We start from the raw sequence: 57671 nt of genomic DNA on the forward strand, positions 1-57671 counted from the left end.
GGCCGAGACGCGGTGCCGCTACTGCTCCGACGCCCGCCGCGACCCCACGGTGGTCTGCGTCGTCGAGGAGCCGAAGGACGTCCTGGCCGTCGAGCGGACCCGCGAGTTCAAGGGTCGCTACCACGTGCTCGGCGGCGCGCTGGACCCGCTGGCCGGGATCGGCCCGGACGGGCTGCGGATCCGCGAGCTGCTCGCCCGGCTCGGTGGCACCGGGCCGGCGTCGGACGAGACCGCGATCGCCGAGGTCATCATCGCGACCGACCCGAACACCGAGGGCGAGGCGACCGCGACCTACCTGGTCCGGCTGCTGCGCGACTTCCCGGGGCTGACGGTCACCCGGCTCGCGTCGGGTCTGCCGATGGGCGGCGACCTCGAGTTCGCCGACGAGATGACCCTCGGCCGCGCGCTCGCCGGCCGCCGGGCCCTCTGACCGGCCCCGCGACGACGAACGGCCGGCCCGCCGGGCGGTGACGCCCCGGTCGTGGCCGGCCTGCGGCGCAGCAACCCCCCGCCGCTGCGCCGTGCTTCCTCCCCGGTGGACCGGGGTCGTGCCGGACCCGGACCTAGTCCGAGTCCTCGTCGCCCCATGCGTCCACGCGGTGCGACCTGCCGTGGAGCTGTCGCTGCTTGCGCTCCCACTCCCGGCGTCGGTGCTCGGCGATCCTGCGCCACGAGTCGGTGCGCCGGTGGTCGGTCACCCCGATCACGATCGCCGTCACGACGAGCACGGCCAGCCCGGCGAGCACGGTCGCCACCAGCGTGATCACGGCGACCACCGCCCGGTACGGGCGCGCTCGTACGTGCCGGAGTGCGGCACCTGCGTCCTGCGGATCATCTCGTTCTCCTCTCCGTCGTCGTCGTCGGTCACGGCACCGGACGTCCCGTTCGGGTGTGCCGTGCGTCACGTCCGGGTGAGTCCAGGATGCACCACGACGCGCCGCTGTGCAATTGCAGAAGGCGGTAATTGCACCGTCGGTAGAGTGCACGGCGGGGGAACGCGGGACGGAGGAGCGATGGAGCAGGAGCCGACCGGCGCGCGACGACGGCTGGGCGCCGAGCTGCGCCGGCTGCGCGTCAACGCCGGGCTCAAGCTGGAGGACGCCGCGCGCGGGCTGGGCTGCTCGACGTCGAAGATCAGCCGGCTGGAGAACGGCAAGGGCGTGCCGCGCCCGGCCGAGGTGACCGCGCTGGTCGCCGTCTACGGCGGTGCGTCCGGGGCCGAGGCCGAGATGCTGGACCGGCTGGTGGCCGAGAGCCGCACGCGCGGCTGGTGGGAGCCGTTCACCGAGGGGCTGCGCAGCGACCCGCACTTCCTGCCCGCGCCCGGTCGCTACGCCGCCGTCGAGACCGACGCGACGGCCGTCGCCGCGTTCGACCTGACCGTGCTGCACGGCCTGCTCCAGACCGCCGACTACGCCCGCGCCGCGCTGCGCGCCCGGCTGCCCGACCGGCCCGACCGTGAGATCGACCAGCTCGTCGACCTGCGGCGACGCCGTCGCGAAGCACTCACCGCGACCCCGCCGCTCGCCCTGGACGCGGTCGTCGACGAGTCGGTACTCGCCCGCGCCACCGGTGGGGCGGGCGTGATGGCCGCGCAGCTGGACCGGCTCCTGGACCTCGCCGGGTCGCCGGGGGTGACCCTGCGGGTGCTGTCGTTCGCGGCCGGGCCGCTGCGGGCGCACGCCGGCCGGTTCGCGATCCTGACGGTGCCGCCCGAGCTGGGGCCCGACGTCGTGCACACCGAGGGGCACGCGGGCGAGACGTTCCTGGAGTCCGGGCCGGACGTCGCCACCTACCGCGCGGTGTTCGACGAGGTCCGGGCCGCGGCGCTGGACCGGGACGGCTCGCTCGACGCCGTCGTCCGGTACCGGGACGCGCACCGCGCCGCCGTCACCGGCGGTTCACATGAACGGCACGCGCGTACCACTTCGTAGCCCGATCGTGACGCAAGGGTCTACCGGTAGGTAACAGGTCGCTATAGGTTTCCCCCTCACCGGGTGCCGCCGCGCAAACATCGCGGCGGCGCCGTTCTGCGACGAGGGAGAACGGATGCGTGCCAGACGGTGGATCACGGCGGTGACGGCGGGGCTGCTCGCCGTGACCATGACGGCCTGCGCGACCTCGGAACGAGGTGGTTCCGGCAACGGTGAGGCGGGCGGGACGTTCGTCTTCGGTGCGGCCGGTGCCCCGAAGAACTTCGACCCGATCTTCAACGACGACGGCGAGAGCTTCCGCCCCGCCCGGCAGATGTTCGACACGCTGATCACCTACAAGCCGGGCACCACCGAGCTCGAGCCGGGCCTGGCCACCAAGTGGGAGTCCAGCCCGGACGGCAAGACCTGGACGTTCACCCTCCGCGAGGGCGTCACCTTCCACGACGGCACGCCGTTCGACGCCTCCGCCGTCTGCGCGAACTTCGACCGCTGGTTCGCCATGAAGGGCGCCGCCGCCCAGAGCCAGATGATCTACTACGGCGACGTCTTCGGCGGCTTCGCGAAGAACGAGGGCGACGCGTCGGGCTCCCCGATCTACAAGTCCTGCACGGCGCAGAACCCGACCACCGCGGTCCTGTCGCTCAACCAGTTCAAGGGCGCGTTCCCGGCCGCGTTCGGCCTGACCTCGTTCTCGATCTCCAGCCCGGCCGCGCTGAAGCAGTACGACGCCGACGCCGTCTCCCAGAGCGGGGACTCCTTCACCTACCCCGCCTACGCCAACGAGCACCCGACCGGCACCGGGCCGTTCAAGTTCGAGAGCTTCGACAAGGCGAACAACACGATCACCCTGGTCCGCAACGACCAGTACTGGGGCGAGAAGGCCAAGCTCGACCGGCTCATCTTCAAGATCATCCCGGATGAGAACGCGCGGAAGCAGGAGCTCGCCGCCGGCACCATCGACGGCTACGACTACCCGTCCCCGGCGGACTACCAGACCCTGAAGGACCAGGGCGACCAGGTGCTGATCCGCCAGCCGTTCTCGCTGCTCTACGTCGGCTTCAACACCAAGAACAACCCGAAGCTGAAGGACCTCCGCGTCCGCCAGGCCATCGCCTACGCCATCGACCGCGAGTCGCTGGTCCGCACCAAGATGCCCGAGGGCTCCGCGGTGGCGAAGGAGTTCGTGCCGCCGACGGTCGCGGGCTACGCCGACGACGTCACCCAGTACCCGTACGACCCGGCGAAGGCCAAGCAGCTGCTCGCCGCGGCCGGGGCGACGAACCTGACGCTGAACTTCTACTACCCGACCGAGGTCACCCGGCCCTACATGCCGAACCCGGCCGACCTGTTCTCCGCGATGTCGGCGAACCTGCAGGCCGTCGGCATCACGGTCAACCCGGTCGCGCGGCCGTGGAACGGCGGCTACAAGGACGACGTCCAGAAGGCCGGCAAGCACGACATGCACATGCTCGGCTGGACCGGCGACTACAACGACGCCGGCAACTTCGTCGGCACGTTCTTCGGCCGGGAGAAGGCCGAGTTCGGCCCGCAGGACCCGGCGATGTTCGCCGAGCTCGCCAAGGCCGACGCCATCCCGGACCCGGCCGGTCACGCCGCGGCGTACCAGCAGGTGAACAAGGACATCATGGCCAAGTACCTGCCGGCCGTGCCGATCCTGACCACCGGCCCGGCGATCGTCGTCGGCCCGAACGTGCAGGGGCTGGTCCCCTCGCCGCTGACCGACGAGCGCTTCGTCACCGTCAGCAAGAACTGATCCGCACCCGGGCGCCGCGGGGACACACCCCGCGGCGCCCGCGGCGTGTGCCACTCCCACCACAGAGGACACCCACGCATGCTGCGCTTCGTCGCGCGCCGCCTGCTCCAGGTCGTTCCGACGCTGCTGATCCTGTCCGTGCTGTTGTTCGCCTGGCTGCGCTCGCTGCCCGGCGGACCGGCGGGCGCGCTGCTCGGAGACAAGGCGACCCCGGAGTCGATCGCGGCCCTCAACCGGACCCTGGGGCTCGACCAGCCCATCTGGATCCAGTACCTGCGCTATCTCGGCCGGGCCCTGACCGGGGACTTCGGCGCCTCGCTCGTCACCGGTGACCCGGTGCTCACCGAGCTCGCCCGGGCCCTGCCGGGCACCGTCGAGCTGTCGATCTCGGCCCTGGTCATCGCGGTCGCACTCGGCATCCCGCTGGGCTACCTCGCCGCCCGGCACCGCGGCGGGGTCTGGGACAACCTGACCATCGTCGGCACGCTCGTCGGGGTCGCGGTGCCGGTGTTCTTCCTCGGCTACGTGCTCAAGCAGTTCCTCGCCGTCGACCTCGGGCTGTTCCCGCCCTCGGGCCTGCAGACCACCGGTCTCGACGCCACCTCGGTCACCGGGTTCCCCACCCTCGACGGCCTGCTCACCCGCGAGTTCGACGCCAGCTGGGACTCCCTGCTGCACCTGGTGCTGCCCGCCGTCACGCTCGCGACGATCCCGCTCGCGGTGATCGTCCGGATCACCCGGGCCTCGGTGCTCGACGTGCTGGAGTCCGACTTCGTCCGCACCGCCAACGCCAAGGGCCTGGCGCCCGGCACGGTCCGCGGCCGGCACGTGCTGCGCAACGCCCTGCTCCCGGTCTCCACGACGATCGGCCTGCAGACCGGCCTGCTCCTCGCCGGGGCGGTGCTGACCGAGAAGGTGTTCAACCGGCCCGGCATCGGCACCCTGATCGCGCAGGGCATCGAGCGCCGCGACTACCCGCGGCTGCAGGCCGTCGTCCTGCTCGGCGCGCTCATCTACGTGCTGGTGAACCTGCTCGTCGACCTGTCCTACGCCGTGATCGACCCGAGGGTGAGGCTGCGATGAGCGCACCGACCACCTGGGCGCAGCGCCGCCGGGACCGCATCGACGACACCGCGGGCCGCAGCCTGACCGCCGACGCGCTGCGCCGGCTGCGCCGCAGCCCCACCGCGATCGTCGGCGCCGTGATCATCGGGATCTTCGTGCTGGTGTCGGTGTTCGCGCCGCTGCTCGCCCCGCACGACCCGGCCCAGGCCTTCCCGCAGCTGCTCGACCAGCTCCGCCCCGGGTCGATCCCGGGCCCGCAGCCCGGCTTCCCGCTCGGCAGCGACCAGAACGGGCGCGACGAGTTCTCCCGGATGATCCTCGCGTCGCGCCAGACCCTGCTGGTGGGCGTGCTCGCCACCGTGTTCGGGCTGGCCGCGGGCGTCGTCGTCGGCGTGCTGGCCGGGGCGTTCGGCGGGTGGGTCGACACCGTGCTGATGCGCGTCACCGACGTGCTGCTGTCGATCCCGTCGCTGCTGCTCGCGATCTCGGTCGCGGCGCTCGCGGCCCGGCCCAGCCAGACGACGGTCATCATCGCCGTCGCGCTGGTCAACGTGCCGATCTTCGCGCGGCTGCTGCGCGGCTCGATGCTCGCCCAGCGGGAGTCCGACCACGTACTCGCGGCCACCGCGCTCGGCGTGAAGCGACGGGCGGTCGTGCTGCGGCACATGCTCCCCAACGCGATCGGCCCGGTGATCGTGCAGGCCACGCTGACCCTCGCGACGGCGATCCTCGACGCCGCCGCCCTGTCCTTCCTCGGCCTCGGCGACGCCGACCCGGCCCGCGCGGAGTGGGGCCTCATGCTCGCCTCCGCGCAGCCCTACCTCGACGTCCGCCCCGGGCTCGCCGTCTACCCGGCGATCGCGATCATCGTCGTCGCGCTCGGGTTCACGCTGCTCGGCGAGTCGCTGCGCGAGGCCCTCGACCCGAAGGGGCGCCGATGACACCGCTGCTCTCGGTCCAGGACCTCACGGTCCGCTTCGTCCGCAAGGGCGAGGCCGACATCGTCGCCGTCGACGGAGTCTCCTTCGACGTCGGGCCGGGCGAGATCGTCGGGCTGGTCGGCGAGTCCGGCTGCGGCAAGTCCGTCACCTCGCTGGCGATCATGGGGCTGCTGCCCGGCCGCACGCCGCGCGTCGGCGGGTCGGTGCTGTTCGACGACGGCGCCGCGGCCCCGACCGACCTGCTCACTCTCTCCGACGCCGCGCTGCGCGAGCGGCGCGGTCGCGACATCGGGATGGTGTTCCAGGACCCGCTGTCCTCGCTCAACCCGGTCGTCCCGGTCGGCGTGCAGATCACCGAGGCCCTCACCCGCCACCGCGGGATGGGCAAGGACGAGGCCCGCACCGAGGCCGTCACGCTGCTGGAACGGGTCGGCATCCCCGACCCGGCCCGGCGGGTGACGGCCTACCCGCACCAGATGTCGGGCGGGATGCGCCAGCGCGCGCTCATCGCGATCGCGCTGGCCTGCCGGCCGAGGCTCCTCATCGCCGACGAGCCGACCACCGCGCTCGACGTGACGATCCAGGCCCAGATCCTGGAGCTGCTGCGCGAACTCGTCGCCGAGACGGGAACGGCCCTGATCATGATCACGCACGACCTCGGCGTCGTCGCGGGGCTGTGCGACCGGGTCAACGTGCTCTACGGCGGCCGCGTCGTGGAGCGGGCGGACCGGCACGCGCTGTTCGCGTCGCCGCGCCACCCGTACACGTCCGGGCTGATCGGGTCGATCCCGCGGCTGGACTCCGACCCCGCCGACGAGCTGCCGGCGATCACCGGGTCGGTGTCGGACAACCTGCCGTGGGACCACGCCTGCGCGTTCGCGCCGCGCTGCCCGCGCGCGATCGAGACCTGCACGACGACGACGCCGGTGGCCGAGTCCGGGGCCGACCGGCTGCTGCGCTGTCACAACCCGGTGGGGGCCGCCCGATGAGCACGCTGCTGGAGGTCACCGACCTCGAGGTCCACTTCCCGATCACCCGCGGGGTGCTGGTGCAGCGCACCGTCGGGCACGTCCGGGCCGTCGACGGCGTCTCGCTGCGGATCGAACGCGGCGAGACCTACGGCCTGGTCGGCGAGTCCGGCTGTGGCAAGTCCACGCTGGGCCGCGCGGTCCTGAAGCTCACCGAGCCGACCGGCGGCAGCGTCTCCTTCGACGGCACCGACGTCGCCGCGCTGTCCGGCGAGCCGCTGCGACGCATGCGGCGCCGCTTCCAGATGGTGTTCCAGGACCCGATGTCCAGCCTCGACCCGCGCCAGTCGGTCGGGTCGCTGCTGCGCGAGGGGCTGGCCGCGCACGGCATCGAGGCCGGTCCGGAGCGGCTCACCGAGCTGATGCGGGCGGTCGGGCTGCCGGAGTCGGCGCTGCGCCGCTACCCGCACGAGTTCTCCGGCGGCCAGCGCCAGCGCATCGGGATCGCCCGTGCGCTGTGCGTGGAGCCGGACCTCGTCGTCGCCGACGAGCCGGTCTCCGCGCTCGACGTGTCGGTGCAGGCGCAGGTGCTGAACCTGCTGCGCTCGCTGCAGCGCGAGCTCGGCCTGACCTACCTGGTCATCGCGCACGACCTGGCGGTCGTGCGGCACGTCTCGGACCGGGTCGGGGTGATGTACCTGGGGTCGATCGTGGAGGAGGCGCCGGCCCAGGCGCTCTACGACGGCCCGCTGCACCCCTACACCCGGGCGCTGCTCTCGGCGGTGCCGCAGCCGGATCCGGCCGTGGAGGACACCCGCGAGCGGATCCTGCTGACCGGCGACCTGCCGTCGCCGGCGGCGCCGCCGTCGGGGTGCCGGTTCCACACCCGCTGCCCCTGGCGGCAGGACGACCGCTGCGCCTCCGAGCGCCCGCAGCTGCGCGAGCTCGACGGCGGCACCCCCGGCCACCGCGTGGCCTGCCACCACGCCGAGGCGATCCGCGACGGCCGGATCACCCCGCACGAGGTGAGCGTCGAGGAGGCCGAGGCCGCCGTCGGACCGAGCAGCGGGCCGGACGTCCCCGGCCAGCAGATCACCCTCGGCGACGCGATCGGGCGCTGAGCCTCGCCCCCGAGCCGCCCGAGCCGCCCGAGCCGCCCCGCCGCGCCCCTCGGAGCGCCCCGCCGGGGCGCTCCGAGGGGCACCCTCGTAGCGCTCTAAGCCACGAGAGTGCCCCTGGGAGCAGGCGGCGCGGGGTGCGAGGCCTCAGCGCAGGGCGCGGTTGACGGCGCTGACGACGCCCTTGAGGCTGGCGCTGGTGATCGAGCTGTCGATCCCGACGCCCCAGAACACCTTCTCCTCGACGGCGCACTCGACGTAGGCCGCGGCGCGCGCGTCGTCCCCGCCGCCCATCGCGTGCTCGTGGTAGTCGAGCACGCGGACGTCGAACCCGATCCCGGCCAGCGCGTCGACGAACGCGGCGATCGGCCCGTTGCCCGAGCCGGAGATCTCGTGCAGGTCGGACTCCACCCGCACGGTCGCGACGATCTCGTCGCGGCCCTCGCCGTCGCTGGTCACCCGGTGGCGGACCAGCTTGAGCGGGGTCTCGCGCCCCAGGTACTCGACGTCGAAGGCGTCGCGCATGGCCTTCGGCTCGACCTCGCCGCCCTCGGTGTCGGTGAAGGCCTGGATGACGTGGCTGAACTCGATCTGCAGCCGGCGCGGCAGGTCCAGCTGGTGCTCGGTCTTCATGATGTAGGCGATGCCGCCCTTGCCGGACTGGCTGTTGACCCGGATGACGGCCTCGTAGGTGCGGCCGATGTCCTTCGGGTCGACCGGCAGGTACGGCACCTCCCACGTGTGGTCGGCGACCGGGTGCCCGGCCTCGGCGGCGTCGGCCTCCATCGCCGCGAAGCCCTTGTTGATCGCGTCCTGGTGGGAGCCGGAGAACGCGGTGTAGACCAGGTCGCCGCCCCACGGGTGGCGCTCGTGCACCGGCAGCTGGTTGCAGTACTCGACGGTGCGGCGGATCTCGTCGATGTCGGAGAAGTCGATCTGCGGGTCGACGCCCTGGGTGAACATGTTCATGCCCAGGGCGACCAGGTCGACGTTGCCGGTGCGCTCGCCGTTGCCGAACAGGCAGCCCTCGATCCGGTCCGCACCGGCCTGGTAGCCCAGCTCGGCGGCGGCGATCCCGGTGCCGCGGTCGTTGTGCGGGTGCAGCGACAGCACCAGCGCGTCGCGCCGGGCCAGGTTGCGGTGCATCCACTCGATGGAGTCGGCGTAGACGTTCGGCGTCGCCATCTCCACCGTCGCCGGCAGGTTGACGATCATCGGGTGCTCGGGCGTCGGCTGCCAGATCGCGCTCACCGCGTTGGTGATCTCGACGGCGTACTCCAGCTCGGTGCCGGTGTAGGACTCGGGGGAGTACTGGAAGGTCCAGTCGGTCGCCGGGTACTTCTCGGCGAACTTCGCGACCTCCTCCGCCCCGTCGGTGGCGATCTTGGTGATGCCGGCGCGGTCGGACCGGAACACGACCCGGCGCTGCAGGATCGAGGTCGAGTTGTAGAGGTGCACGATCGCGGAGTGCGCGCCCTCGCAGGCCTCGAACGTGCGCTGGATCAGCTCCGGGCGGGCCTGGGTCAGGACCTGGATCTGCACGTCGTCCGGGATCGCGCCCTGCTCGATGATCTCGCGGACGAAGTCGAAGTCGGTCTGGCTCGCCGCCGGGAAGCCGACCTCGATCTGCTTGTAGCCCATGCGTACCAGCAGGTCGAACATGCGCCGCTTGCGCAGCGGGCTCATCGGGTCGATCAGGGCCTGGTTGCCGTCGCGCAGGTCCACCGCGCACCACAGCGGCGCGGACGTGATGACTTTGTCCGGCCAGGTGCGGTCGGGCAGCGACACCGGCTCGACCAGCTGATGGAAGGGCTTGTAGCGGTGGACCGGCATCTGCGAGCCGCGCTGGCGGTTCCAGGCGGGCTGGCCGGCGTGCGGCGCACCGTCCGGGGTGTGGACGTTGCTGCGGGCGCGGGCCTCGTAGGCGTCGGGCGAGGTGGTCACGGGGGGTGCTCCTGGGTGTCGGGCGGTCGTATCGACCGGCGGACACGCGAAACCCCGCGACGAGGGGCCGGTCGGTTCAGACCCCGCCGCGGCGGCGAAGGAGCAGGCGCGCCATGCCCCTACCGTAGACCCGAACCCCCGTTGCACGGCAACCCGGTGTGTCCGGGTCACAACGAAGTGATCACAACCGTTGCGCTCCGCCCTCGTTGTCGAGGCAGTGGGGACTCCGTGGTGCGATCATGGCGCCGGTCCGTGACAAAGGGGTGGAACGATGGCGGCAACCGTGGGCACGACCGTGCGGCAGGGCGTGGGCATCATCGCGACGATCGTGCGGATCATCGGCCTGGTGATCGTGGCCATCCTGGTCGCGCACATCGTGCTGACCCTGCTCGACGCCAACCCGGCCAACTTCCTGACCGAGTTCGTCTCGTCCTGGGCCGCCCAGCTGAACCTCGGGCTCGGTGACCTGTTCACCCCCGCCCAGCCGAAGATGGCGGTGACGCTGAACTACGGCGTCGCCGCGATCCTCTGGCTGGTCATCACCACCGTCGTGGTCAGGCTGCTGCGCCGCGTCTGAGTACCGTCCGCTCCGCCAGCCGGGCCAGCGCCTGCGGGAAGATCCCGGCCGGCGGCGTGACGAGCCCGGCCCCGACCTGCCCGACGCCGGCGACGCGGCCCGCCATCCCCGTGTTGATCTGCGGGAGGATGCCCGTCCGGCAGACCCGCGTGACGTCGATGCCGCTCGGGACGCCGGCGAACTCGAGGACCGGCACCGTCCAGCGCCGGCTCTCCCCGAGCGTGATCTCACGCATCCGGCGGGTGGTCGCGAGCGCGTCCGGGACGGTGCCGCCGACGAACCGCACGATCGCCGGGGCGGTGGCCATCGCGAAGCCCCCGATCCCGGCCGTCTCGGTGATCGCCGAGTCGCCGATGTCGGGGTTGGCGTCGTCCGGGCCGTAGTCGCCGAGGAACAGGCCGTCGGCCAGCTGGGCCGGGCCGGTGAACCACTCGTCGCCGGTACCGGAGACCTGGATCCCGAAGTCGGTCCCGTTGCGCGCCATCGCCACGACCATCGTCGAGCCCTCGACGTCCCGTGCGGCGTCCAGGGCCAGCTTGCAGGCGGGCATGGCGAGGTTGAGGAAGAAGTGGTCGTTGCCGCCGACGAAGCGCAGCGCGGCCGCGACGTCGCTGCTCGGCACGCCCGCGGCGGCGGCCGTCGCGACGAGATCCGGGCCCAGGTCGCGCAGCAGCATGAGGGTCCCGGCCCGGTTGCGGTTGTGCGCCTCGTCGCCCATCTGCAGCATCTGGGTGAGCACCCCGGTCACGTCGACCGGCTCGCCCGCGTCCCGCCGGGCCCGGACGGCGCCGCGCAGCAGCGGGCCGAGCACGTCGCCCATCCAGCGCAGCCGCTCGATCACCTCGGGGCCGTACGCGCCGTAGCGCAGGACCTTGCCGAGCCCCTCGTTGAGCGAGCAGCACGTCCGGCGCCCGGTGGCCGCGTCCTCGATCACGAACATCCACATGCCCGGTGTGACGACACCGGCCATCGGTCCGACCGCCCCGCGGTGGTGGCACGGCTCCAGCGAGACCGCCGAGCCGGACGCGAACAGCGCCACCGCGTCCTCGGGGTCGGTGACCAGGCCCTCCAGCACCGCGCCGCCCATCAGGGCACCGCGCAGCGGTCCGGACGCGCGCTCCCAGGTGATCGGGGGTCCGGCGTGCAGGAACTCGCCGGGGGCGAGCCCGAGGACCTCCGAGGCCGGCGCCACGTCGACGAGCGTCGCGGTGACGTCGAGCATCGCGGCCAGCGCGCGCTCGTTCGCCGCCCGGCGCAGCGGGTCGGTGGCGACGGTCGCGAGGTCGGCCGCGGTGCCGTCCATCGGCGGGCGCCAGTCGACCCGCGTGACCGGGACGGCCTGGTCGGCGGCGGCGTCGGCGAGCAGGTCGGTACCGGTGCTCACCAGCGGGGGGACGGTCATCGGGCGGCTCCGATCGTCGCGTCGGCGGGGAGGAGTGCGAGTGCCCGCCGGGTGGCACGGGCGTGCGAGAGGTGGACCTCGGCGCCGGCGGCGACCAGCGCGTCGATCTGGGCGGTCAGGCCCTGCGGGTCGGCGGCGGTCCCGACGACCGAGACCACCACCGGCGTCCGGGCGCCGGTGATCGCGGGGGCCAGGACCGCGGCCGGGTCCGGCTCGGCGCCGTGGCCCAGCACCAGGTCGAGCAGGACGACGGCGGTCTCCGGGTCGGCCAGCGCCGCGGCCAGGTGCTCCAGGCGCACCGTCGGGTCGATCATCGGGTGGGCGCGGCCGCGGGTCCAGTCGTCGTCGCCGAAGTCGACGAAGGTGTGCCCGGACCCGGCCGCCTCCGCGCCCGCGACCTGCGCGGCCTCGGTCGCGAGCGTGCCGCCGACGAACAGCCCGCGCAGCCGGTGGCCCCCGGCCGCCGGACGCGCGGCGCCGTGCACCGGCCAGTCCGGGACGGGGCGGCCCAGCCGGGCCAGGACGGCCTCGGTCGCCGCGGTCAGGTCGGGCCTGCCCGGTCCCAGCAGGGCGTACTCGACCGGTGTCGCGAGCGACGCGACCACCCCGTCGATCTCCTCGGCGACCTCGGCCGCGGGCGGCTTGGACACCAGCACGATCAGCTCGACGGCCGGGTCGGCGTCGAGGCGCCGCAGGGCCTCCCGGGTGGCCAGGCCGCCGACCGGCGCGGACAGGTCCCGCCCGCCGACGCCGAGCGCCGTGTGCACGCCGACCCCGGCGTGGTCGAGCAGCGCCATCACCTGCTGGCACCCGGTCCCGGACGCGGCGACGATCCCGACGGGGCCCAGCTCGACGGTGTTCGCGAACCCCAGGCCGAGCCCGCCCAGCACGGCCGTCCCGCAGTCCGGTCCCATCACCAGCAGGGACCGCTCCGCGGCGGCCCGCTTGAGCGCCACCTCCTGCTCCACCGGCACGTTGTCGCTGAAGATCATGACGTCGCTGCCGGCGTCGAGGGCGTCCATCGCCTCGACGGTGGCGTGCGGGCCCGGCACCGAGACGAGCACGACCGAGCCCGGTGCCCGGTCCAGCGCGGTGGCGGTGGTGCGCGGCGGCGCGACCGTGCCGCCCTCCCCGCCGCCCGGCGCGGGGCGGTTCGCCTCGGCCAGCGCCCGGTCGACGCCGGCCACGGCGGCGGGCAGCGCGTCGTCCCCGGTCAGCCGCAGGGCGACGACCAGGTCGTTCGCGCCGGTGCCGGCCGGGACGGCGAACCCCATGCCGGTCAGCACGTCGACGTTGAGCGGCGTCGCCATGGCGACCTGCGCGGCGACCACCCCGTCGAGCTGCTGGGCGGTCCGGCTGACCCGGAGCAGGGTGACCGAGTCGGCGTAGGCGCCGGGCCGTACCTCGACGTGTGTCGTCGTCATGCGGCGACTCCTTCGGTGTGCAGGGCGGACAGGGCGAGCGCGGCGCCGTGCAGCATCGCGGCGCCGGAGGTGTGCCCGACGGCGGCGAGCGCGGCGGCCGCGGCCGGCTCGGCCGGCGTGCCGAGCGCGGTGACCAGCGCCGCGAACTGCGGCACCACCTCACCGCGCAGGGCGCACCGCAGGAGCTCGGCGGACAGCAGCGTGGTGCGGTGCAGGTGGGCCCGGACGGCGGCGTCGACCTCCGGGGTGGGCGCGGCGGCGGACCGGTGCAGGGCGAGCCAGCCGCAGAGGACGTCGTCGCCGAGCGGGGTCAGGCCCTCGCCGCGCCCGACGAGCCCGGCGACGGCGCCGGGGGTCACCGCGGGCGGCAGGCCGGGGGCCGGCCGGAGCCCGGAGCGGGGCAGCGGGGAGCGGGCGGGGACCCGGGTGTCGACGAGCCGCCGGACGGCGACCGGCTCGTCGTCGAGGTGCAGGGTCCCGCCGCGCACGGCGGCGGTGCCGACGTCGAGTGCCGGGATCCCCGACCGGAGGCCGCAGGGCACCGGCACCGCGTGGGCGCCGAGGACACCGACACACCCCTCGCGGCCGTCGTCGTCGCGGACGGCGAGGTAGACGGCGTCGGGCCCGCGGTGCACGACCGGGACCGGGCCGTCCGTGACCCGCCGCAGCAGGTCCCGGACCCGGACGGGTGCGCTGACTCCGATCACGGATCCGAAACTAGCCTGGGCAGCCGCGCCGACCGATGTTAACTTGTGCCACCTTCCACCCGAACGGACGGCAACAGTTGCTGACGGATGAGAGCGAGGACCCGGAGGTCCCGGCGCGCGAGGCGCTGGCCCGGCTCGACGCGCTGCACACCGGCCTCACCCGGATCGCGCTGGACGGCGGGGACCTCGCGGGGATCGCGGCCGAGGTCGGGCGGGTGCTCGACGTGGGGGTCTCCGTCACCTCCACCGACGGGCGCGAACGGGCGTCGGCGCTGTCGGAGGACCAGCTCCGGATGCTGACCGAGCACGACCTCGTCGACCCGACGGGCCGGCTGCGTGTCGAGCGGATGGGGATCGACGGTGTCCGGCTCGCGGGCGGGGAGGCCCGCACCCTGCGGGTCGCCGCCGGCGGGCAGAACCTCGCGCGCCTGGTGTGCGTGCGGCTCTCGGCCCGGCTCGCCCCCGACGACGTGCAGGCGCTCGAGCGCGCCGCCGCGGTGGCCGCGCTGCTGATCACCCGGGAGGAGGCGGTCAACGCCGTCGAGACCAAGTACCAGGGCGACTTCCTGCGGGACCTGCTGCTGCGCCGCACCGCGGACCTCGCCTACGTCGCCGAGCACGCGGACACCTTCGGCTGGAACCTGCGCCGGCCGATGGTGGTGCTGACCGCCGAGCTCGACCCGATCGAGGCGCGGGTCCCCGCCGAGCAGTGGCGCGCCTGGCAGAAGCGCTTCTCCGCGGGCTGGCGCCAGGTCTGCTCCGGGCTGGGGGAGGGCATCCCCACCGTCGACTTCTCCTCCGAGGTCGTGACCCTGCTCCCGGTCGGCACCGACCCCGGGGCGCCCCCCGGCCACGACATCGTGCGGCGCGCGGTCACCGCCGTCGCCGGGGACAAGGGCGGCGGGCGGCGGCAGTTCTCGGCCGGGGTCAGCCGCCCGGTGCCCGACATCGACGCCCTGCCCGGCGCCTACGCCCAGGCGCGGCGGGCGGTCGAGGTGGGCCGCCGGATCTCCGGCGGCGGCAGCACGACCTTCTTCGACCAGCTCGGGCTGCACCGGCTGCTCGCCCTCGTGCCGGACCCGGCGGAGCTGCACTCCTTCGTCCGCGACGCGCTGGGCCCGCTCGCCGAGGCCACCACCGACGCCGCCGAGCTGCGGGAGACCCTGCAGGTCCTGCTGGACACGAACTTCAACGTGGCCGAGGCGGCGCGGGTGCAGTTCTTCCACTACAACACGATGCGGTACCGCGTCTCCAAGCTGGAACGGCTGCTCGGCCCGCTGTCGACGGACCCGAACCTGCGGCTCGACGTCGCCGTGGCGCTGCAGGCGCTGCGCATCGGCGGCTGACCGGGCGGAACGCGGACGACACCTGTCGGAAACCCGGGAACCGACGCATGCGCACATCGCGCTGGCGTCATCAATTCGTGCCAGTGGATCGACCGGTCAATCGGCAGTAGTAGCCGTCGAGGTGCGACCTCGGTCTCATTAGCTTGAGTCGGGTCTCCGGTCGCTGAAGTGAAGGGATCGACATGTCGATGTTCAGATGGGAAGTGGTCGATCCCGGGCCGGGTGCGGCGGTCGGGGCGCGCCAACGTCTCCCGTGGGGGAAGACGGTCGGGCTGGGGGTGCAGCACGTCGTCGCGATGTTCGGGGCGACCTTCGTCTTCCCCGTGGTGATGGGGCTCGACCCCAACCTCGCGATCCTGTTCTCCGGCCTGTGCACGATCCTGTTCCTGGTCGTCTGCCGGAACATGGTGCCCAGCTACCTCGGCACCAGCGCGGCGTTCGTCGGCGGGGTCGCGGCGATCCGGGCGGCGGGCGGCGACTCGGCCGCCGTCACCGGCGCGATCATGGTCTCCGGGCTGGTGCTGCTCGCGATCGGCGTGTTCGTGCACTTCGCCGGCGCCCGGCTCGTGCACACGGTGCTCCCGCCCGCGGTGACCGGCGCGGTCGTCATGCTGATCGGGTTCAACCTGGCCCCGGTCGTCGCGTCGGTCTACTGGCCGGTCGACCAGTGGTCCGCGCTGCTCACCGCCACGTTCCTGGTCTGCGCCGCGGTGCTGTTCCGCGGGTTCTGGGGCCGGATCGCGGTGTTCCTCGCGCTCGTCTTCGGGTTCGTGCTCTCCTGGCTGCTCGACCTCGTGAGCGGGCCGATCACCTCCTGCGGCGGGACGGACTGCACGCCCGCGCCGCACCCGCGCGTGTCGTTCGACGGCCTGGCCGACGCGCCCTGGTTCGGCCTGCCCAGCGGCACCCTCGACGACGGCGTGCCCGTCGTGCACGCCCCGAGCTTCTCGCTGATGTTCGTGCTGCTCGTGCTCCCCGGCGTCATCGCGCTGGTCGCGGAGAACCTGGGACACGTCAAGGCGGTCGCCGAGATGACGGGCGAGGACCTCGACCCCTACATGGGCCGCGCGCTCGGCGCCGACGGCGCCGCCACCGCGCTGGCCAGCCTCTTCGGCGGGTCCCCGACGACGACCTACGCCGAGAACATCGGCGTCATGAGCGCGACCCGGGTGTACTCCACCGCGGCCTACTACGTCGCGGCCGCCGTCGCGATCCTGCTCGGCCTGTGCCCCAAGTTCGGCGTGCTGGTCGGCGCGATCCCCGGTGGCGTGCTCGGCGGCATCACACTCGTCCTGTACGGGATGATCGCGCTGGTCGGCGCCAAGATCTGGGTGGAGAACGGGGTCGACTTCGGCGAGCCCCGCAACCTGGTCGGCCTCGCCGCGGGCATGGTCGCCGGGATCGGCGGCGTCGCGCTGGACCTGGGCAACGGGTTCGAGCTGGGCGGCATCGCGCTCGGCACCATCCTGGTGATCCTCTACTTCCACGCCGTCGCGCTGCGCGACCGGCGGTCCGGCACGCCCGGCCCGGCCGGGACGCCCGCCGGGCAGATGGTGACCAGGACCGACGACGGGGAGGCGAAGGAGACGCCGTGAAACCCGCACCCTTCGACTACGTCCGACCGACGGATCTGGCCGGGGCCGTCGCCGCGCTCGCGGCGCCGGACGGGAAGGTGATGGCCGGGGGACAGAGCCTCGTGCCGCTGCTGTCCATGCGGCTGGCCGCGCCCGCCCTGGTCGTCGACATCAACGGCGTCCCCGGCCTGGACGCGATCACCGAGGTCGACGGGGGCGTCCGGGTCGGCGCGCTGGCCCGGCACACCGCGGTCCTGGAGTCACCGGTGCTCGCCCGGGTCCAGCCGCTGGTGCCGGCCGCGCTCGCCCACGTCGCGCACCCCACGATCCGCAACCGCGGCACGACCGTCGGGTCCCTCGTGCACGCCGACGCCGCCGCCGAGATGCCGGTCGTGCTGCGGCTGCTGGAGGGCTCGCTCGAGGTCGAGGGGCCCGCCGGGCGCCGCACGATCCCGGCGGACGAGCTCTTCGTCGGCCCGCTGGAGTCGGCGGTCGGCCCGGACGAGATCGCGGTGTCGGCGTTCTTCCCCGGCCTGCCGCCGGGCGCGGGCGTCGCCTTCGACGAGGTCGCCCGCCGGCACGGCGACTACGCGCTGGTCGGCGCGGGGGCGGTCGTCGACGGCGACCGGGTCCGGGTCGGCTACCTGTCGGTGAGCGACGTCCCGGTGGTCGTCGACCTCACCGGCGTCGCCCCGGCCGACCGGGCCGAGGCCGCACTGGACCACCTGGACCCGGTGACCGACATCCACGCCACCGCGGCCTACCGCCGGCAGCTGGTCCGGGTCCTGACCGACCGGGTCGTGGCCGCGGCGACCGCGGACGCGACCGCGCAGGGAGGCGGGCGATGAGCGAGACGCTCCACGACATCCGGCTGACGGTGAACGACGTCGTCCACGACCTGCGGGTCCCGGCGCGACGGCTGCTGTCCGACGCGCTGCGCCACGACCTCGGCCTGACCGGCACCCACGTCGGCTGCGAGCACGGCGTCTGCGGGGCCTGCACGATCCTGGTCGACGGCGAGCCCGCGCGGGCCTGCCTGATGCTGGCCGTCGCCGCGCAGTCCTGCGCCATCACCACCGTCGAGGGCCTCGCCGGGCCGGACGGGTCGCTGTCGCCGGTGCAGCAGGCCTTCGCCGAGTGCCACGGCCTGCAGTGCGGGTTCTGCACCCCCGGCTTCCTGACCACGATCACCGCCGGGCTGCGCCGCGACCCCGCCCCGACCCGGGAGCGGGCCCGCGACATGATCGGCGGGAACCTCTGCCGCTGCACCGGCTACCAGAACATCGTCACGGCGGTCGAGCGGGCCGCGCAGATCGGGGCCGCCCGGTGACCACCAAGCTCATGGGGCAGCGCGTCCAGCGGGTCGAGGACCAGCGGTTCCTGCGCGGCGGCGGCCGCTTCGTCGACGACGTCGACCCCGGCCCCGGCGTCCTGCACGCCGCGGTGCTGCGCTCACCGCACGCGCACGCCCGCATCCTCGACATCGACGTCTCCGGCGTCCTCGACGTGCCGGGCGTGCACGCCGTCTACACCCACGACGACCTGACCGGCCCGATGGCCGAGCCGCTGCCGGTCCTGATCCCGCACCCCGCGCTGACCCACGGCCGGACCCAGTACGCGCTGGCCCGCGACGAGGTGAACCACGTCGGGGAGGCGGTCGCGTTCGTCGTCGCCGAGGACCGCTACGTCGCCGAGGACGCCGTCGCCCGGATCGTCGTCGACTACGAGGTGCTGCCCGCCGTCGTCGGGATCGCGGCGGCGCGCGCCGCCGACCGGCTCGTGCACGACGACGTGCCCGGCAACCTCGGCGCCCGGATGGAACAGGCCGTCGGCGACGCCCCGGCCGCGATCGCCGCGGCGCCGCACCGCCTGGAGCTCGACCTGGAGATCGAGCGCAGTGCCTGCATGCCGATGGAGGGCCGTGGCACGGTCGCCCGCTGGGACCGCGACACCGACCGGCTGGTGCTGTGGACCTCCACCCAGAGCTCCACCGGCGTCCGCGCCGCCGTCGCGGCGAAGCTGGGCCTGGACATCGGCCGGGTCGACGTCATCACCCCGGACGTCGGCGGCGGGTTCGGCGTCAAGATCGTGCACCCGTGGCCGGAGGAGCTGCTGGTCCCGATGGCCGCCCGCGCGCTGGGCAGGCCGGTGAAGTTCGTCGAGGACCGGCGCGAGCACTTCGTCTCCTCCGCGCACGAGCGCGGCCAGGTCCAGCACGTCGAGGTCGGCTTCGACGACGACGGCCGGCTGCTCGGCCTCGACGTCGAGTTCTGGCACGACCACGGCGCCTACACCCCGTACGGCCTGATCGTCCCGATCATCACCTCGACCCAGCTGCTCGGCCCGTACAAGCCGGGCGCCTACCGGGTCGCCTTCTCCTCGCTCTACACCAACACCGTGATCGTGACGCCCTACCGCGGCGCAGGCCGCCCCCAGGGCTGCTACGCCATGGAACGCACGATGGACGCGATCGCGGGCTACCTGGGCCGCGACCGCACCGAGGTCCGCGCGGTGAACTTCATCCAGCCGCACGAGTTCCCCTACGACCACGGCCTGATCTTCCAGGACGGCCGCCCGCTGGAGTACGACTCCGGCGACTACCCGGCGTCGCTGGAGAAGCTGCGCAAGCTGATCGACTGGGACGGGTTCGACTCCTTCCGCCGCGAGTGCGCCGAGCAGGGCCGCAGGGTCGGGATCGGTCTCGCCTGCTACGTCGAGGGCACCGGCGTCGGCCCCTACGAGGGCGCGCACGTGCACGTCGAGACGACCGGCAAGGTCAAGGTCGCGACCGGGCTCACCACGCAGGGCCAGAGCCACGAGACCGCGTTCGCCCAGATCGTCGCCGACGAGCTGGGGGTGCGCTTCTGCGACGTCGAGGTCGTCACCGGCGACACCCGCCGGATGCCCTACGCGGTCGGCACCTTCGCCTCCCGGGCCGCGGTCATGTCCGGCTCGGCGGTCCTCAAGGCCGCGCGGAGGACGAAGGAGAAGGCCCTGCGGCTGGCCGCCGACGCGCTCGAGGCCGACGTCGCGGACCTGGAGATCGTCGACGGCGTGGTGGGGGTGCGGGGCACCGACCGGTCGATCCCGCTGGGCACCCTGTCGGTGCTGTCCAACCCGCTGCGCTACGCCTTCGACGAGGCCTCGAAGGCCGCCACCCAGTTCTCGGTCGGGGACGCCGTCGACCGCACCGCGCTGCCGGTCGCCGAGGGGGAACAACCCGGCCTGGAGGGCACCGACTTCCACAGCACGCCGCGCGCGACCTACGCCTCCGGGATGCACGCCGCGATCGTCGAGACCGACCCGGACACCGCCGAGATCCGGATCCTGCGCTACGCCGTCGTCCACGACTGCGGGCACCTGATCAACCCGATGGTCGTCGAGGGGCAGATCCACGGCGGCGTCGCCCAGGGCGTCGGCGGCGCGCTGTACGAGCGGATGGCCTACGACGAGTCCGGCCAGCTGCTCAACGCGTCCTTCATGGACTTCCTGATGCCCTACGTGTCCGAGGTCCCCGACGGGATCGAGATCGACCACCTGGAGACGCCGTCGCCGCTCAACCCCCTCGGCATCAAGGGGGCCGGCGAGGCGGGCGTCATCCCGGTCTCGGCGGTGATCGCCGCCGCGGTCGAGGATGCGGAGGGCTTCCCGGTCACCGCGATGCCGATCTCCCCGTCGGACCTGTTCAGCCTGCGTGAGGAGCACCGCTCGTGAAGATCAGTGGCAGCAACGTCGTCGAGCACCCGGTCGAGAGGGTCTGGGAGGCGCTGCTCGACCCCCGGGTGCTGGTCGCGACCATCCCGGGCTGCGAACGGCTGGAACCGACCGGCGAGAACGCCTACGCCATGACGGTGACCGCCGGGGTCGCGGCGATCAAGGGCACCTACACCGGCAGCTGCGCGCTGTCGCGCCTGGAGCCGCACGAGTCGCTGGTGATGACCCTGAACGGGGCGGGCGGCCCGGGCACGGTCGACGCCGTCGTCGACGTCACCTTCGACGACCTCGGCGCGGGCGGCACCCGGATCGGCTACACCGCCGACGCGACCGTCGGGGGCATGGTCGGCGGTGTCGGCCAGCGGATGCTCGCCAGCGTCTCCAAGCGGATGGCGGGCCAGTTCTTCGACGCCGTCGGCACGACGATCGGCACCGGCGGGGCGGGCGCGGTGCCCGTCGTAGCGGGGCCGGTCGCCGCCGCGGCGGCGCCGGGCGCACCGGCCGTCGGTGCCCCGGTCCTCGGCGGGCCGGTGACCGGCCCCGGGGTGGTCACGGCCGCGCCCGCGCCGGGGGGCGGTGACACCGGGGAGCTGACCCGGGGCATCGGGATCGGCGCCGCGGTCGCGCTGCTCGGCGTCCTGGTCGGCGCCGTGATCGGGCGTCGCCGGTGAGCGCCGACGTCACCGTCGCGACCCCGGCCCGCGCGCAGGCCGCGGCGGTCCGGGCCAAGGAGATCTCCGCCCGCGAGCTGCTCGACCTGCACCTGGAGCGGATCGCGCTGCGCAACCCGCGGCTCAACGCGATCGTCTCCCTCGACGAGGACCGTGCCCGCGCCGGGGCCGAGGCCGCCGACCGGGCGCTGGCCTCCGGCGCGGAGCCCGGCCCGCTGCACGGCCTGCCGTTCGCCTTCAAGGACACCCACGCCGTCGCCGGCTGGCGGACCACCTACGGCTCCCCGCTGTTCGCCGAGCACGTCCCGGACACCGACGACCTGCTGGTGGAACGGGTGCGGGCGGCCGGAGCGGTGACGATCGGCAAGACCAACGTCCCCGAGTTCGCCGCCGGCTCGCACACGTTCAACCGGGTGTTCGGCACCACGCTCAACCCGCACGACCCGACCCGGTCGGCCGGCGGGTCCTCGGGCGGGGCGGCGTGCGCGCTGGCGGCCGGGATGGTGCCGCTGGCCGACGGCTCGGACATGGGCGGCTCGCTGCGCAACCCGGCGTCGTTCTGCGGGGTGGTCGGGCTGCGGCCGTCCTGGGGGCGGGTGCCGGAGTGGCCCTCGGCCAACATGTGGGAGACCACCGCGACCGGCGGGCCGATGGCCCGCACCGTCGACGACCTGGCGCTGCTGCTGTCGGTGCTCGCCGGGCCGGACCCGCGGGCACCGCACGCGCTCGGCGACCCCGGCTCCGCGTTCGGGGCACCGGTCGTCCCGGCCCCGCTCACCGGCCTGCGGGTGGGGCTGTCCACCGACCTCGGTGGTGCGTTCGCCGTCGACCGGAGCGTCCGTGCGGTCGTCGAGGCGGCCGGGACGGCGCTGACCGGCGCGGGTGCGGCGGTGACCGGGGAGATCCCGGACCTCACCGGGGCCGACGAGTGCTTCCGCACCCTGCGCGCGTGGCACTTCCAGGCCCGGTTCGGCCTGCAGCTGGCCGTGCACCCGACGGAGTTCAAGGCGTCGCTGGCCGCGAACATCCGGGCGGGGGAGTCGCTGACCGGCGCGGACGTCGCCGTCGCGTACCAGCGGCGCACGACGCTGGCGCAGCGGATGCGCGAGTACTTCACCGACCACGACGTGCTGGTGCTGCCGGTGTCGCAGGTCCCGCCGTTCCCGGCCGACCGGGAGTTCCCGGACACCGTCGACGGGATGCCGATGGACTCCTACCTGGACTGGATGCGCTCGGCCTACCTGATCACGGTGACCGGCTGCCCGGCCGTCTCGGTGCCCTTCGGGAGCACCCCGGAGGGCCTTCCGGTCGGGGTGCAGATCGTGGCCCGCCACGGCGCCGACCGGTACCTCCTGGAGGTCGCGGCCGCCGTCGAGACACTGGCGAAGAGTGCCAGTCGAATGGCAGTTTGACGGCAATAGTCGCCATGTCCTCCTGCGGGGTCGGTGAGTTGAATCGACCTCACCGACCCCAGGCAGGAAGGACCCCCGATGACCCGGCGCATCCGGATCGGCATCGACACCGGTGGCACGTTCACCGACGTCGTCGCCTTCGACGAACGGGCGGGCGAGCTCGTCACGACCAAGACGCCCTCCACCCCGGCGAACCCGGCCGACGGCTTCCTCGCCGGCATCGACAAGGTCCTGGAGCTGCTGGGCGCGACCGGCTCGGAGGTCGAGGCCGTCAGCCACGGCACGACCGTCGCCACCAACCAGCTGCTCGAGGGCAAGGTCGACCGGCTCGGGTTCGTCACCACCGCCGGCTACGAGGCCATGCTGGAGATCGCCCGCCAGTCCGTCCCGGACGGCTACGGCAACTCCTACTTCTGGGTCAAGCCGAACCGGATCGTGCCCCGCGACCTGGTCCGCGGGGTCGAGGGCCGGCTCGACTTCACCGGCGCCGAGGTCCGACCGTTCGACGAGGCCGGGGCCCGCGCGACCGCCCGCTGGTTCCGCGACCGCGGCGTCGACACCCTGGGCGTCTGCTTCCTGCACGCCTACGCCGACCCCACCCACGAGGAGCGGATGCGGGAGATCCTCGCCGAGGAGCACCCGGCCGCCGTCGTGTCGCTGTCCAGCGAGGTCCTGCGCGAGTACCGCGAGTTCGAGCGGGCCACCACGGTCCTCGTCGACGCCGCGGTGAAGCCGCGGCTGTCGGCCTACGTCGCCAACATCAAGGAGCGGCTCACCGGGTACGACGGGCGCGAGATCCCGTTCTACGTCATGAAGTCCAACGGCGGCGTCCTCTCCGCCGACGAGGTCGTCCACCAGCCGATCACGACCGTCCTGTCCGGACCGGCGGCGGGCGCGCTGGGCGCCGCGCTGATCGCCCAGGAGGCCGGCTACGACCGGGTCCTCACCTCCGACGGCGGCGGCACCTCCACCGACGTCAGCGTCGTCATCGGCGGCGAGCCGACGCTCACCACCGAAGGGTCGGTCGGACAGTTCCCGTCCAAGATCCCGATGATCGACGTCGTGACCGTCGGCGCCGGCGGGGGCTCGATCGCCTGGATCTCCCCGGAGGGCACCCTCAAGGTCGGCCCGCACTCGGCCGGCGCCGACCCCGGCCCGCTCTGCTACGGCAAGGGCGGCACCGAGGTCACCATCACCGACGCGCACGTGTTCCTCGGCCGCATCCCGCCGCACCTGCTCGGCGGCGAGATCCCCCTGGACACCGACGCCGCCCGCGCCGGGATCGAGGCGCTCGCCAAGGAGCTCGACCTGACCCCGGAGGCCTGCGCCACCGGCGTCCTGGAGATCTCCGCCTGGAACCAGGCCAACGCCCTGCGCCAGGTCACCGTCAAGCGCGGCCTCGACGTCCGCGACTTCGCCCTCACCACCTTCGGCGGCTCCGGCTCGCTGCTGCTGTGCCGGCTCGTCGACGTGCTCGGCGTCCCGACCGTCCTGGTCCCGCCGAACCCCGGCAACGTCTCCGCGTTCGGCCTGCTCACCGTCGACGTGAAGAACGACTACGTGCAGACCCACGTCGCGCTGGCCGACGGGCTCGACCCGGCCGACGTGTCCCGCATCGTCGACGACCTCACCGCGCAGGCCGCCGCCGCGCTGGACCGGGAGGGCTTCCCGGCCGCGCAGCACGGCTTCGTCCGCACCGCGGACCTGCGCTACTTCGGGCAGGCCTTCGAGGTCCGCGTGCCGGTGCCGGACGGCCCGGTCACCGCGGACACCCTGGCCGCGGTCGCCGACGCCTTCCACGCCGCGCACCGGGCCCTCTACGGCTACGACTTCGCGGGTGACCCCGGCCAGCAGGTCGAGTGGGTCAACCTGCGGGTCTCGGGCATCGGCCCGATCCGCCGCCCGGAGATCGCCACCCACGACCTCGTCGCCGACCCGGTCGTCGTCGCGGCGGGCCGGCGCCCGGTCTGCTTCGACGCCGCGCAGGGCTTCGTCGACACACCGGTGTACCGGCGGGCCGACCTCGTCCCCGGCGCGGTCGTCGACGGCCCGGCGGTCGTCGAGGAGTTCGGCTCCACCGTGCCGCTGCACCCGGGTTTCACCGCCCGCGTCGACACCCGCCTGAACATCATCGTGACCCGGAAGGCCGACCAGTGACCACAGCGACCGACCGCCCGGCCGACACCGGCTCGCGCCGCGCCCCCACCGCGTTCCCCTTCGGCCCGCTGACCGACGACGCCGGGGCGAGCGCCGACCCCGTGCTCGTCGAGATCGTGCAGGGCTCGCTGGCCAGCGTGGAGATGGAGGTCGAGACCGCCATCGCCCGCACCAGCCGCAGCCCGATGATCCGCGACGCGCACGACTTCCGCGCCGGCATCCACGACCGGCGGCTGCGCAAGCTCACCGGCCGCTCCTACTCCGCGCTCGTGCACCCCATCGCCCGCGAGTTCCCGCTGGACGAGATGCGCGAGGGCGACGTCTTCTTCCACAACGACGTCTACCGCTCCGAGGGCGGCATCGGGCACCTGCCCGACCTGTGCGTCACCGTCCCGGTGTTCGCGGGCCCGGCCGGCGGGCGGCGCGTCGTCGCGTTCGTGCAGGCCTTCGGCCACCACGACGACATCGGCGGCGCCGTCCCCGGCTCGATGCCCTCGAACGCCACCAGCGTGTTCGAGGAGGGCCTGATGGTCCCGCCGATCCGGCTGTGGGACGCGGGTGTCCCCAACCGGGCCGCCCTGGCGATCATGACCCGCAACTCGCGGATGCCCGACTCGCTGGCCGCCGACCTCGACGCCGAGTGCTCGGCCTGCCTGATGGGCGCCCGGCGGCTCGGCGAGCTGTTCGACCGCTACGGCATCGAGACCGTGGAGTCCTGCTTCGACGCGATCATCTCCCGCACCACCGAGACCTACCGCCGCGAGATCCTCGGTCGCATCCCGGTCGGGACCTGGACCTGGGAGGACTACGCCGAGCACGACGGCGTCGAGGAGCCCCGGCTGCACGCCCAGCGGATCACGCTCACCCGCACCGGTCCCGACGACCCCGACGGCGAGCGGCTGATCCTCGACTTCGCCGGCACCTCCCCGCAGGCCAAGGGGCCGATCAACCACTGCGGCGACTACTCCGACGGCGTCTTCCTCAAGAAGTGGCTCGCGCCGATCCTGCGCAACCTCGCGGACTCCCCGGAGCGGATGGCCGAGCTCGACGTCAACGAGGGCATCGTCCCGCTCATCGAGATGCGGTTCCCCCCGCCCGGGACGCTGCTGACCCCGGTGTTCCCCGCGCCGACCAACGCCCGCACCTTCGTCATCCTGCGGCTGCTCGGGGTGCTCGCCGGTGTCGTCGCCAAGGCCGTCGACGGCCGGATGCCCGCCGACCAGGAGACGATCCGCTACACCGGCGTCTACGGCGAGGACCTCGACGGCCGCCCCTACCTCATGCGCGAGGTGCTGGGCGGCGGCTCCGGCGGCCGCTACTACGCCGACGGCGAGGACACCATCCACGTCGTCCCCGACTCGCGGAACCTGCCCACCGAGTTCACCGAGGCCCGCTTCCCGTTCCGCGTCGAGTCGCTGTCGCTGGCCACCGACTCCGGCGGCGCCGGGGAGTTCCGCGGCGGCCTCGGCTACGAGAAGCACGTCCGGATGCTGAAGGACGCGCACTTCATGTCGATCGCGGACCGGTCGATCCTGGCCTGCTGGGGCGTGCGCGGCGGGAAGGCCGGGCGGCCGTTCGAGGTCGTCATCGACCCGGGCGGGCCGAACGAGCGGGAGGTCGACGCGCTGGCCGACGCCGAGCCGGTCCGCGCCGGTGAGGTGATCCGGGTCCGGACGACCGGCGGGGGCGGCTGGGGCGACCCGCTGCGCCGCGACCCGGCGGCCGTCGTGCGCGACGTCGTGTGGCGCAAGGTGTCCGCCGCGGCGGCGCTGGCCGACTACGGCGTCGTCCTGACCGGGGACCTCGACGACGACACCCTCGGGTTCGACGCGGCGGCCACCACGGCCGAGCGGGCGGGCCGGGCCGCGTGGTCCCGCGACGACGACGCGTTCTTCGACCGCGGTCCCGGCTACGCGTCCCTGGCCGGCGGTGCCGCGCACGCCGACGTCGACCGGCTCTGAGACCCGCCGTGCGGGTCGTGATCTGCGGGGGCCACGGCAAGACCGGGCGGGCGGTGGCGGCCGCGCTGCGGGCGCGGGGCGCCACCGCCGTCCCGCTGGGGCGCGCGGACGCCGTCGCCGGGGCCGCGGCCGGCGCCGACGCCGCCTACCTGATCGCCCCGAACCTGCACCCGGACGAGCCGGCGCTGGTCGCGGGCTGGCTCGACGGGCTGCGCACCGCGGGCGTCACCCGGGTCGGCTACCACTCGGTGGCCGCGCCGTACGCCCCCGACATGCCCCACCACCTGGGCAAGGCCCGGACCGAGGACCTCGTCCGCCGGTCCGGGCTGCGCTGGACGGTCCTGCAGCCCGGTGCCTACCTGCAGAACCTGGACCTGACCGGGCCGGTCCGGGTGCCCTACGACGTGCACGCCGTCTTCGGGTTCGCCGACCTCGACGAGGTCGGGGCGGCCGCCGCGACGGTCCTGACCGGACCCGGCCACGAGGGCGCCACCTACGAGCTGGCGTCGCGCACCGCCACCGTCGCCGAGCTGGCGGCGGAGGCGGGCACGACCGCCGAGCGGGTGCCCGGACCGTCCGGGCTCGGCCCGGTCCTCGACGCGATGTTCGCCTACTACGACCGGTACGGCCTGCCCGTCGGCACCCGCACGCTCGCCCACCTCCTCGGGAAGGACCACCCGTGATCTTCGGCAACTCCTGCCATCGAACCGGCGCGGTTTCCGTCGCCCACGACGGTGAGACGGCGGCCACCCTGCTCCTAGGTTCGTCGTCGTGAGAGTCCTGCTGGCACTGGGCGGCAACGCCATGACCGCCGCCGACGGCAGCGCGCGGCCGGAGGACCAGATCGCCGCGGCCCGGGTCGCCGCGGGTGCGGTCGCCGGGCTGCTGGTCCGCGACCACGACGTCGTCCTCACCCACGGCAACGGCCCGCAGGTCGGGAACCTGCTGGTCAAGAACGAGCTGGCGGCCGCGGTCGTCCCGCCGGTCGGGCTGGACTGGTGCGGCGCGCAGACCCAGGGCACGCTCGGCTTCGTCCTGACCACGGCGCTGGACGCGGCGCTGGCCGCGGCCGGGGTCGACCGGCGCACCGCCGCCGTCGTGACCCGCACCCGGGTCGCGGCCGACGACCCGGGCCTGCTGCGGCCGTCGAAGCCGGTCGGGCGCTACCTGCCCGCCGACGAGGCCGCCGTCCTGGTCGCGCACGGCCAGACCTGGCAGGACCGCGGCGAGCGGGGCTGGCGCCGGGTGGTCGGCTCGCCCGAGCCGCTCGAGATCGTCGACGGGCCCGCGATCCGGGCGCTGGTCGACGCCGGGTTCGTCGTCGTCGGCAACGGCGGCGGCGGGATCCCGGTCGTGCGGCGGCCCACCGGCGAGCTGGCCGGTGTCGAGGCCGTCATCGACAAGGACCTCGGCGCCGCGCTGCTCGCCCGCACCGTCGGCGCGGACGTCCTCGTCATCGGCACCGACGTGCCCCACGCGGTGCTGCGCTTCGGGACCCCGGACGCGGAGCCGCTCGGCACGATCGGCGTCGAGAAGCTGCGCGCCCACGCCGCCGACGGGCACTTCGCCGGCGGCTCGATGGGCCCCAAGGTCGACGCGGCCTGCCGCTTCGTCGAGCACGGCGGCGCCCGCGCCGTCATCACCGACCTCACCCACATCACCGAGGCCGTCACCGGCGGCGCCGGAACCGTCGTCGTCCCGTCCTGAGACCGCTGGAGAAGGAGAGTCCGTCATGCCCGACGCCATCGAGGTGCGCAAGGTCCCGATCCACTCCGTGGCCGACGCGAGCGAGCTCGCGACGCTGATCGACGACGGGGTCCTGCACGCCGACCGGGTCGTCGCGATCATCGGCAAGACCGAGGGGAACGGCGGGGTCAACGACTACACCCGCATCATCGCCGACCGCGCCTTCCGCGAGGTGCTGATCGCGAAGGGCGCCCCGGCCGAGCAGGTCCGGGAGGTCCCGATCGTCTGGTCCGGCGGCACCGACGGCGTCATCAGCCCGCACGCGACGATCTTCGCGACCGTCCCGCCGGAGGACGTCGTGCCCTCCGACGAGCCCCGCCTGACCGTCGGGTTCGCGATGAGCGAGCAGCTGGCCCCGGAGGACATCGGCCGCACGCCGATGATCACCAAGGTGGCCGACGCGGTGCAGGCCGCGATGAAGAAGGCCGGCATCACCGACCCCGCCGACGTGCACTACGTCCAGACCAAGACCCCGCTGCTGACCATCCACACCATCCGCGACGCGAAGTCCCGCGGGAAGACGGTGTGGACCGAGCACACCCACGAGTCGATGGACCTGTCCAACGGGTGCACCGCGCTCGGCGTCGCGGTCGCGCTCGGCGAGATCGGGATGCCGGCCGACGCCGACGTCATGCACGACCGCGACCTCTACTCCGCGGTGGCGTCCTGCTCGTCGGGCGTCGAGCTGGACCGGGCGCAGATCGTCGTGGTCGGGAACGCGACCGGGGTCGGTGGCCGCTACCGGATCGGGCACTCGGTCATGACCGACGCGCTCGACGCCGACGGCATCTGGAACGCGATCCGCGACGCGGGCCTGGACCTGCCCGAGCGGCCGCACACCTCCGACCTGGACGGCCGCCTGGTCAACGTGTTCCTCAAGTGCGAGGCGTCGCAGGACGGCACCGTCCGCGGCCGGCGCAACGCGATGCTCGACGACTCCGACGTGCACTGGCACCGCCAGATCAAGTCCTGCGTCGGCGGGGTCACGGCGGCCGTGACCGGCGACCCGGCCGTGTTCGTGTCGGTGTCGGCCGCCCACCAGGGTCCCGAGGGCGGCGGCCCGGTCGCCGCCATCGTCGACCTGGGCTGAGCGGCGGGCAGCGGTGACGGTCCCCGAGCCCGTCCGTCCGGCGTCGTCGGGCTACCTCGACGCGGTGCTCGACCCCGGTTCCTTCCGGACCTGGGACACCCCGGCGGGACCCCCGCCCGGGGCGTCCACCGGGTACCGCGCCGAGCTCGACCGGGCCCGCGCCCGCGCCGGGACCGACGAGTCGGTCGTGACCGGCGAGGGCCGGTCCGGCGGGGTCCGGGTGGCGGTGGTCTGCAGCGAGTTCGGCTTCCTCGCCGGGTCGGGCGGCACCGTCGCGGCCGCGCGGATCGTCGCCGCGGCCGGGCGGGCGACGGCGGCCGGGCTCCCGCTGGTGCTGGCGCCGGCCTCCGGCGGCACGCGGATGCAGGACGGGACACCGGCCTTCCTCGCGATGACGGGGATCGCCCGGGCGGTCGCGGCACACCGCCGGGCCGGGCTGCCGGTCCTCGTGCACCTGCGGCACCCGACGACCGGCGGGTCGCTCGCGTCCTGGGGGTCGCTCGGGTCGCTCACCGCGGCCGAGCCGGGCGCGCTCGTCGGGTTCCTCGGGCCGAAGGTGTACCGGGGGCTGACCGGGTCGGCCTTCCCGGCGGGGGTGCAGACCGCGGAGAACCTGTACGCGCACGGCGTCGTCGACGCCGTGCTCGACACCGCCGGGTTCGCCGGGGTGCTGCGCCGGGTCGCCGCGCTCACCCGCCGCGGTCCGGCACCGGTCCCGCCGGTGCCGGAGTCCGATCCGGCGCCGGGGCCCCCGCCCGACGCGTGGACCTCGGTCACCGCGACCCGGCGACCCGACCGGCCGGGCGTGCGCGACCTGCTCACCGACCCGGACACCGTGCTGCTGCACGGCACCGGCGCCGGCGAGACGGCCGCGGCGACCGTGCTGTGCCTGACCCGGTTCGGGACCTCGCCGTGCGTCCTGGTCGGGCAGGACCGGACCGCCGCACGGGCGGCGGGCCCCGCCGACCTGCGGGTCGCCCGCCGGGGGATCCGGCTCGCGCGGGAGCTGCGCCTGCCCCCGGTGACGGTCGTCGACACGGCCGGGGCCGAGCTCTCGCCCGCCGCGGAGCAGGGGGCGCTCGCGGGGGAGATCGCGCGGTGCCTGGCCGAGCTGGGCGCCCCGGGCGTGCCCGTCGTGTCGGTGCTGCTCGGGCAGGGTGGCGGTGGCGCGGCACTGGCCCTGCTGCCCGCCGACCGGGTCCTCGCGGCCCGGCACGGGTGGCTGACCCCGCTCCCGCCGGAGGGGGCGTCGATCATCGTGCACGGCACGCCCGGCCGGGCGCCGGAGACCGTCGCCGCGCAGCGGGTGCGCAGCGCCGACCTGCTGGCGCTCGGGGCGGTGGACCGGATCGTCGAGGAGTGTCCGGACGCCGCCGACGAGCCCGCCGCGTTCGTCGCCCGGATGCGGGCCGCGCTCGCGGAGGAGATCCCGCGCGCCGCGGGCACCCACCCTCCACTGAACTCGTACCGAACCCCACGACCGGGAGACCGACCTTGCTGCTCACCTCGCTGACCGATCCCCGGGACCTGGAGCGTGCCGTCACCGTCGGCGACGACGTGCTGTCCCGCGCCGAGCTCCTCGACCGGGCCGGCCGCCTCGCCGCCAGCCTCCCCGACCACGGCCCCCTCGCCGTGCACGCGACCCCCTCGATCGACACCGTCGTCGCCATCACCGCCGCCATCCTCGCCGGCGTCCCGGTCGTGCCCGTCCCCCCGGACTCCGGGCCCGCCGAACGCGGCCACGTCCTCACCGACTCCGGCGCCACCGCCTGGGCCGGAGAGCTGCCCGACGACGTCGACCTCCCCGTGGTCCTACCCGGCTCGCAGCCCATCGCCCCACGCCCGGTCGACCCCGCCGCCACCGCGATGCTGCTCTACACCTCCGGCACCACCGGCCGCCCCAAGGGCGCCCAGCTCTCCGGCACCGCGATCGCCGCCGGCCTCGACGCCCTCTACCAGGTCTGGGACTGGACCCCCGAGGACACCGTCGCCCACGGCCTGCCCCTGTTCCACGTCCACGGCCTGATCCTCGGCGTCCTCGGATCACTGCGCCGCGGCTCCCGCGTGATCCACACCGTCAAACCCCAACCCGCCCGCTACGCCGCGGTCGACGCCACCATGTACTTCGGCGTCCCCACCGTGTGGAACCGCATCGTCGACGAACCCGACGCCGCCCGCGCACTCGGCCGGGCCCGGCTCCTGGTCTCCGGCAGCGCACCCCTGCCCGCCACCCTGTTCGACCGCATCGCCGCCCTCACCGGCCAGGCGCCCGTCGAGCGCTACGGCATGACCGAAACCATGATCACCCTCTCCGCGCACGCCGACGGCGAACGCCGCGCCGGCTGGGTCGGCCTGCCCGTCCCCGGCGCCGAGACCCGGCTGCTCCCGGCCACCGACGACGCCACCGACGACGCCACCGACGCCACCGATGCCGGCCCCGTCCCCGACGACGGCGAGACCATCGGCCGCCTGCAGGTCCGCGGCCCGATGCTGTTCGACGGCTACCGGGGCCGCCCCGACGCCGACGACGAGTGCTGGGCAGGCCAGGGCTGGTTCCGCACCGGCGACCTCGCCGTGCGCGACCCCGACGGATTCCACCGCATCGTCGGCCGCGAGTCGGTCGACCTCATCAAGTCCGGCGGCTACCGCGTCGGCTCCGGCGAGATCGAGGCCGTCCTGCTCGACCACCCCGCCGTGTCCGAGGTCGCCGTCGTCGGCGCCCCCGACCCCGACCTCGGCCAGAAGATCGTCGCCTACGTCGTCGGCGACGGCCGCGACGCCCAGGCCCTGATCGACCACGTCGCCGCACAGCTGTCCTGGCACAAACGCCCCCGCGAGGTCGTCTTCCTCGACGACCTGCCCCGCAACCCCATGGGCAAGGTCCAGAAGAAGCTCCTCACCTGACGGCCCGGTCGCGCCCGGTGCTCGCGGCGACGGTGGCGTCGCGGGGTGCGGCGAGCCGGATCCGCCAGGCCCCGCACCGGCAGCGCTGGTAGCTCACGACGCCGTCGGAGGTGCGGTGCCGGGACGTCGTGCGCCATTCGTGGTCCAGGGGTGTGCTCACGACGACCACGCTGCTGTAATGGCTCAGTGCACATCAACCCTTACGGCCGGGATCCGGTGCGGCTCGCCGTGGACCTGGTGAACGACCCGCCGGGCACCCTCGACGCGCTCGTCGCGCGCTGCCTCGCCGCGGGGGTGACGCGGGACTGGGAGCCCGAGCCGGCCGACCTGCCCGCGGTCCGCGCCTTCCTGGCCCGCTGGGAGGAGGTCGTCGACGCGGCACCGGGCGCGGAGCGGGCGCGCCCGCTCAACGCCCTGCTCGCCGAGGCCACCGGCCCGCCGCGGCTCACCGACCACGACGGCCACTGGCACCTGCACCACCGCGACGACGGCCTCGGCCTGGCCGGGGTGCTGCGCGCCCTGCTCGCCACCGGCACGGCCACCCACCTGGCTACCCGGGGGATGGACCGGCTCGGCCGGTGCGCCGCCGACGGCTGCACCCGCGTCTACGCCGACGTCTCCCGCGGCGGGCGGCAGCGCTACTGCAGCGCACGCTGCGGGAACACCGACGCGGTGCGCCGGCACCGCCGTCGCGTCGCGGCCTGAGCGCACGCGCGGGATACCCGAGCGGGTGTCCCCTGGCGAGCACGTGTGGTCTGGGTCATCAGCGCCCGGCCAGAGCCTGAAATGGGGTGCCGTCCGCCGGTAGTGTGCCGTTCCGACCAGCGCCGCCGGTGCGTCACCCGCGCACCCCGGCGGTCGAGAAGAGAGCACCCGACGGCTCCCACCGCGGAGCCAGGATTGGAGGTCGGCGTGGCCCTCGTCGTGCAGAAGTACGGCGGTTCGTCGGTCGAGAACGCGGAGCGGATCAAGAAGGTCGCCGAGCGCATCGTCCGTACCCGCAAGGAGGGCCATGACGTCGTCGTCGTCGTGTCCGCCATGGGGGACACCACCGACGAGCTGACCGATCTCGCCGAGCAGATCTCGCCGAAGCCGCCGCTGCGGGAGATGGACATGCTCCTCACCGCCGGTGAGCGGATCTCGAACGCGCTCGTCGCGATGGCGATCCACTCCCTCGGCGCCGAGGCACGCTCGTTCACCGGCTCCCAGGCGGGCATGCTCACCACGTCCAAGCACGGTGACGCCCGCATCACCGAGGTCAACCCGTGGCGGCTGCGCGAGGCCCTCGACGAGGGGCACATCGTCCTCGTCGCCGGCTTCCAGGGCATGAGCGCGGACTCCCGCGACATCACCACGCTGGGCCGCGGCGGGTCGGACACCACCGCCGTCGCGCTGGCCGCCGCGCTGAACGCCGACGTCTGCGAGATCTACTCCGACGTCGACGGCGTCTACACCGCCGACCCGCGGATCGTCTCCAAGGCCAGCCTGCTGGAGACGGTGACCTACGAGGAGATGCTCGAGCTCGCCGCGTCCGGCGCGAAGGTCCTGCACCTGCGCGCCGTCGAGTACGCCCGCCGCTACGGCGTCCCGCTGCGGGTCCGCAGTTCCTACAACGACAAGCCGGGCACCCTGGTCTCCGGCTCGATCGAGGAGATCCCGTTGGAGAATCCGATCATCACCGGCGTCGCGCACGACCGGTCCGAGGGCAAGATCACCGTCACCGGCGTGCCGGACACCCCCGGCATGGCGGCGAAGATCTTCCGCACGGTCGCCGACGCGGAGATCAACATCGACATGGTCCTGCAGAACATCTCCAACGTGTCGGACAAGAAGACCGACATCACGTTCTCGCTGCCCCGCACCGACGGCGACACCGCCGTCGCGGCGCTGGAGCGCGCGAAGCCGGAGATCGGCTTCACCGAGCTGATCTACGACAACGACATCGGCAAGGTCTCGCTGGTCGGCGCGGGCATGCGCAACCACCCGGGCGTCACCGCGAAGTTCTGCGAGGCGCTGTCCGACGCCGGGATCAACATCGAGACCATGAACACCTCGGAGATCCGGATCTCGGTGATCTGCCGCTCCGACCAGCTCGACGACGCCGTGAAGGCCCTGCACGAGGCCTTCGAGCTCGGCGCCGAGGACGACGCGGTGGTCGCCGCCGGAACGGGCCGGTGAGCTGACGATGGCCATGGACTCACCCGTCCTCGCGCTCGTCGGCGCGACCGGTGCCGTCGGCACCACGATGATCGAGATCATCGACTCCCGCGAGTCGGTGCCGTGGGGCGAGATCCGCCTGATCGCCTCGGCCCGCAGCGCCGGCAAGGTGCTGACGGTCCGCGGCCAGGACATCACCGTCCTGGAGCTGAAGCCCGAGGTCTTCGACGGCGTCGACATCGCCATGTTCGACGTCCCCGACGAGGTCTCCGCCGAGTGGGCGCCGATCGCCGCCTCCCGCGGTGCGATCGCCGTCGACAACTCCGGCGCGTTCCGGATGGACCCCGAGGTGCCGCTGGTGGTGCCCGAGGTCAACCCGGAGAAGGTGACCGAGCGCCCCAAGGGCATCATCGCCAACCCGAACTGCACGACGCTGTCGATGATGGCGGCGATGGGCGCGCTGCACCGCGAGTTCGGCCTGGAGGCGCTGGTCGTGTCGTCGTACCAGGCGGCGTCCGGTGCCGGGCAGCCCGGCATCGACCAGCTCTACGCCGAGATCGAGGCGCTCGCCGGCGCCGGCGCGGGCAACCGCTCCGGTGACGTCGCCGAGGCGCTGCGCAAGGCCGGGGTCAAGGTCGGTTCGGAGGAGGGCTCGCCGTTCCCGGCGCCGCTGGCGCTCAACGTCGTTCCGTGGGCCGGCTCGCTCAAGGACGACGGCTGGTCGTCGGAGGAGCTGAAGGTCCGCAACGAGTCCCGCAAGATCCTGGGCATCCCGGACCTGAAGGTCTCCGCGACCTGCGTGCGCGTCCCGGTCGTCACCACGCACGCGCTGGCGATCCACGCGACCTTCTCCTCGGAGGTCTCGGTGGAGGCGGCCCGCAAGGTGCTCGCCGCGCAGCCGACGATCGTCGTGAACGACGATCCGGCCGCGGGCGAGTGGCCGACCCCGGCCGACGTCGTCGGCGGGGACCCGACCGTGGTGGGCCGGATCCGGCAGTCGCTGGACTTCCCGAACACCCTGGAGCTGTTCGTGTGCGGGGACAACCTGCGCAAGGGTGCGGCCCTGAACACCTACGAGGTGGCGGAGACGGTCGCCGCGGCCGCCGTCGTGTACGGGTCAGGGCAGTCGCAGCGTCGTCACCAGCGCCCGGTGGTCGGTGCCCGGCACCAGGTGCACCGCGAACGACTCGGCGGAGATCCCGCCGGTGAACAGCACGTGGTCGATCTGCGGGCCCAGCCACTCCGGCGCCCAGGTCGGCCAGGTCCCGGTCAGGCCGTTGCCGGTCTGCGCGCCCGCGTCGCCGCAGCCGGCGGTCGCCTCGCGGAACACCGAGTGGTCGAGCGAGGCGTTGAAGTCCCCCGCGACCACGGCCGGGGTGCTCCCGGTGCACCACCGGGGCAGCTGTCCGAGGTCCTCGCGCCACTGCCCGACCGCGCGCGGGGTGGGCGCGACCGAGTGGAACGCGACGAAGCGCAGGTCCCCGAGCCCGCCGCCGGTCGCCTCCATGTAGGGGAAGCGGGTGTCCTCGCCGACGTCGGTGCGGACGTCGCCGAGCCGCTCGGAGATCGCCACGGTGTTGCCGGTGACGTCGTCGCGGCGCGGGGACACCGAGGCCTCCAGCCGGTAGCCCAGCGGCGTGAGCAGCGGCTCCAGCTGCTGCTTGTAGCGGCCGCCGGACTCCGGGATCGAGACGATGTCGGGCTTCTCGGCGGCGATCAGCGCGGCGAGCGAGTCGGCGTCGGCCTCGCCCTCGTAGACGTTGAGCGCCAGGACCTTCAGCGTCGCGCCGCCGGCCGCGGGCGTGGTCGTCGCGACGGTCCGCGGGGCTACCATGCCCGCCCCGGCCACCGCGACCAGCGCGAGCACGAGCGGGACCGGCCAGAACCGCCGGGCGAACACGGTGACGAGCAGCCCCACCACGACGAGCACCGCGAGCGCCCCGACCAGGACCGGCCGGAACGCGATGAGCTGCGCGAAGGGCGAGTGCGCGTCGAGGCCGACGACGTCGGGCAGCACCGCGGTCGCGGCCGCGGCGCCGAGCAGCAGTGCGAAGCCCCACCGGACCCGGCCGAAGCGGCGGCGCGGCCGTCCGCGGCGGATGGGCTGGGTCTCGGGGTCGGAGTGGGGCGGTGCGCTCACTCGGTCCAGTCTGCCGCAGCGGCGTACCCGGTCGCCGCGTCCGACGGGTGTGATGCGCCGATCGCCTGTGGACGCTCTCAGCCATCGGGTTGCGCGACCGCTCGTCGGCCGTTCGCCGTCGCGGCGGTGCGGGCCGACGGCGGCCGGGTCAGCGCCCGGTGCGCAGCAGCGCCGCCGCGGCGACCGCGCCCAGCACGGCCACCGACCCGCACACGACGATCGCCGCCGCGGGCGAGGCCGCGTCGACCAGGAACCCCGACAGCGGGGTGGCCAGCGCGATCCCCAGCGTCGTCGCCGAGCCCTGCAGCCCGGTGACCAGCCCGCGGACCCGGTCCGGTGCGAGGTCGCCGATCGCGGCGCTGCCCGCCGCGAGCGTCGCCGCCGTCACCAGGCCGGCGGGCACGAGCAGGAACAGCAGGCTCCACCACGTCCAGGCCAGGGCCGCGGGCAGCGTCGCGAGCCCGAGTGCCGCGAGCAGCAGTGGCAGCGGGACGGCGCGGCGGGCGGCGCCGTAGAGGAACCCGCCGACCAGCGACGCCAGGCACCACACCGCGTTGACCAGCGCGATCGCCCACGCCTGCCCCTCCGAGGTCAGCGCGGCGATGAACGCGAACTCCGTGCCCATGATCGCGACGACGGCCGCGGTGACGGTCAGCAGCGCACCGACCAGCGGACGCGTCAGCCAGCTCTTCAGCGGCGGGCGCGGTCCGGCGGGGGTGGCCGCGGCGTCACCGGGGCGGTCGGCGCGCACGGGCGGGTCCAGCCGCCACAGCGCGAGCCCGGCGAGGACGAACCCGGCCCCGACGACACGCATCGTCGTCGCGGACCCGAGCCAGACCGTCAGCAGCGAGCCGACCGCCGGGCCGGTCATGTAGGAGATCTCGACCGTCATCGAGTCCAGCGCGAACGCCGGCCGCCGCTGCGCCGACGGCACCGTGGCCGCGATGACCTGGCGGATCAGCGAGAACACCGGCAGCGTCAGCACGCCGGCGACGAACGCGGCGCCGAGCAGACCGGCGTAGCCGAGCAGCGGTGCGACCGACCAGAACAGCGCCCCGGCCGTCATCGTGAGGGCGAGCACCGGGCGCAGCCCGTACCGGTCGACCACCGAGCCGAGCAGCGGGGAGCCGATCGCCATCCCGGTCGGCACGGCGGCGGCGACCAGGCCCGCGGCGCCGTAGCCGTGACCGAGGGCGGTGACCGTGTGCAGGGTCAGGGTGACGCCGACGGCCGTCGCCGGGATCCGCGCCGCCATCCCGATCGCCGTGACCGCGCCGACCCCCGGCAGGCGCAGGACGTCGGCGAAGGCGCCGGGACCGGCGCGGTGGGCGGTGGTGACGGCGTCGGACACGCCCCCATCCTGACCCGGGGCCCGCCGTCGTCGCGCACCGGTTTCCGTTTCGTTCGCCCGAGCCCGGGCACCCGTCCGGTGACGGGTCACCGGACGGCGGGACGGGACCCGTGGTCCGGAGGGGGACCCGGCAGGCCCGCCCCACCCACCACGCGCGAGGAGGCTCGGCCGTGACCACGTCGCACCAGCCCAAGCCCACCACCACCGACGGCGGCAGCCCGGTCGCCAGCGACGAGCACTCGCTGACCATCGGCCCCGACGGCCCGCTGCTGCTCAACGACCACTACCTCATCGAGCAGATGGCGAACTTCAACCGCGAGCGCATCCCGGAGCGCCAGCCGCACGCCAAGGGCGGTGGTGCGTTCGCGCGGTTCGAGACCACCGAGGACGTCTCGCAGTACACCAGGGCCGCGTTCCTGCAGCCCGGCGCCGAGACGCGCGGTGTCATCCGGTTCTCGACCGTCGCGGGCGAGCGGGGCAGCCCCGACACCTGGCGCGACCCGCGCGGCTTCTCGCTGAAGCTGTGGACGACCGAGGGCAACTGGGACATGGTCGGCAACAACACGCCGGTCTTCTTCGTCCGCGACCCCATGAAGTTCCAGCACTTCATCCGCAGCCAGAAGCGGCGTGTCGCGAACAACCTGCGCGACCACGACATGCAGTGGGACTTCTGGACGCTCTCGCCCGAGTCCGCGCACCAGGTCACCTGGCTGATGGGCGACCGGGGCATCCCGAGCACCTGGCGGCAGATGAACGGCTACTCCAGCCACACCTACAGCTGGATCAACGAGGCCGGCGAGCTGGTCTGGGTGAAGTACCACTTCAAGTCCGACCAGGGCGTGGAGTGCCTGACCCAGGACGAGGCGGACACGCTCGCGGGCTCGGACCCCGACCACCACCAGGCCGACCTCTACCACTCCATCGAGGCGGGCGACCACCCGTCCTGGACGCTGTACGTGCAGGTCATGCCGTTCGCCGACGCCACGACCTACCGGTACAACCCGTTCGACCTGACCAAGGTGTGGCCGCACGGCGACTACCCGCTGATCAAGGTCGGGACGCTGACGCTGGACCGCAACGTCGAGGACTACCACGCCGAGATGGAGCAGGCCGCGTTCGAGCCGAACAACCTGGTGCCCGGCACCGGGCTCTCGCCGGACAAGATGCTGCTCGCCCGCGGGTTCTCCTACGCCGACGCCCACCGCGCCCGGCTCGGCGTCAACTACAAGCAGATCCCGGTCAACGCGCCGCGCAGCGAGGTGAACAACTACCAGAAGGACGGCGCCATGCGGATCACGAACACCCGTGACCCGATCTACGCGCCCAACTCCTACGGCGGCCCGCAGGCCGACCCGAAGCGGGTGTCGGAGGCCCTCTGGTACGCCGACGGCGACATGGTCCGCAGCGCGTACACGCTGCGCGAGGACGACGACGACTGGGGCCAGGCCGGGATCATGGTCCGCGAGGTCTTCGACGACGCCGCCCGCGAGCGCTTCGTCGGCAACGTCGCGGGCCACCTGCTCGACGGCGTCTCCGAGCCGGTCCTGCAGCGCGCCTTCGAGTACTGGCGCAACGTCGACAAGAGCATCGGCGACCGGATCGAGCAGGCCGTGCGCAACGGCGGCTGACCCGGCGCGACCGCCCGGCGCGGCGCCGCACCCGTCGCGGTGCGGGGCCGCGCCGGGTTACGTTGCGGCCCGACACCGTCGTCGGCGCAAGGGGGCGCAGCGTGCTGATCCGGAACCCGGCCCGCCAGCTGGACTCGGGCTACCTCGACCGCATCCCGTGGTTCCAGTTCCTGCTGCTGTCGCTGCTGTTCCCGATGTGGGGCGCCGCCGCGGGGCTGAACGACATCCTGATCACCCAGTTCAAGCACGTCTTCACGCTGTCCGACGCCGCGACGGCCTTCGTCCAGTCCGCCTTCTACGGCGGCTACTTCCTCGTCGCGATCCCGGCGTCGCGGATCATCCGGCGCACCTCCTACAAGGTCGGGGTGCTGATCGGGCTGGTCGTCTACATCGCCGGCTGCGGGCTGTTCTTCCCGGCGAGCACGCTCGCCACGTACGGGATGTTCCTGTTCTGCATCTTCGCGATCGCGGTCGGCCTGAGCTTCCTCGAGACCAGCGCGAACACCTACTCGTCCATGCTCGGCCCGCGCCGCACCGCGACGCTCCGGCTCAACATCTCCCAGACCTTCACCCCGCTCGGGAACCTCGCCGGCGTGATCCTGGGGAAGTACCTGATCTTCGGGACCGGCGACTCGATCGAGGCGCAGATGGACGCCGCCCCGACGCCCGGGGCCCGCCAGGCGCTCGGCGAGGCGCTGCTGCTCAACACGCTGCGGCCGTACCAGTTCATCCTGGTCGTGCTGGTCTGCCTGCTCGTGCTGTTCCTGGTCACCGACTACCCGGCGGCGCGGCCCACCGGCGACCGGGCCGCGGGCGACCTGCACCGGGCCGGGCTCGGCGAGACCCTGCGGGTGCTGGCGCGCACCGCCCAGTACCGCAAGGGCATCGTCGCGCAGTTCCTCTACGTCGGGCTGCAGACGGCGGTCTGGTCGTTCACGATCCGGCTCGGGCTGGAGCTGTACCCGGGGCTCAACGAGCGCGACGCGACCGACTTCATGATCCTCGGCTTCGTCTGCTTCCTGGCGGGCAAGTTCGTGGCGAACGTGCTGATCGCGCGCTTCTCCGCGGCCCGGGTGCTCGTCGTCTACTGCGGGCTCGGGGCCGTGCTGCTGCTCGTGGCCGCGCTCGGCCCGGCCGCGCTCGCGGTGTGGCTGGTCATCGCGTCGAACCTGCTGATGGGGCCGTGCTGGCCGACGATCTTCGGGCAGACCCTCGACACCGTCGACGACAAGCGTCACCAGGAGACGGCGGGCGCGGTGCTGGTCATGGCCATCGTGGGCGGGGCCGTGGTCCCCGTCGTGCAGGGGGCGGTGTCGGACGCGCTCGGGTCGCTGCAGATGTCGTTCGTCGTGTCCGCGGCGTGCTTCGCCGCGATCGCGCTGTACTTCCGCAGCAACCTGCGGGCCGGCGTGAGCGCCCCGGCCGAGCCCGTCCGGACCTAGGGTGGGCCGGTGGAGATCTGGCACAACCCGCGCTGCTCGAAGTCCCGCGCCACCCTCGCGCTGCTGACCGGGCACGGCGTGGAGCCCTCGGTGCGCCGCTACCTCGACGACCCGCCGACCCGCGCCGAGCTGGAGGTGGTGCTGGCCGCGCTCGGCACCGAGGACCCGCTGGCGATCACCCGCACCGGAGAGCCCGCGTTCCGCGAGCAGGGGCTCTCCGGCGCCGACCGCGACACCCTGCTCGACGCACTGGCCGCCGAGCCGCGGCTGATCGAGCGGCCGGTCGTGCTCGACGGCGGCCGGGCCGTGCTCGGCAGGCCGCCGGAGAACGTGCTGGGCCTGCTCGAGGCGTAGCGGGCCCTCAGCGCACCAGCGCGCGGCGCACGAAGTCGACCTCGGTCGCGACGAGGTCCAGCTGGTCGGACACGACCAGCGAGCCGTGCCCGGCGTCGAACCGGCTGACCTCGTAGGACACGTCCCCGCGCGCGGCGAGCGCGTCGAGGTAGTTGTCGATCTGCCGGATCGGGCAGCGCGGGTCGTTCTCCCCGGCGAGCACCAGGACCGGCACCCGGACCTCGTCGACGTAGGTGAGCGGCGAGGCCTCCCGGTACAGGTCGGGCAGCTCGTCGGGGGAGCCGCCGAACAGTGCCCGGTCGAACGCGCGCAGCTGCTCCATCTCGTCGGCGTAGGCGGCGACGTAGTCGGCCACCGGCACCCCGGCGACGACCGCGGCCCACCGTCCCGGCTGGGTGCCCGCCGCGAGCAGCGCCAGGTAGCCGCCCCAGGACCAGCCGTCGACGGCGCACCGGCCGGCGTCGACGGTCCCGTCGGCGACCAGCGCGTCCTGCACCGCGGCGACGTCGGCCAGCTCCGTCAGGCCCGGGCGCCCCTCGATCGCGTCCCGCCAGGCCGAGCCGTAGCCGGTGGAGCCGCGGTAGTTGACCTCGACGACGGTGAACCCGGCCTCCACCCAGGTGGCGCGGCCGGCGTCGAAGCGGTCCTCGTCGGCGGCGTGCGGGCCGCCGTGCAGCACGAACACCGCCGGCGCGACGCGGTCGCCGTCGCGGGGCGCCTGCGACACCAGGCTGTGCACCGGCCCGCCGGGGCCGTCGGTCCACACGTCGCGGACGGCGACCGAGCCGGGCGGGCGCGCCCCGGGCGGCGCGACGAGCACGTCGTCGGAGCCGTCCGGGCGCAGCGCCCGGATCTGCGACGGCGTCGCCGCCGACGACGCGGAGTACTCGACGGTGCCGTCGTCGCGGACCTCGGCGGAGCCGACGCAGCCCGGCGCCGTCGCCAGCTCGGTCAGCTCCCCGGACGCGAGGTCGTGGCGGAACAGCCGGGTCCGCGCGGCGTGGGTGTGTGCGACGAGCAGCGCCGCGGCGTCCGGGGTGAAGCCGCCGACCAGCTCGCCGGGCAGGTCGAGGGCGAGCTCGGTGACCGCCCCGGTGACCGGGTCCCAGATCAGCAGCTCGTCGCGGCCGCGCCGCTCGTGCCCGACGAGCAGGCGCTGGTCCCCGGCGACCGGGGAGAACTCGAGCGGCGCGAGCCCCTTCCCGGGGCCGTCGTGCAGCTCGGCGACGGTCTCGCCGGTAGCGACGTCGAGCACCCGCAGCGACGGGTGTCGGGAGTCGCCGTGCTCGGAGTGGGAGATCGCGAGCAGCGTCTCGTCCTCCGACAGCGCGCCGACGCCGGCGTCCTCGGTGTGCCGGTAGATCTCGCGGGCGTCCGCACCGGACCCGCGCCCGTGCACCGACAGGACGGTGCCGTCGTCGGTGGACACGCCGACCGCGGTGACCCGGCGGCCGATCTCCAGGCCGGCGGGGTAGCCGTCGCCGGCACCGGGCACGGCGGGCGTGGTGGCGGTGCCGGGGCCGGTGCCCCACGGCTGGGCGACCCAGTGGCCGAACTCGTCGCCGTCGGTGTCGGCGAACCACCACACCTGCCCGCCGTCGGGCGGCAGCACCGCGGAGGTGGTGCCGTTGCGCCGCTCGGTGACCCGGTGGTGCTCGCCGGAGTCGCGGTCCCAGGCGTGGATCTCGAAGGTGCCGGTCGCGTTGGACACGTACACCGAGCGGGCCGGGGCGTCGCGGGCCCAGCCCGGGCGGGACATGCGCACCGCGGTGAACCGGGACCGCCAGCGCTGCTCGCGCTCGTCGTCGAACAGCGCCGGGGGGACGGGTGCGGTGGGGTGCGGGCTCACGGACCCGATCGTGCCGAACGCCACGAACGGGTCCGCACGGTGGGGTCACCGGCCGGTGATCCGGCAGCATGGGGGACATGCGGAGACCGGCCCGGGTGCTGCTCGCCGGGGTGCTCGTCCTCGCCCCGGCGGTCGCGGGCTGCGGTGCGGCCGGGACGGCGGCCGGTGCCGCCGCGGCCGGCCCGACGGTCGTCGCCGCGGCCGACGAGCAGGGCCTCACCCCGGTCCGCTTCGACTACGTCGCGACCACACCGGACCCGGCGGTGCCCACCGTGCGGGTGCGGCGCGGCACGACGGTGGTGCTCACCGTGGGCAGCGACGTCGCGCGCCGGGTGCTGGTGCCCGAGCAGGGCCGGGCGATCGACGTCAGCGCGGGCAGCACCGTGACCCTGCGGTTCCTGGCGCTGGGGACGTTCTCGGTGCGGGTCGCCGAGCCCGGCGCGTCCCGCGGCGGGACCGTGATCGGCCGCGTCGAGCCCTGGCACTGAGCCGCCCGTGCCGGGCGGCCGGCGGGTCAGGCGAGCGCGTCGACGCGGTCGGCGATCGCGCGCAGCCCCTCGGCGATGTCCACACCGGACGGTGCGGTGTCCGGGTCGAGCATCCACTGGACCATGACGCCGGTCAGCAGGGCCTGGTAGACCGCGCCCAGCACGTGCACGCGCCGGTCGGCGGCGGCCGGGTCGTCGTCGGGCAGGGTGTGGAAGGTCAGGGCCAGGCCCTCGCGCACCTCGCGCTGGGCCTCGGCGAGCTTCGCGCGCAGCTCGGGCAGGCGCTCGGCCTGGGCGAGGGCCTCGACGTGGGTGGCCCACAGCCGTCGCTGGGTGGAGAACAGGCCGACCACCCGGCTCCAGGTGTCCTCGACCCGGCGCTCCGGGTCGGTGGTGCCGGTCGCCGGCTCGGCGAGCGCCCGGTCGAGCTCCTCGCCCCAGGCGGTCGTCGCACGCAGCAGGGCCTCGGTGAGCAGGGCGTCCTTCGACCCGAAGTGGTAGCCGATGGAGGCCAGGTTCGTGCCGGAGGCCGCCACGACGTCGCGCGCGGTCGTCCGGCCGAAGCCCTTCTCGTAGAGGCACTGCGCGGCCCCGTCCAGCAGCTCCTCGCGGTGTCCCATGATCGGCGAACCTAGCGGGTCGGGAGGGACGTCCGTACACCGGCCGTTCACCGGTGGATGCCACGGTCGTGCAACGCTTGCGTGACGGCGGTCACGCCGGGTAGGGACTCTCCTGGAAGGCGCCCTCGACGGTGTGGGCGTCGTCGCCCGACGAGGAGTCACCGTGAGCAGACTGCGATTCGGCACGTTCCTGGCCCCGTTCCACCAGCCGGGACAGAACCCCACCCTGGCGTTGCAGCGCGACCTCGAGCTCGTCGAGCATCTCGACCGGCTCGGGTTCGACGAGGCCTGGATCGGTGAGCACCACTCGGCGGGGTCGGAGATCATCGCCTCGCCGGAGATCTTCATCGCCGCGGCGGCGGAGCGCACCCGCCACATCAGGCTGGGCACCGGCGTCACCTCGATCGCCTACCACAACCCGCTGTGGGTGGCGGACCGCATGGTGATGCTCGACCACCTCACCCGCGGCCGCACGATGCTGGGCTGCGGGCCGGGCTCGCTGCCGACCGACTCGTCGATGATCGGCCTGAACCCGACCGACACCCGCGAGCTGCTCGAGGTGAACCTCGACATCATCATGCGGCTGCTGCGCGGTGAGGTCGTCAACGCACAGACGAGGACGCACACGCTCGTCGACGCGCAGCTGCAGCTCGCGCCCTACAGCGACCCCTGTTTCGACGTGGCCGTCGCGGCCGTCGCCTCGCCGACCGGACCGCGGATGGCCGGGCAGCACGGCGTCGGGCTGCTCTCCATCGGCGCCACCCTCACCCAGGACGGCTTCGACGCCCTGGCCCACCACTGGAGCGTCGTCGAGGAGCGTGCCGCCCACCACGGCCGGCCCGCGCCGGACCGGTCGAAGTGGCGCCTGGTCGGGCTCATGCACGTCGCGGAGACCCGGGAGCAGGCCTACCGCGACGTCGAGTACGGCATCGAGCACTGGTTCCGGTACTTCCAGAAGGTCGCCGCGTTCCCGCAGATGGCGGTCGAGGGCGGCGACGCCAAGGAGATGATCGACTTCATCAACGAGGCCGGCATCGGCGCGATCGGCACCCCGGAGGACGCGCGGGCGCAGGTCCGCAAGCTCGTCGACCAGTCCGGCGGCTTCGGCGCGATGCTGCTGCTCGGGCACGAGTGGGCCAACCCGGAGGCGACGAAGCGGTCCTGGGAGCTCATCGCGCAGTACGTGATGCCGGAGTTCCAGGGGCAGGCCGCGGGCACCCTCGCGGCGAAGGACCGGGCCACCTCGACCCGGGAGAAGCACGCCCAGACCCAGCTCGACGCCGTCGACACCATGACCAAGCGCTACGAGCAGGAGAAGGCGGGCGGCTGAGCGGTGCCCGGCGCGGCGGTCAGCGACCGCCGCGCCGGGCCCGGCCCGCGCCGGCGAGCCACAGGGTCGCCAGCACCGCGCCGGTCGGCGCGGAGAAGATCAGGAACCACCACGGGCTGAGGTCGGTGAGCAGGGCGAGCACACCGGTCCCGGCGGCCGCCGCGGCGGTGAGGCACAGCCAGATGACCGACAGCACCCGCATCGCGACCCCGCCCGCGGTGGCGGAGAAGACCGCGCCGTCGCGGCGGCCGGGGGCGGCGACGGCGGGCAGGTCCGCGGTGACCCGGCCGAGGTCGGCCCGGGTGCGCATCCGCCACACCTCGGTGAGGCGCTCGTCGTACTCGGCCAGGTCGAGATAGCCCTCGGCGTGGGCGGCCCGCAGCCGGTCGGCGACCGCCTGGCGGTCGGCGTCGGAGATCCGGACCTGCTGGGGTTCCACCGCCTCGCTCACCCTCTCGATGATGCCTGCGCGTGTCCCGTTCGTGCCAGTGTGGGCGTGTGGCGGCGAGGGTGGTCCCGGGGCGGGCACGGTTCGCGGCGGCCGTCGTCGACGCGGGGCCCGGCAGCCGCGTGCTGGAGGTCGGCAGCGGGCCGGGCGCGGCGGCGGCGCTGGTCTGCGCGCGGCTCGACCCCGCCGCGGGCGGCCGGATGACGGCCGCGGACCGTTCGGCGGTCGCGGTCGCCCGGACCACCGAGCGCTGCGCCGACGCCGTCGCCACCGGGGTGCTGGCCGTCGTGCGGTCCGACCTGGCGGGGCTGCGGCTGCCCGACGCCTCGGTCGACGTCGCGTTCGCGGTGAACCTCAACCTGTTCTGGACCCGCGACCCCGGGCCGGAGCTCGCCGTACTGGCCGCGGTGCTCGCGCCGGGCGGGGTGCTGCACGTGCTCTACGAGGGCACCCCGCCCGCCGCCGTGGCCGCCGGGCTGCGGCGGCACGGGTGGGACGTGGAGCCGGTGGCCGGGCCGGGCGGGGCCGGGGTGAGCGCCCGCTACTCGCAGGCGACGCCGTCGTCGTCGCGGTCGAGCGCGGACCGGTAGCCGGGGGCACCGCGCATGATCGGCGCGGCGCCCGCGGCCCGTGCCGCGTCGCAGTTCTCGTAGTAGGCCGAGCCACCACCGGAGGCCGGCGGGTCCGTCGCGGCCGGCGGTGCGGGGGCCGCGGGGCGCGGGGCGGCGGGGCGCGGGGCGGCGGCCTGCGTGCGGGGCGCGGACGGGGCCGCGACGAGCGGACGCGCCGGGGCCGGGACGTAGGGCCGGTCCACGTCGGGATCGGGGTCGACGACGACCGGGGCCTGCGCCGGCGCCGCGGCCGGCACGACCGGGGCGGCCGCCTCGGTCAGCGTGATCGGGTCGCCCGCGGCGGCGGTCGCCGCACCCACCGGGGTCTGGGCGGTGACCGTCCCGGCCGGGGTCCCGGGCGTCGCCGCGGACGGCGGGCCGAGCACGACGTTGGTGAACCCGGCGGCGCGCAGGGTCTCGCGGGCCTGCGCGTCGGCCGTGCCGACGACGTCGGGGACGACCAGCACCACCGGGACCGCCGGGACCGCCGGCGCCGCGGCGGCGACCTCGGCGGTGGCGGCGGGCTGCGGCGGCGCGGTCGCGGCCCCGACGATCCCGAGGGTCGTGGTGAGCAGGCACAGCACGCTGCCCGCCACGCCGAGCGCCAGGCCGGCGCCGCTGCGTCCCGCGGTGGCCGCGGCGCCGCGCCGGTACCGGCCGCGCCCGCTCCGTGACAGCGCCACCGCCGGGACCGTGACGAGCAGGCCCAGCACGGGGAACCAGCCGACCAGCAGGCCCGCGACGCCCAGCCAGAACCCGGCCGTCGCCCGCGGGTTCGTCCGCCGGACCACGGGGATCGGCTGCGTCACCGGCTCGGCGGGGACGGTCCAGTGCTGGGTGGCGGTCATCGGTGGCCTCTCGCTCGTCACGGTGCGGAGCTGCACCGGTGACCCGCGTGTCGACCGCCGTGACCGCGGCATTACCCGGTGTCATCAGGAGTGATGACTACGGGGTCAGCACGAGCTTTCCGACGGCGGTGCGCTCGGCGTAGGCCCGCGTCGCGACGGCCGCGTCGTCCAGCGGCAGCGCGTCGGGCTCGGCGGGGTGCAGCTCGCCGGCGGCGATCCGCCGCAGCACCTGCGCGGCCAGGTCCCGCGACGCCGCGGGGTCGGTCCGGGACCAGTCGCCCCAGTCGACCCCGACGACGGTCCGGTTGCGCAGCAGCACGATGTTCGCGGGCAGCCGCGGGATCCCGCCGGAGGTGAAGCCGAGCACGCAGAACCGCCCGCCCGTGCCCAGCGCGCGCAGGGCGGCCTCCGCGGCGTCGCCGCCGACCGGGTCGACCACGACGTCGGCCCCGCCGCCGGTGTGCGCCCGGATCGCGTCCTTCAGCCCGTCGTAGCCGATCGCGGCCTCGGCCCCGGCGGCCAGCGCGGCGTCGCGCTTGTCCGGTGTGGACGCGACGGCCAGCACCCGCGCCCCGGCGGCCCGCGCGTGGTCCACGGCGGCCTGCCCGATCCCGCCGCTCGCGCCGAGCACCACGACCCACTCGCCGGGCCGGACCGCGACCCGGTCGCGCAGCGCGAAGGCCATCGTCCCGTGGCTCTCCATCGACGACGCCGCGACGCCGGCGCCGACCCCGTCCGGTACCGGCACCAGCGCGTCCGCCGGGACCCGCACGTGGCTCGCGAACCCGCCGAAGGAGGTCAGCAGCGCCGCGACCCGGCGGCCGCCCGTGGTGCCGGCGACCGCGGTGCCGGGGGTGAACGGCAGCGGCGGGCGCAGCTGGTAGCCGCCGCGGGCGATCAGCCCGTCGACGAAGCTGACCGCGGCCGCCTCCACCTCGACGACCACCTCGCCGGGACCGGCGACCGGCGTCGGCTCCTCGACCGTCTCGAACCGTTCCGGATCGGCGAACTCCCGGCAGAGCACCCGTCGCACAGCGCCTCCTCGCGTCGTCGGCGTTCCCCGGACCGAGCCTGCCACGCACCGGCCGGCGACGATCATCGACGGCATGATCGACTGCCCGTGTCCGCTCGTACCCGGGTGGACTCCCCGCGGGACGCGGAGAGGGAGGAACATGGCCGGCGTGTCGGCCGAGCGCCCGGAAGACGACCGGGCCGCGGACGGCCACCGCTCCGACGGCCGCAGCACGCGCTGGGACGCCCACCGCGCGCGACGCCGCGAGCAGGTGGTCGACGCGGCGCTGTTCGTCCTGGCCCGGGACGGTCAGGACTTCGGCGTCGACCAGGTCGCCCACGAGGCGGGCGTGACCAAGCCGGTGATCTACCGGCACTTCGGGGACCGGGCCGCGCTGCTCGACGCGATGGCCGAGCGGGCCACCGACCGCCTCATGGAACGCCTGATGCCCGCGATCTACGACGACGGCGCCATCCGCCCCCGCATCCACCGGGCGGTCGACGCGGTCCTCGGCCTCCTCGACGACTGGCCCGGCGTCGACCTGCTGTTCCGCCGCAGGCTCCCCGGCCAGCGCGGCGAGGTCGTCGACGCGGGCCGCGAGTTCATCGCCGCCGCGCTGACCGGTGTGCTCGGCGGGTACCTCGACGAGCTCGGCCTGCGCGAGACCGAGTTCGTCCAGGTGTGGGCCCAGTCGCTCGTCGGGTCGGTCCAGACCGTCTCGGAGTGGTGGCTGGGCGGGCGGGCGGGCGCCACCGTCCCGCCGCGCGAGGTCGTGTCCCGCCATCTGACCGCGCTGATCTGGGCCCAGATCGACGGCATCGCGCGCCAGTACGGCATGACGCTGGACCCCGAGGCGCCGCTGCCCGGAGCACCCGGGCCGAGATAGGCGTTACTCCACGTATAGGGTACCGTCCCGCAACGGCCGCACCGGGAGGTCGTGACCCCTGCGGAGGCCGGGTCGATCTGCGCACGGGCCCCGCGGGGGACTCCGGGCGCGCAGGCGTGCGGAGGGGGACCATGTCCGAGGGGGACGAGGGCGGGGTCGGGCGTGTCCCGGCACCGCCGGACGAGCTGGCGCCGGGCGGGCCGCGGGCGAAGGCGCGGGGCTGCCTGTGCTCCGTGCTGGCCAACGCGGCGTTCCGGTCGGGGGCCGAGCGTGAGCCCTGTATCGATCCACGCTGCCCGATGCACGCCCGTCCGGACGAGGGCTGACCGCTGCGGAGGAGACGCCTGTGCGTCCCTCCCTCCCCGGCAGGGCGGGGTCACCTTCGGGGGATGCGTGTCCCCGCCCTGCCCCCCGCACCGCTGGAGACGACCGTGCCCGACCCCGAGCGCGTCACCGCCGAGCTGCGCCGCGAGCTCGGCGCGGTCCGCGAGGAACGGCTCGCCGTCCGCTACGCCGGCCTCGTCACGCAGCTCCGGCTGGCCGGGGAGGTGCGGGTCGAGGACGGGCGGACCACCGTCCGCGCCGAGTTCGACGATCCCGTCCCGGCGCTGGCGCTGCGTACCGAGCTGGGCCGGCTGCACGGCAGGCCCGGGCTGCACGCCGAGATCGTGACCAGCGGCGGGACCTCGCTGCGCTACCGCGTCCTGGTCCGCGCGCCCGGCACCGACCTGGCCCGCGCGACCGGTCTGGTCGACCGGAGCGGGCGGACGGTGCTCGGGTTGCCGCCCGCCGTCGTCGCGGCCGGGCCCGGGGTCGCGGCCGGGGTGTGGCGCGGGGCGCTGCTGGCGCGCGGGCGCGTCGTCCGCCCCGCCGGGCGCACCCGCCTGGTCGTCACCTGCCCGGGGCCGGCGGTCGTGCTGGCCCTGGTCGGGGCGGCGCGCGGGCTCGGGGTCCTGGCCGCGCCGCAGGAGACGGTCAGCGAGCACCGGGTCGTCGTGCGCGACGAGGAGAGCGTGGACGCGGTGCTCCGCAGCAGCGGGGCGCCGCGGGTCGCGGACCTGCTGGCCCGGCTGCCCGCGGCACGGCCGGTGGCCGGGGCGGCGTCGGTGCCGCTGCGGTCGGTCAACGCGCGCCGGGCCGCCGAGGCGGCCGCGTCGACCGGGGACCGCGTCCGCCGGGCGCTCGACGTGCTCGGGGCGGGCGCGCCCGCGCACCTGTCGGAGACCGCGCTGCTCCGGCTGGCGCACCCGGACCGGTCGCTGGCCGAGCTCGGGCGGCTCAGCGACCCGCCGCTCAGCAAGGACACCGTGGCCGGGCGGCTGCGCCGGCTGGTCCGCCTGGCCGACGAGCACGGCGGCGACGGGGCCTGAGTCACCCGCCACGATCCGCCCGCCGGGCGCACCCGGGGTACGGTATGGACTCACGCATTCATCGCCTCAATTCGTCGAAATCGGGAGGTTGCCTTTCCATGCCTCGGTCCGACTCGGTCACCAAGAATCCGGAAAAGGGTTACGTCGCTCTGCTCGGCTGGAGTCTCAACGCGGTCGAGGCGGTCGACCGGTTCGACCGCCGGTACGTCGTCGTCGCCCCCGACTGGGCCGAGGAGTACTGCAAGGAGCACGAGATCCCCTACGTCCCGTGGAACTTCGAGCGGCTGAACGACCGCTCGATGGAGATCGCGGAGACGCTGCAGGAGATGGGCGTCGACGTCGCCATCCCACTGTTCGAGGAAACGGTGGAATGGGCCGGTGCCATCAATTCCGTGCTGCTGGACAATCCGCGCCTGTTCGGTCAGGCGATGCTGCTCCGGGACAAGGCGCTGATGAAGCGCCGCGCCCAGCTGGGCGGCATCCGGGTGGGCATCTTCGAGGAGGCCCACGACCGTGACGACATCGTCCGCTTCCTCAAGCGGGTCAACCAGACCCTGCTGAAGCTCGACGGCGACCCGAACGACCCGATCCACATCAAGGCGTTCGACAAGGCCGGCTGCCTCGGGCACCGCGTGGTGCGCACCTACGAGGACATCGACAACATCCCGGACGAGGAGTTCCCGCTCCTGATGGAGTCCCACCTGGACGGGTGGGAGTTCGCCGTCGAGGCCTGGGTGCACAACGGCAAGATCAAGTTCCTGAACATCTCCGAGTACGTCACCCTCGGTTACTCGGTGTTCGTGCCGGCGACCCCGGAGCTGGAGCACTACCGGCCCGCGATCACCGCCCAGATCGAGAAGCTGATCAAGACCTTCGACATCGAGTTCGGCTTCGTCCACCCCGAGTACTTCGTGACCTCCGACGGCGAGATGTACTTCGGCGAGGTCGCCTACCGGCCGCCGGGCTTCAAGGTCTTCGAGCTGCTCGAGCGCTCCTACGGCTTCAACGCCTACCAGGGGCTCGTGCTGGCCTTCGACCCGAAGACCACCGAGGAGGAGATCGACGCCTTCTTCCCGAAGGAGGTCGAGGGCGCCTCCGGCGTGGCCGGCTGCTTCGGCGTGTACCCGCGCCGCCGGGTCGTCTCCTCGCTCCAGATCCCGGAGGAGACCGAGGACGACGACTACTACGAGTCGCACGACCTCAACGCCCCGATGGAGGAGACGGTCACCAAGAGGACCGCGTTCGGCACCCACTGGGGTCTGCTCTACTTCTTCGGGGACGACCCCTACCGGATGCGCGATCTGTTGAAGAAGCAGGAAGAGCTCGACTTCTACGTCTAGTCGGCGTGGAGGACCAACGCGAGGGAACTCTGTGAATCCGACTCCCGACGTCGCGGGCGGGGCCACGGTGCTCGACAAGCGCCTGGCCTCGCTCGACGACGCCACCCGGGACCTGGCCAGGACCCCGGCCTTCGGCAAGACGACGAAGATCCGCCGGGTCCTGGAGCAGCTCCGGCGCGTACTGCTGCAGGACGGCGGCCCCGCCGCCGTCCAGTCCCGCGCGCAGGTGCTGGAGGAGGCCGGCGTCTTCGCCGGCACCGACTGGTCCCAGCCCGACATCCTGGTCCCGGCGTTCGTCGGGGCCGGGCTGCACAGCGGCAAGGCCGACACGGTGGTCATGGAGGCGACCAGCGAGCTGCGGATGCTCGCGGTCGCGCTCGGCGAGTACGACCACCCGTCGATCTCGGCCGAGGACGCCCGCCAGTTCCTGTCCCAGGTGCTGGCGATGAACCTCGAGCTGCTGTTCACCCCGCCGACCGAGGCCGAGCGCGTCCACGAGGGCCGCACCGCCCAGATGATCCGGGACCTGTTCCGCCACATCGCCGAGGGCATCGGCTACGACAGCGTCCTGGACAAGCTCGTCGCCGAGATCTGGCGGATCCTGCGCCAGCGCCCGATCCAGGTCGACCAGGTGTCGTCGCTGATCACCCGGCTGTCGGTGTGGCGCGGCGACCCGGACGTCGACCTGTCCTCCGGGCAGGGGCTCGACCGCCTCATCACCGCGCTGTTCGGCACGACCGAGGCCAGCCGGGAGGACCCGGGCGTCGACGTGTTCCGCGCCCGGCTCGAGGCGATGGACACCGGCGGGCTGCAGTACGAGGCCGCCGGGTTCGCCCGGGCCATGCACGACACCGGGCTCGTCTCGCCGTACCACGCGGAGCTGCTGCAGTTCCTGCGCCACGAGAGCGACTACCTGCTCGCCGAGGCGCTCGGCCTGTCCGACACGGGCAAGAACTGCCTGCTGCGCTACCGCGACCTGGTGCACCGGCTGATCGAGGAGGCCGTCACCCCGCACACCGCGCAGTGCATCTACGGGCTCGCGCTGCTGCTGGACCGCGGCATCCTCTACGAGCCGCCGCTGGTGCCCGGTCTGTGGCGCCAGATCGCGCTGGAGATCGGCCCGGCCGCCCGGCAGCGGCTGGTCGCCGCGTTCGGCGAGCAGCCGGCGCCGGAGGTCCGGCTGCTGGCCGGGGTGCTGTCCATGCTCGGCCAGCCGCTCGGCGTCGGACAGGGCGACAACCCGACCTGCCAGTCGGCGCGGGCGCTGTCGATGTGGGCCTACAACGACCCCGACTACCTGCTGCAGATGGTGGTCTGGGCCGCCCGCGACGACGAGATCGTCATGCACTTCGAGGGCCAGCGGATCTCCTCGCGGGAGAGCACGGCCGGCGTCGCGGAGAAGCTGCCGATCGACCTCGACCCGGTCTCGCTGGTCGTCGTGCCGCACCTGGACCGGATCTACGCCGAGATGGGCCGCCGCTGCGCCGGGCGCCCGGGCGACCCGCACCGCTGGGTCAACCCGGAGTTCCACGGCTGGTGGGCCGCACGCGGGTTCCACATCAACGTCGACGTCGCCACCGGCAACCTCGTCGACCTGGACACGTTCCTGCGGCAGTTCCACGCCGGCTACCACCCGGCCTACAACGGCGGGCAGCCGCTGATCCACCCGCAGCCCGCGGGGATCGCCGTCACCGACAGCGCGGCGCGCTACGTCGGCTGGCACGCGATCACCGTCCTGCGGGTCGCGCCGGACCCGCAGGACGTGATGCGGGTGTACTTCTACAACCCGAACAACGACAGCGGGCAGGACTGGGGCGACGGCGTCGTCGTCTCGACCGCGGGCAACGGCGAGCGCTTCGGCGAGGCGTCGCTGCCGTTCGACCAGTTCGCGTCGCGGCTCTACATCTTCCACGGCGACCCGCTGGAACACGGCGAGCCGGAGAAGGTCCCGGCCGAGGACGTCGCGACGATCGTCGGCTACATCGAGCGGAGCTGGGGTGCCGACCGCCTCCCGGCGGGCGCGGCGCTGCAGGCCTCCGACGGTCCGGCGCCGGTGGACTGACCGACCCGTGGGACGACCGCCCCTCCCGGCGTCGCTCGGCGCCGCCGGTGCCGTGCTGCTCACCGCCGGGGCCTGGGCGGTCGTCCTCGCGCCGGGCTCGGTGGCCGCGCTCGCCGCCGCCGTCGCCGGCACCGGGCTGGTCGTCCTGGCGTGGCTGCTGCTCCTGCGGCTGCCGGTGACCACCGCGCAGGCGGTCCGGACGCTCGTGGTGTGGACCGCGCCGCTGCTCGTCGCGCCGCCGCTGTTCAGCCGCGACGTGCACAGCTACCTGGCCCAGGGGGCCGTCGCGCTGCGCGGGATCGACCCGCACCGGGTCGGCCCGGCCGGCGGGCTGCCGCCGGGGTCACCGGTGCTCGCCCGCGTCGACGGGTACTGGCGGGACACGCCGTCGCCGTACGGGCCGGTGACCGACCTGCTGCAGAAGGGCGTCGCCGCGGTCGCGGGGGACGGCCTCGTCGCGGGGGTGGCGCTGTACCGGCTGCTCGCCGTCGCGGCGGTGGCGGGGATCGCGTGGGCCCTCGCGCGGCTGGCCGCCGCGCACGGGGTCCCGCCGGGGCGGGCGCTGGTGGCGGGGGCGCTGAACCCGCTCGTCCTGTGGCACGTCGTCGGCGGGATGCACAACGACGGGCCGATGCTGGCGCTGCTGCTCGCCGGGCTCGCCGTCGGGCTGGGACCGTCCCTGGCCGCCGGTGCCGCGCTCGTCGCGCTGGGTGCGCTGGTGAAGGCGCCCGCCGCGGCCGGGCTCGCGGTGCTCGCGATCGCGGCCGGGCGGCGCGGCGACGGGCCGGGGGCGCGGTGGCGCGGCGTCGCCGTGGTGGCCGGCACCGGTGCGGCGGTGCTCGTCGCCGGCTCGGCCCTGGTCGCGCCGGGCTGGGTCGCGGCGCTGTCCACACCGGGGCAGCTGACGAGCTGGATGGCCCCCACCAACTGGGCCGGGCTCGCCGCCGCCGCGCTCGGGGCCGACCCCGCCGCGGCGCCGGCCACGGCCCGCGCCGCGGGCACCGTGCTCGCCGTGCTGCTCGCGGCGGGGGTGCTCGTCGCGCAGGCCCGTGGCCGGGTCCGCCCGCTCGCCGCGACGGGCCTGGTGCTGGGGGCCGTCGTGGTGCTGGGGCCGGTGCTGCACCCGTGGTACCTGCTGTGGGCGCTGACGCCCGTGGCCGCGGTGCCGCTGGTGCCCCGCGCGCGGACGGCGCTGACGGCGGTGTCGGCGGTGTTCGCGCTGCTCCTGCCGCCCATGGCGGGTGACTTCTCCGGCCGGGGCGGTGCGCTCGTCCTCGCCTACGCGGCGGCGCTGCTCGCGGTCGCGGCCGTGGCGGTCGCGGCGGTGCGGACCCGCGCGGTTCCGCCCGGCCGGCGCGGATCATGCTGACCGGTGTGAGGGAGCTCGATCGGGCCCGCGTCCCGGCCACCGCGCTGCGGTACGCCGCGGCCGCCGCGGGCGGGGTGCTGCTGCACGTGGCCTACCCGCCGCGCACGGTGTGGTGGACGGCGGTGGTCGCGTTCGCGCTGCTCTGGTGGGCGCTGGACGGGGTGCGGCTGCGCCGCGGCGCCGCGCTGGGAGCGCTCTTCGGGTTCACGTTCTCCCTGGCGCACCTGTTCTGGATCCAGGACTTCCTGGGCCGCGACTACGGGCCGTTCCCCTGGCTGGGGCTGTCGCTGGTGATGGCCGGGTTCCCCGCGCTGGGCGGCGCGCTCGCCGCCGCGGCCGCACGGCTGCCCGCCGCGCCGCTGTGGGGTGCGCTCGCCTTCACCGCGCAGGAGTGGCTGCAGAGCCGGTTCCCGTTCAACGGCTTCCCGTGGAGCCGCGTCGCGTTCGGCCAGGTGGAGGGCCCGTTCCTGCCGCTCGCCGCCGTCGGCGGGGCACCGCTGGTGTCCGTCGCCGTGGTCGCGACCGGGTTCTGCGCGGCGGCGTACCTGGCGCGGCCGCGGGCGCTGGTGCGGCTCGTGCCGGTGGCGGTGGTCGTGGCCGTCCTGCTCGCGCTGCCGCACCCGCCCGTCGACGCGCAGGACGGCACCCGCACCGTCGCCGTCGTGCAGGGCAACGCGCCGGACATCGGGCTCGGCCTGTTCGGCGCCGGCGCGACGGTGCGCCGCAACCACCTCGCCGAGACCGCGGTGCTCGCCGAGCGGGTCGCGACCGGGGCGGTGCCGCGGCCGGACCTGGTGGTGTGGCCGGAGAGCTCGGTGACGACCGGGGGGACCGACCCGTCCGTCGACCGGGTCGTCGACGAGCTGGGGGTGCCGTTCCTGGTCGGCGGCAACCACGAGTCGGCCGCGACCGGCACCGAGAACGCGATCACCGTCTGGAGCCCGGGGACCGGCCCGGGGGAGCGCTACGCCAAGCAGGAGCTCGTGCCGTTCGGCGAGCGGATCCCGCTGCGGTCGGTCACGCGGTACCTGACCCCGTTCGTCGCGCTCGCCGACTTCACCCCGGGCACGGGTCCCGCGTACCTCGACGTCGCGGGCACTCGGGTGGCGACGGCGATCTGCTACGAGACCGCCTACGACCACGTGCTGCGCGACGGCGTCGCCGACGGCGGGGAGCTGATCGTCGTGCCCACCAACAACGCCTGGTACGGACGCAGCGAGATGACCTGGCAGCACCTCGCGCAGTCGCGGCTGCGGGCCGTGGAGCACGGGCGGGCGGTCGTCGTCGCGGCGCTGTCGGGGGTCAGCGCGGTGATCCGCCCGGACGGCTCGGTGGCCGCCTCGACCGGCCTGTACACCGCGGACACGCTCGTCGGGCAGGTCCCGCTGCGCACCGGGGAGACGCTCGCGACCCGCTGGGGCGCTCCGGTCGAGCACGGGCTCGCACTCGCCGGGCTGCTCGCGGCGGCGGCCGGGTGGGCCCGGCACCGGCGGGCGGTCAGCGGTCCGGCGTCCGGCGCATGACGACCCGCGGGAACCCGCCGGAGACCCCGGTGGTGTCCGCGGCGTGGGTGAACCCGGCGGCCTCGAACAGCGACCGGGTGCCGACGTAGGCCATCGTCGGGTCGACCCGCTCGCCCCGGTTGTCCACCGGGTAGCCCTCGACCGCCGGTGCGCCGTGGCCGAGTGCGAACGCCACGGCCCCGTCGAGCAGCGCGCGCGTGACGCCGCGCCCGCGGTGCCCGGGGCGGACGCGGAAGCACCACACCGACCACACCGGCAGGTCGTCGACGTGCGGGATCGTGCGGGAGCGGGCGAACGGCAGCTCCGCGCGCGGGGCGACGGCCGCCCAGCCGACGACCTCGCCGTCGTCGTGGGCGAGGACGCCCGGGGCGACCGGGCGCCCGGTGAGCTCGCGGACGTACTCGCCGCGGTCGC

General features: G+C 74.4%; 51 protein-coding genes and 1 pseudogene (2 of these 52 cut by a window edge). 38 read left to right on the forward strand and 14 right to left on the reverse strand.

Going from position 1 to position 57671, the window contains the following annotated elements:
* A protein-coding gene (recR, locus tag WJX68_RS08265; protein ID WP_340287657.1) for a recombination mediator RecR crosses the window boundary here: on the forward strand, nt 1-430 show its 3' portion. Its footprint begins 188 nt before the window's first position; 430 of the gene's 618 nt are visible here — the last part of the coding sequence; the start codon falls outside the window, past its left edge; the stop codon is at nt 428-430.
* Nucleotides 431-563: 133 nt separating this feature from the next.
* Here the strand turns inward: recR and WJX68_RS08270 are convergent, their stop codons facing one another.
* A complete protein-coding gene (locus WJX68_RS08270) occupies nt 564-767 on the reverse strand; it encodes a hypothetical protein (RefSeq protein ID WP_340287659.1) in 204 nt (67 codons plus the stop codon).
* Nucleotides 768-1013: 246 nt separating this feature from the next.
* On the opposite strand from WJX68_RS08270, the gene WJX68_RS08275 reads away from it, so the two are divergent.
* The 6 genes from WJX68_RS08275 to WJX68_RS08300 all read left to right on the forward strand — a co-directional run bounded on the left by WJX68_RS08275 (nt 1014) and on the right by WJX68_RS08300 (nt 7803).
* Nucleotides 1014-1934 (forward strand): helix-turn-helix domain-containing protein, encoded by a 921-nt coding sequence (locus WJX68_RS08275; RefSeq protein WP_340287661.1) that lies wholly within the window; start codon nt 1014-1016, stop codon nt 1932-1934.
* A 115-nt stretch (nt 1935-2049) separates the two neighbouring features.
* Nucleotides 2050-3708 carry an ABC transporter substrate-binding protein gene (locus WJX68_RS08280; RefSeq protein ID WP_340287663.1) on the forward strand — a complete coding sequence of 553 codons (1659 nt, stop codon included), beginning with the start codon at nt 2050-2052 and terminating at the stop codon, nt 3706-3708.
* A 78-nt stretch (nt 3709-3786) separates the two neighbouring features.
* Nucleotides 3787-4791, forward strand: a complete 1005-nt coding sequence (locus WJX68_RS08285; protein ID WP_340287665.1) for an ABC transporter permease — start codon at nt 3787-3789, stop codon at nt 4789-4791.
* On the forward strand, nt 4788-5714 hold the full coding sequence (locus tag WJX68_RS08290; RefSeq protein WP_340287667.1) for an ABC transporter permease: 927 nt from the start codon (nt 4788-4790) through the stop codon (nt 5712-5714). Before WJX68_RS08285 ends, WJX68_RS08290 begins: the two co-directional genes overlap by 4 nt.
* On the forward strand, nt 5711-6703 hold the full coding sequence (locus tag WJX68_RS08295; RefSeq protein ID WP_340287668.1) for an ABC transporter ATP-binding protein: 993 nt from the start codon (nt 5711-5713) through the stop codon (nt 6701-6703). Before WJX68_RS08290 ends, WJX68_RS08295 begins: the two co-directional genes overlap by 4 nt.
* On the forward strand, nt 6700-7803 hold the full coding sequence (locus WJX68_RS08300) for an ABC transporter ATP-binding protein (RefSeq protein ID WP_340287670.1): 1104 nt from the start codon (nt 6700-6702) through the stop codon (nt 7801-7803). The genes WJX68_RS08295 and WJX68_RS08300 overlap by 4 nt, the downstream gene beginning before the upstream one ends.
* A 144-nt stretch (nt 7804-7947) precedes the next feature.
* On the opposite strand, the gene leuA is transcribed toward WJX68_RS08300, so the two are convergent.
* Nucleotides 7948-9744, reverse strand: coding sequence for a 2-isopropylmalate synthase (leuA, locus tag WJX68_RS08305; RefSeq protein WP_340287672.1), 1797 nt, complete (start codon nt 9742-9744; stop codon nt 7948-7950).
* Nucleotides 9745-10015: 271 nt separating this feature from the next.
* Here leuA and WJX68_RS08310 point away from each other — a divergent pair, with 271 nt between their 5' ends.
* Nucleotides 10016-10321, forward strand: coding sequence for a hypothetical protein (locus WJX68_RS08310; RefSeq protein ID WP_340287674.1), 306 nt, complete (start codon nt 10016-10018; stop codon nt 10319-10321).
* Here the strand turns inward: WJX68_RS08310 and WJX68_RS08315 are convergent.
* The 3 genes from WJX68_RS08315 to WJX68_RS08325 are packed head-to-tail and all read right to left on the reverse strand — an operon-like array spanning nt 10299 to nt 13854.
* A complete protein-coding gene (locus tag WJX68_RS08315; protein ID WP_340287676.1) occupies nt 10299-11705 on the reverse strand; it encodes a YlbE family protein in 1407 nt (468 codons plus the stop codon). The two genes, WJX68_RS08310 and WJX68_RS08315, sit on opposite strands and share 23 nt — an antisense overlap.
* 14 nt (nt 11706-11719) lie before the next feature.
* Nucleotides 11720-13147, reverse strand: a complete 1428-nt coding sequence (locus tag WJX68_RS08320; protein WP_340287678.1) for an FdrA family protein — start codon at nt 13145-13147, stop codon at nt 11720-11722.
* Nucleotides 13144-13854: an oxamate carbamoyltransferase subunit AllH family protein gene (locus WJX68_RS08325; protein WP_340287680.1), complete on the reverse strand. Its 711-nt coding sequence runs from the start codon at nt 13852-13854 to the stop codon at nt 13144-13146. The genes WJX68_RS08320 and WJX68_RS08325 overlap by 4 nt, the downstream gene beginning before the upstream one ends.
* 77 nt (nt 13855-13931) lie before the next feature.
* Between WJX68_RS08325 and WJX68_RS08330 the strand changes: the two genes are divergently transcribed.
* The 14 genes from WJX68_RS08330 to WJX68_RS08395 all read left to right on the forward strand — a co-directional run bounded on the left by WJX68_RS08330 (nt 13932) and on the right by WJX68_RS08395 (nt 32429).
* Nucleotides 13932-15200, forward strand: a complete 1269-nt coding sequence (locus tag WJX68_RS08330) for a PucR family transcriptional regulator (protein WP_340287681.1) — start codon at nt 13932-13934, stop codon at nt 15198-15200.
* A gap of 188 nt (nt 15201-15388) precedes the next feature.
* The gene (locus tag WJX68_RS08335) at nt 15389-16795 is read left to right on the forward strand and encodes a uracil-xanthine permease family protein (RefSeq protein ID WP_340287682.1); all 1407 of its coding nucleotides are present in this window, start codon (nt 15389-15391) and stop codon (nt 16793-16795) included.
* Nucleotides 16792-17622 carry an FAD binding domain-containing protein gene (locus WJX68_RS08340; RefSeq protein ID WP_340287683.1) on the forward strand — a complete coding sequence of 277 codons (831 nt, stop codon included), beginning with the start codon at nt 16792-16794 and terminating at the stop codon, nt 17620-17622. Before WJX68_RS08335 ends, WJX68_RS08340 begins: the two co-directional genes overlap by 4 nt.
* Nucleotides 17619-18104: a (2Fe-2S)-binding protein gene (locus WJX68_RS08345; protein ID WP_340287685.1), complete on the forward strand. Its 486-nt coding sequence runs from the start codon at nt 17619-17621 to the stop codon at nt 18102-18104. The genes WJX68_RS08340 and WJX68_RS08345 overlap by 4 nt, the downstream gene beginning before the upstream one ends.
* Nucleotides 18101-20488, forward strand: coding sequence for an aerobic carbon-monoxide dehydrogenase large subunit (gene cutA / locus WJX68_RS08350; protein WP_340287687.1), 2388 nt, complete (start codon nt 18101-18103; stop codon nt 20486-20488). The genes WJX68_RS08345 and cutA overlap by 4 nt, the downstream gene beginning before the upstream one ends.
* Nucleotides 20485-21159: an SRPBCC family protein gene (locus WJX68_RS08355; RefSeq protein ID WP_340287689.1), complete on the forward strand. Its 675-nt coding sequence runs from the start codon at nt 20485-20487 to the stop codon at nt 21157-21159. Before cutA ends, WJX68_RS08355 begins: the two co-directional genes overlap by 4 nt.
* Complete coding sequence (locus WJX68_RS08360; RefSeq protein ID WP_340287691.1) at nt 21156-22571, forward strand: amidase; 1416 nt, start codon at nt 21156-21158, stop codon at nt 22569-22571. The genes WJX68_RS08355 and WJX68_RS08360 overlap by 4 nt, the downstream gene beginning before the upstream one ends.
* A gap of 78 nt (nt 22572-22649) precedes the next feature.
* On the forward strand, nt 22650-24728 hold the full coding sequence (locus WJX68_RS08365; protein WP_340287693.1) for a hydantoinase/oxoprolinase family protein: 2079 nt from the start codon (nt 22650-22652) through the stop codon (nt 24726-24728).
* A complete protein-coding gene (locus WJX68_RS08370; protein ID WP_340287695.1) occupies nt 24725-26689 on the forward strand; it encodes a hydantoinase B/oxoprolinase family protein in 1965 nt (654 codons plus the stop codon). The genes WJX68_RS08365 and WJX68_RS08370 overlap by 4 nt, the downstream gene beginning before the upstream one ends.
* A gap of 8 nt (nt 26690-26697) precedes the next feature.
* The gene (locus WJX68_RS08375) at nt 26698-27372 is read left to right on the forward strand and encodes an SDR family oxidoreductase (RefSeq protein ID WP_340287697.1); all 675 of its coding nucleotides are present in this window, start codon (nt 26698-26700) and stop codon (nt 27370-27372) included.
* Between the two features lie 88 nt (nt 27373-27460).
* Nucleotides 27461-28396, forward strand: coding sequence for a carbamate kinase (locus WJX68_RS08380; protein ID WP_340287699.1), 936 nt, complete (start codon nt 27461-27463; stop codon nt 28394-28396).
* 25 nt (nt 28397-28421) lie between these two features.
* Nucleotides 28422-29525, forward strand: a complete 1104-nt coding sequence (bar, locus tag WJX68_RS08385; RefSeq protein ID WP_340287701.1) for a barbiturase — start codon at nt 28422-28424, stop codon at nt 29523-29525.
* 13 nt (nt 29526-29538) lie between these two features.
* Complete coding sequence (locus tag WJX68_RS08390) at nt 29539-31038, forward strand: carboxyl transferase domain-containing protein (protein WP_340287703.1); 1500 nt, start codon at nt 29539-29541, stop codon at nt 31036-31038.
* Nucleotides 31020-32429 carry an acyl-CoA synthetase gene (locus WJX68_RS08395; RefSeq protein ID WP_340287705.1) on the forward strand — a complete coding sequence of 470 codons (1410 nt, stop codon included), beginning with the start codon at nt 31020-31022 and terminating at the stop codon, nt 32427-32429. The genes WJX68_RS08390 and WJX68_RS08395 overlap by 19 nt, the downstream gene beginning before the upstream one ends.
* Here the strand turns inward: WJX68_RS08395 and WJX68_RS08400 are convergent.
* A complete protein-coding gene (locus tag WJX68_RS08400; RefSeq protein ID WP_340287707.1) occupies nt 32422-32589 on the reverse strand; it encodes a hypothetical protein in 168 nt (55 codons plus the stop codon). The genes WJX68_RS08395 and WJX68_RS08400 overlap by 8 nt on opposite strands.
* 26 nt (nt 32590-32615) lie before the next feature.
* Between WJX68_RS08400 and WJX68_RS08405 the strand changes: the two genes are divergently transcribed.
* From WJX68_RS08405 to WJX68_RS08415, 3 genes and pseudogenes are all read left to right on the forward strand, one after another.
* Nucleotides 32616-33134: a CGNR zinc finger domain-containing protein gene (locus WJX68_RS08405; protein WP_340287708.1), complete on the forward strand. Its 519-nt coding sequence runs from the start codon at nt 32616-32618 to the stop codon at nt 33132-33134.
* A 207-nt stretch (nt 33135-33341) separates the two neighbouring features.
* The gene (locus WJX68_RS08410; RefSeq protein WP_340287710.1) at nt 33342-34607 is read left to right on the forward strand and encodes an aspartate kinase; all 1266 of its coding nucleotides are present in this window, start codon (nt 33342-33344) and stop codon (nt 34605-34607) included.
* A gap of 7 nt (nt 34608-34614) precedes the next feature.
* Nucleotides 34615-35685 (forward strand): annotated as a pseudogene (locus tag WJX68_RS08415) (aspartate-semialdehyde dehydrogenase); the annotation flags it as partial.
* 18 nt (nt 35686-35703) lie between these two features.
* On the opposite strand, the gene WJX68_RS08420 reads toward WJX68_RS08415, so the two are convergent.
* Both WJX68_RS08420 and WJX68_RS08425 read right to left on the reverse strand, forming a co-directional pair.
* Nucleotides 35704-36726 (reverse strand): endonuclease/exonuclease/phosphatase family protein, encoded by a 1023-nt coding sequence (locus WJX68_RS08420; RefSeq protein WP_340287712.1) that lies wholly within the window; start codon nt 36724-36726, stop codon nt 35704-35706.
* A 148-nt stretch (nt 36727-36874) separates the two neighbouring features.
* Nucleotides 36875-38077 carry an MFS transporter gene (locus WJX68_RS08425; RefSeq protein WP_340287715.1) on the reverse strand — a complete coding sequence of 401 codons (1203 nt, stop codon included), beginning with the start codon at nt 38075-38077 and terminating at the stop codon, nt 36875-36877.
* 170 nt (nt 38078-38247) lie between these two features.
* Here WJX68_RS08425 and WJX68_RS08430 point away from each other — a divergent pair, with 170 nt between their 5' ends.
* The 3 genes from WJX68_RS08430 to arsC all read left to right on the forward strand — a co-directional run bounded on the left by WJX68_RS08430 (nt 38248) and on the right by arsC (nt 41501).
* Nucleotides 38248-39705 carry a catalase gene (locus tag WJX68_RS08430; RefSeq protein ID WP_340287716.1) on the forward strand — a complete coding sequence of 486 codons (1458 nt, stop codon included), beginning with the start codon at nt 38248-38250 and terminating at the stop codon, nt 39703-39705.
* Between the two features lie 101 nt (nt 39706-39806).
* A complete protein-coding gene (gene fucP / locus WJX68_RS08435; RefSeq protein ID WP_340287718.1) occupies nt 39807-41147 on the forward strand; it encodes an L-fucose:H+ symporter permease in 1341 nt (446 codons plus the stop codon).
* A 9-nt stretch (nt 41148-41156) separates the two neighbouring features.
* Entirely contained in the window at nt 41157-41501 is a 345-nt protein-coding gene (gene arsC, locus WJX68_RS08440; RefSeq protein ID WP_340287719.1) for an arsenate reductase (glutaredoxin), read from the forward strand.
* Between the two features lie 7 nt (nt 41502-41508).
* On the opposite strand, the gene WJX68_RS08445 is transcribed toward arsC, so the two are convergent.
* Entirely contained in the window at nt 41509-43350 is a 1842-nt protein-coding gene (locus tag WJX68_RS08445) for a prolyl oligopeptidase family serine peptidase (RefSeq protein WP_340287720.1), read from the reverse strand.
* A 77-nt stretch (nt 43351-43427) separates the two neighbouring features.
* On the opposite strand from WJX68_RS08445, the gene WJX68_RS08450 reads away from it, so the two are divergent.
* On the forward strand, nt 43428-43838 hold the full coding sequence (locus WJX68_RS08450) for a hypothetical protein (protein WP_340287721.1): 411 nt from the start codon (nt 43428-43430) through the stop codon (nt 43836-43838).
* 26 nt (nt 43839-43864) lie between these two features.
* Here WJX68_RS08450 and WJX68_RS08455 read toward each other — a convergent pair whose 3' ends face one another.
* Nucleotides 43865-44458 carry a TetR/AcrR family transcriptional regulator gene (locus WJX68_RS08455; protein ID WP_340287722.1) on the reverse strand — a complete coding sequence of 198 codons (594 nt, stop codon included), beginning with the start codon at nt 44456-44458 and terminating at the stop codon, nt 43865-43867.
* Nucleotides 44459-44621: 163 nt separating this feature from the next.
* Between WJX68_RS08455 and WJX68_RS08460 the strand changes: the two genes are divergently transcribed.
* Nucleotides 44622-45788: an LLM class flavin-dependent oxidoreductase gene (locus tag WJX68_RS08460; RefSeq protein WP_340287723.1), complete on the forward strand. Its 1167-nt coding sequence runs from the start codon at nt 44622-44624 to the stop codon at nt 45786-45788.
* A 19-nt stretch (nt 45789-45807) separates the two neighbouring features.
* On the opposite strand, the gene WJX68_RS08465 is transcribed toward WJX68_RS08460, so the two are convergent.
* Nucleotides 45808-46239 (reverse strand): DUF1707 SHOCT-like domain-containing protein, encoded by a 432-nt coding sequence (locus tag WJX68_RS08465; protein WP_340287725.1) that lies wholly within the window; start codon nt 46237-46239, stop codon nt 45808-45810.
* Between the two features lie 47 nt (nt 46240-46286).
* Here WJX68_RS08465 and WJX68_RS08470 point away from each other — a divergent pair, with 47 nt between their 5' ends.
* Nucleotides 46287-46826: a class I SAM-dependent methyltransferase gene (locus WJX68_RS08470; RefSeq protein ID WP_340287727.1), complete on the forward strand. Its 540-nt coding sequence runs from the start codon at nt 46287-46289 to the stop codon at nt 46824-46826.
* Here the strand turns inward: WJX68_RS08470 and WJX68_RS08475 are convergent.
* A complete protein-coding gene (locus tag WJX68_RS08475) occupies nt 46778-47695 on the reverse strand; it encodes an excalibur calcium-binding domain-containing protein (protein WP_340287729.1) in 918 nt (305 codons plus the stop codon). The two genes, WJX68_RS08470 and WJX68_RS08475, sit on opposite strands and share 49 nt — an antisense overlap.
* A gap of 97 nt (nt 47696-47792) precedes the next feature.
* Nucleotides 47793-48728, reverse strand: coding sequence for an NADPH:quinone oxidoreductase family protein (locus tag WJX68_RS08480; protein ID WP_340287731.1), 936 nt, complete (start codon nt 48726-48728; stop codon nt 47793-47795).
* A gap of 139 nt (nt 48729-48867) precedes the next feature.
* Here WJX68_RS08480 and WJX68_RS08485 point away from each other — a divergent pair, with 139 nt between their 5' ends.
* From WJX68_RS08485 to lnt, 7 genes are all read left to right on the forward strand, one after another.
* Nucleotides 48868-49593, forward strand: coding sequence for a TetR family transcriptional regulator (locus WJX68_RS08485; protein ID WP_340287732.1), 726 nt, complete (start codon nt 48868-48870; stop codon nt 49591-49593).
* A 131-nt stretch (nt 49594-49724) separates the two neighbouring features.
* The gene (locus WJX68_RS08490; RefSeq protein WP_340287733.1) at nt 49725-49919 is read left to right on the forward strand and encodes a hypothetical protein; all 195 of its coding nucleotides are present in this window, start codon (nt 49725-49727) and stop codon (nt 49917-49919) included.
* Nucleotides 49920-49982: 63 nt separating this feature from the next.
* Nucleotides 49983-50963, forward strand: coding sequence for a DNA-binding protein WhiA (gene whiA / locus WJX68_RS08495; RefSeq protein ID WP_340287735.1), 981 nt, complete (start codon nt 49983-49985; stop codon nt 50961-50963).
* A 98-nt stretch (nt 50964-51061) separates the two neighbouring features.
* On the forward strand, nt 51062-52303 hold the full coding sequence (locus tag WJX68_RS08500; RefSeq protein ID WP_340287737.1) for an ATP-grasp domain-containing protein: 1242 nt from the start codon (nt 51062-51064) through the stop codon (nt 52301-52303).
* 31 nt (nt 52304-52334) lie between these two features.
* The gene (locus tag WJX68_RS08505) at nt 52335-54365 is read left to right on the forward strand and encodes a hypothetical protein (RefSeq protein ID WP_340287739.1); all 2031 of its coding nucleotides are present in this window, start codon (nt 52335-52337) and stop codon (nt 54363-54365) included.
* Between the two features lie 7 nt (nt 54366-54372).
* Nucleotides 54373-55734, forward strand: coding sequence for a polyprenol phosphomannose-dependent alpha 1,6 mannosyltransferase MptB (gene mptB / locus WJX68_RS08510; RefSeq protein WP_340287741.1), 1362 nt, complete (start codon nt 54373-54375; stop codon nt 55732-55734).
* 5 nt (nt 55735-55739) lie between these two features.
* Nucleotides 55740-57257: an apolipoprotein N-acyltransferase gene (gene lnt, locus WJX68_RS08515; protein WP_340287743.1), complete on the forward strand. Its 1518-nt coding sequence runs from the start codon at nt 55740-55742 to the stop codon at nt 57255-57257.
* Here the strand turns inward: lnt and WJX68_RS08520 are convergent.
* Nucleotides 57232-57671: the 3' portion of a GNAT family N-acetyltransferase gene (locus tag WJX68_RS08520; RefSeq protein WP_340287745.1), read on the reverse strand. Its footprint extends 139 nt past the window's final position; 440 of the gene's 579 nt are visible here — the last part of the coding sequence; the start codon falls outside the window, past its right edge — the gene reads right to left on this strand; it ends in the stop codon at nt 57232-57234. The two genes, lnt and WJX68_RS08520, sit on opposite strands and share 26 nt — an antisense overlap.

The organism is Pseudonocardia spirodelae, from assembly GCF_037727765.1.
Lineage (GTDB): Bacteria > Actinomycetota > Actinomycetes > Mycobacteriales > Pseudonocardiaceae > Pseudonocardia > Pseudonocardia spirodelae.

Excerpts from the sequence above, each read along its gene's own strand:
- WJX68_RS08275 (WP_340287661.1), top strand. The coding sequence starts at position 1,014 with ATGGAGCAGGAGCCGACCGGCGCGCGACGACGGCTGGGCGCCGAGCTG.
- WJX68_RS08280 (WP_340287663.1), top strand. The coding sequence starts at position 2,050 with ATGCGTGCCAGACGGTGGATCACGGCGGTGACGGCGGGGCTGCTCGCC.
- WJX68_RS08285 (WP_340287665.1), top strand. The coding sequence starts at position 3,787 with ATGCTGCGCTTCGTCGCGCGCCGCCTGCTCCAGGTCGTTCCGACGCTG.
- WJX68_RS08290 (WP_340287667.1), top strand. The coding sequence starts at position 4,788 with ATGAGCGCACCGACCACCTGGGCGCAGCGCCGCCGGGACCGCATCGAC.
- WJX68_RS08295 (WP_340287668.1), top strand. The coding sequence starts at position 5,711 with ATGACACCGCTGCTCTCGGTCCAGGACCTCACGGTCCGCTTCGTCCGC.
- WJX68_RS08300 (WP_340287670.1), top strand. The coding sequence starts at position 6,700 with ATGAGCACGCTGCTGGAGGTCACCGACCTCGAGGTCCACTTCCCGATC.
- WJX68_RS08310 (WP_340287674.1), top strand. The coding sequence starts at position 10,016 with ATGGCGGCAACCGTGGGCACGACCGTGCGGCAGGGCGTGGGCATCATC.
- WJX68_RS08320 (WP_340287678.1), bottom strand. The coding sequence starts at position 13,147 with ATGACGACGACACACGTCGAGGTACGGCCCGGCGCCTACGCCGACTCG.
- WJX68_RS08335 (WP_340287682.1), top strand. The coding sequence starts at position 15,389 with ATGTTCAGATGGGAAGTGGTCGATCCCGGGCCGGGTGCGGCGGTCGGG.
- WJX68_RS08345 (WP_340287685.1), top strand. The coding sequence starts at position 17,619 with ATGAGCGAGACGCTCCACGACATCCGGCTGACGGTGAACGACGTCGTC.
- WJX68_RS08365 (WP_340287693.1), top strand. The coding sequence starts at position 22,650 with ATGACCCGGCGCATCCGGATCGGCATCGACACCGGTGGCACGTTCACC.
- bar (WP_340287701.1), top strand. The coding sequence starts at position 28,422 with ATGCCCGACGCCATCGAGGTGCGCAAGGTCCCGATCCACTCCGTGGCC.
- WJX68_RS08450 (WP_340287721.1), top strand. The coding sequence starts at position 43,428 with ATGCGGAGACCGGCCCGGGTGCTGCTCGCCGGGGTGCTCGTCCTCGCC.
- WJX68_RS08455 (WP_340287722.1), bottom strand. The coding sequence starts at position 44,458 with ATGGGACACCGCGAGGAGCTGCTGGACGGGGCCGCGCAGTGCCTCTAC.
- WJX68_RS08475 (WP_340287729.1), bottom strand. The coding sequence starts at position 47,695 with ATGACCGCCACCCAGCACTGGACCGTCCCCGCCGAGCCGGTGACGCAG.
- WJX68_RS08485 (WP_340287732.1), top strand. The coding sequence starts at position 48,868 with ATGGCCGGCGTGTCGGCCGAGCGCCCGGAAGACGACCGGGCCGCGGAC.
- WJX68_RS08490 (WP_340287733.1), top strand. The coding sequence starts at position 49,725 with ATGTCCGAGGGGGACGAGGGCGGGGTCGGGCGTGTCCCGGCACCGCCG.
- whiA (WP_340287735.1), top strand. The coding sequence starts at position 49,983 with ATGCGTGTCCCCGCCCTGCCCCCCGCACCGCTGGAGACGACCGTGCCC.
- WJX68_RS08500 (WP_340287737.1), top strand. The coding sequence starts at position 51,062 with ATGCCTCGGTCCGACTCGGTCACCAAGAATCCGGAAAAGGGTTACGTC.